Origin of the sequence: Geomicrobium sp. JCM 19037 (genome assembly GCF_000698105.1) — a bacterium.
In the GTDB taxonomy this organism is placed as follows: Bacteria; Bacillota; Bacilli; order Bacillales; family Marinococcaceae; genus Geomicrobium_A.
Genome location: NZ_BAWZ01000013.1, coordinates 57,672 through 101,676, shown reverse-complemented (window position 1 = coordinate 101,676; position 44,005 = coordinate 57,672). Strand labels below are relative to the sequence as shown.

Sequence of the window (44,005 nt, the reverse complement as noted above, 5' to 3'; positions counted from 1 at the left end):
TTAGGATTTGAAGTTGGATTGCGCCTGTTTGGTCGTTTGCTCGTTGGTCAATTGGTATTCTGATTGTCGGTATTGTTCTCATCATTTTGTATACGATCGTGCCGAGCAGACGCATAAGTTGGCGAGACACTTGGCCAGGTGCGCTATTTGCAACGGTCGGCTGGCAAGCTGCTTCATTAGGATTTTCTTATTATAACCAGTGGAATGACTACAGCATTATTTACGGAAGCTTAGGCACCATTATTGGCCTTATGATTTGGTTTTATTTAACCGGTCTTATGATATTACTCGGTGCACAGTTAAACGCCATCCGTATGAATTTTCACGAAGATGGGCCTGGAGGTGTGCAAACTGAAAGAAAAACAACAGATTAGAGAAGAGGTGTGGGAGGAGCTGACGCGCACGAAGTCTGGTCGGTTTCCTTTCCCCCTTCATGGGAGAATCCCGAACTTTAAAGGTGCCGAAAGGGCCGCAGAGCAGCTATTTCAACTGGATATTTACAAAAAAGCTAGCGTCGTGAAAGTGAATCCTGATTCGCCACAACTTCCGATTCGAGCGAGGGTCATCGCTGATCAAAAAACGCTACTCGTCCCCACACCTCGCCTTAAAGACGGCTTTATCATCGTCAGACCAGGCAGTGTTCCAGCGGGCGGTGAGCGAAAAGCGGCTAGTTTGAAACATATCAATGCATATGGTGAAGTCATCCCTTTGCACGAACTGCCTGCCATAGACCTTATGCTTATGGGTTCTGTTGCTGTTGATCACAATGGTCACCGTATCGGTAAAGGGCTGGTTTTGCTGATCGAGAGTACGGAATCATTCGCGAGCTAGGCAACAAACCGGTGCCAGTTGTGACGACGATTCATCACTTACAACTCATTGATGACACTTTGCCGAGTGAAACGTTCGATGTGCCCGTTGATTGGATCATCACGGAAGAGAAAGCGTTGCATCTGCCCGAACAAGTCAAGCCGTCAGGCATTGAGTGGAGCTCGATCTCAGATGATGACTATGTAAACATGCCCGTGCTACAGGAACTAAAACAATTACTCAAAAACAAAAACGAGCAGTCCGATCATACGTGATCCGACTGCTCGCTCTTTATTATCGTAAAGATTCTCCGTACACAGTGTTAAGAATTTCATGAGTCGGTTTCGACCCTAAGTTCTTCTGCACTTTGCCACGGATTTTGCTGTCATCGATATGCTGTGTAAGCTCATCTGTCATTTCTTTTGATCCAACAAAATAAGCATCTTCCAAATTTCTAGATTTCAGCTCCTTCGTTAAGATCGGGGCTAACTTCTTGTACCAGCGTTGCATATTCTCTTCAAAGCGACGATCAAATTCATCCGCTGCCGTATCCGCTCCGCCAGGCGCACTCGTATGCCCTGCATCGCGCTGTACCCAATCATCAGTCTCAAAGCTCCAATGAAACTTCAGTTCATCACGCACTTCTCCTAACGCAGTATCAATGAGTAACACGTCCCGCTTTTGCGTTACGATGACTCCAGTTTCGGATACTGTTTGTAAAGTTCGTGCAGTTGGGTTAGCTCTGGCGTACGTTCCCAATGAAAGGCGCTCTCTACTGGAACTTGAAGCATGTGGCAGACCAGAGAGACCCGTCCGCCGATGCGATGATGACTAAGCTTCGTTGCATTTCTGCTTGCTTATCTTGAATGTACGTCTCGACTTCATCTAATAGGCGCTTTAGTTGCTTTACTTGCTCTTTGTCCTCACTCTTCTCCGCATATTCTACCAACCTTTTGCTACCGTTTTTCAGGCGAATCTTCCACTCACCACGGTGTTGGTTTTGATTGGCAAAATCTGTATTTAGATAAATCGTTAGGACACCTTCATCATTCGTTACCTGTTGAAGGTGTTTCATCTCTTCTGCTAGTGCCAAAAGAAACTCCTCCTTAGCTGCAATTATAGTATGTATTACCGCAGCTAGAGGACATTAAACATTCTTTTTCTCATCGGTTTCTGTAGGCAGATCAAGTGGAGTTTCTTCTACTTGCTTCTGATGTTTCAATTCATTCGCAGCCGTTTTTGCTGTATCGATAAAGTCTGTAGCTGTCGTTTTTAAATGGGAGGTGTGCTTGGCTATTTCTTCTACGTCTCTGCTTGCAACGTTTACAAGTGCATTCACTTTATCGGTCGTTTCTCGAATAAGGGTACGAATTTCTTCTTGGTTATCTTTTACAAATCGACTCGTTTCGTCAACGAACTGCGCACCTTCCTTCACATAGGTGACGGTCTTTTCTCTCGTATTCTTATTCAACAGCACATAGCTCAATGCTGCTGAAATCCCTCCGATGATAACCCAAAATGTCCATTGCTTTTTGCTTTTTGTCAAGATGATCCCTCCGATTTAAAATGAATTACTTCTATTATACATTACAAACATTTGATTTAAACCGTTCAAGTCTGAAGATTATTTCGTCAAACTTCTGTCATCATATCGCATTTTCTTCAAATTGTAACAATTTATCAATGTTTAAAGTAGGGAGAATAGGGTAAAATAATCTTACAAGAAGGAAAAACCTTCTTCTTTGAATATACTAATTAAAAGGACGGAGAACCATGCGCAGACCATTCCGAACCTCATTTTCAGAGCTTGTAGACCAGAATAAACAAGACCTTGAGAGAGATAGAGATATGTTAAATGCAATTGAACAACGTGTTGAAGATCGTCAATTGCGCCGCTTAAAGAAAAGAAGCTTCTCAAAGAAAGAAGCTTAATTATGCAAGAAAAGAAGAGGCCCATTATTTGTGCCTCTTTTTATTTTTTATTTCTCGAACGATTAATGAATAAACCATCTGTTTAATCGCTTCTGTTTCATTAAGCAATTGATGCTCCCCACCGTCAATGAGGATGATCTTCTTATTGGCAAACCTTCGGTCATAGAACTTCAAGTTATACTCCCAGCTCACGGTCCATCTTCTGTGCCTTGAAAAATGACAATTGGCGTTGACTCTTTCCGAGAGCTATCTTTTCGAAAAGATTTCTCCCAATCAACCATCGCTTTGACCCAATCGAGAGGAATTCGGTCTTCTTGTAAAGGGTCCGTCCGTTGCTTATCAACAAACCCTTCATCCCCTGAGTTTGCTCGAAACTTCCGCGGAACATCGTCGCTAAAAAGATCGATAAACACACTCCCCAACTTCGTTGTAAACCAACCCTTAGTTCGCGCAAGTGGCGCAACTAAAACTAACTTCTTAATACGAAAGAGTCTTTCATCATTCCATAAATAATTCGAAGCGATGCCTCCACCCGTACTATGACCAATAACGATAGGTCACCGTATCCTCTTTGAATGAGTTGTGCCAACCCTTCTTCTAACACTTCTTCATACCGATTAAAATCATCAATATGATACCGATCTCCTTCTGAAAGCCCGTGTCCTGGGAAGTCGATGGCGAGCACTCCTATATTTTCGTTAACTAAACGATGAATAAATGGACCTTGAGGGCCGACATGGTCCATAAACCCATGCAAAAACAAAACGAACTGTTCACACTTCTCTGGGAAGAAATATTGAAAGGCAATCTGTTTACCGTTAAGCAAAACCCGCTGAAGTTCATGATCTACATCAGCGGGCAACTCATAATACTCGCGGTACGTATTGGGATGCTCCAAGAAGTATTCTCGCGATAGTAATCTGGAATGTTCATTCATTTTACTTATCTTTAATCCTGTTCTTATATTCTCCGTACCCAAACTCATCCAACTGATCATAAGGAACAAAGCGAATCGATGCTGAGTTGATGCAATAACGGAGCCCTCTGGTCCCGGACCATCGGGGAATACATGGCCTAGGTGTGAATCTGCATCGTGGCTTCTCACTTCTGTTCTTCTCATCCGTGAGATGTATCTACCTTCTCAGCCACAACCTTTTCATCTACCGGCTTCGTAAAGCTCGGCCAGCCACAGCTCGACTCGAATTTCTCTTTAGACGTAAACAAAGGCTTGCCAGATATGATATCCACATACAACCCTTCTTCAAAATGATTCCAATACTCATTTTGAAACGGAGGTTCAGTTGCATCATTTTGAGTCACTTCATACTGCATTTTCGTAAGTTTTTCTTTAAGGTTTTGATCTTGACGTTCCGTCATCATTCATTCCCCCAATGCTTTTGGATAAATCCTTGCCTACCAGATCCTCTTTTGTACAATTGATAATGGAAAGGGTTTTTTAAGTGATAATCTTGATGCTCTTCTTCGGCATCATAAAACGGTGCTGCCGGACGAATCGGTGTGACAATCTCTCCTGTAAACGGACCGTTTTCTTGCAAATCTTTTCTTGATTGTTCCGCTAGTGTTTGCTGTTCCTCATTATGGTAGAAAACCGCTGTTTCATACGATTCACCACGATCGTTAAATTGTCCACCACCGTCTGTAGGATCAATGTTCTGCCAAAAAATAGTCAACAGACGCTTGTAACTGACCACGTCTTCATTAAATACAATTTCAATCGCTTCTACATGACCGGTTGTATCCGAACAAACTTCCTTGTACGTCGGATTTTTCGTATGGCCTCCAGTATAACCCGAGCGGACACTCATCACGCCATCTTCCGCTTGAAATGGACCTACCATACACCAAAAACACCCACCAGCAAAGGTCGCCGTTTGCTTTTTCATGCTGTTTAACCTCCTCGTTCAATGACTTATCATTATATTCCCTATCAAAACGTTTCCTCAAACATACGGCTATTTTCTGCCATAGTCCGCTTTAATTTCACCCCAGGCTTTTGTATCCCATTTGAGTAACGTAAACGATGGATTATGGTCACGCAACCATTGTTCCGCCTCCTGCACGTCGTCCCAAATCGCAACACTCTTCTCATTTCGAACGAGCGTTGCTTTCGCTTTCTTCGCTTTCACCCAACCCATCGCCGTTTGTGAATCGGTATAGACTGGAACATTCATTTTGTTGTTATGCAAAAATTTAAATGCATGAACAATCGCAAGAAATTCAGCCATATTGTTTGTGCCAAGCGGATACGCTTCTTTCTTAAACAGAAGCTTTCCATCTTTTGTGTATACGCCTTGATATTCTACAGGACCAGGATTCCCATGAGTGCCTGCGTCTACACTGACACTTTCTTCTATAGGTGTTGTAGTCGTTGTTGAGCGTTTAATCTGCCCACTAGACTTTGGACTTTGGTACCCTTGCTTGTATTCTGCTTTTGCTTCTTGAAGTGACGGATACGATTTATACCTCGCCCCTTGATACCCTTTTACTTGCTTCTCACATTCCGCCCAGGTTTCATAGATGCCCGGTGAACGTCCTTTCCATACAACATACCATTCTTTTTTTTCACGAGGTCATCCCCTTCCTATCCGGACATATCATATCATGCCGCCACTCTCTTTAAAAAGAGAAAGAGCTGACCTAAAATCGGTCAGCTCTTACAGATGATTACATATCGTCGTCGTCATCTTCCATATCTTCATCCATATCTTCATCTAAATCAAGATCGTCTTCTGTATCATCCATATCGTCCATATCATCGTCGCCCATGTCATCATCCATGCCGCCGTCCATATCGTCGTCGCCTGGTTCTTCAGGTGCGCCGCCGTCTCCGTTCATGTCATCGCCTGCTGGATCTTCTGCATCATCACCACATGCTGCTAGCATTCCTACTGCAAAAACACCTGATAGTGCACCGTATAATAACTTTTTATTCATGATTCATTTCCTCCTAAATAAAATACGTAGATTTTTTTTACTTTGTTGTGCTCTAGTTATTATTTTTCCATTTTTAAACCGAACTAAACAAAAAAAACCGCTTTCACAAACTTTCACATCTTCCACCCATAGTCTATACCATTTGTGCGAGCTTCTAAGACATTTAATGAATATTGCACAAAAGTGCCCCAGACTGTACATCTGGGACACTTTCTTTTTCTATAACTTCTCACGTACAGAAAGATCTTGTTGCTTTTGCACGTCTGATGCCTGTTCTTCATCTTTATAGTATTCGTCTTGGTCTACAAGCCCATCAATTTCACTGTCGGTAAAATCAACTTGCTCTCCTTCTAAGAGGTCCTTCACATGTTCATACACTTCATCTAACTGATCTTCTTTTAATCGATCGACAAGTTGATGAATATCTTCTTTCGTTACTGACATCTTTATCATTCCTTTCTTACAGTACACCCTTCCCTTTTTCAAGCACGTGTAACCTACCTTCTCTTAATAAGGTGAATCAAAATCATGATGCTCATCACGACTACGAGAATCCAACACGTCATTGAAATGATTTCAAACCCTTCGGCGCGTTCAATACCAATGCCGATATATGCCCATATAAAAACGAGCGGGTAAACCGCATCTTTGCACCTGTTCATGAATGTTACAGCGAGAACAACCCCGATAATTAATACGATGATGGTCCATACTTGACCTGAAACAATGATCCCTTCAATCGGGTCTACGCCCATCGCTACAAGCACAATACCTACATTTAAGATTGTTGCAATTGATATCCAACCAATATAGACAGAAATTGGAAACAAGTCAAAAGGACCACGGTCTCTTGCGTTTGAAATTAACCAATGTAAGCGAATGAGTGAAAATAGCAGCAACAACATAAACAACATCGTCACGTAGAACCATTCATAATGAAAGCTAATTAGCCACCCAACATTTCCGAGTGCACTTCCTAAAAACGGGTACAACAGCGCCGGAGCAAATGACTTTCTTCGTCCATTTGACGTCATGAATTTAGCTAGCCAGATCAGTAGAAGCACATATATAAGTCCCCATATTGAAAATACATAACCTGGCGGAATGAACAGCAAGCCGATCTGGTCGGCAATTTCACCTGTCGTTTGTCCATTGATTGGCAATCCATTTGCCATCGCATTTACAACAACGACGACGACTAGCGCGAATAACATGATAAAAACTGCTGATTTAGATAACGTTCGATTCAATTTTCTCACACCCTTTAATGAGGTTGTTATTTAAATAATTTCCGTTCATCTCACAGAATACATTGCACATAACAAAATCCCAGCATAGACACCTATGAGGGATTTTGACAGATATAAAGTAAAAGTGCAAAAAAAGCCTGTCATTTACGCTTTCTTTAATGACAACAACTGATCAATGTACAAATAAATCATAAACATTACGAAAAATGAAAACGTTCCACCGATATAAAAGCGAATAATGCCATTTCGGCCCGAGTCAATAATCCCCGTTGTTAACCAACCGATGACAGCAGCTATAGCCAATAGAACCGCTGCGACAATGCATTCTACTTTACGCGCGGATACGTGCTGGACAATTTCCTGGACATTATCCATCGCAATTTGCTTAAGTACAGTCACGACTCATCACTCCTTATTTTCAAATTAGTATATCATAAATATACGCCGATACGTGCAAACATTCGCGAGCTTCTATACAATAGATGATAGATGAAGGAGGATGTTTTTATGATTTTTGTTGATAATGCAAACACGACAGACCCACGAATAAACTTAGCAATCGAAGAGTACATCCTTACACATTTTGACGAGCATGATGTGTATTTGCTTTTTTACATTAATGAACCTTCCATTATAATCGGTAAAAACCAGAATACGATTGAAGAAATAAATCGTGACTACGTAAACGACCATAACTTGCACGTCGTTCGCCGTTTATCTGGTGGTGGTGCTGTTTATCATGATCTTGGCAACTTAAACTTTAGTTTCATTACAAATGATGATGGGAATAGTTTTAGTAACTTTAAGAAATTCACCGAGCCCGTTGTGGAAGCACTCCAGCAAATGGGCGTACCTGCTGAGTTAAGCGGTCGGAATGATTTACATGCAGATGGGCGGAAGATTTCTGGTAATGCCCAGTTTGCGACAAAAGGGCGAATGTTTAGTCACGGCACATTGATGCTGGACTCTGAAATTGAAAATGTCGTGTCTGCTCTAAATGTAAGCGACGAGAAGATTCGTTCAAAAGGGATTAAATCCATACGTAGCCGCGTCGCGAACATTAACGAATTTATTGAAGAGCCTTTAAGTATGGAAGAATTTAAGGAACGTCTTCTCCAATCGATTTTTGCTGGGGACGCTAATTTCTCGCGCTACACGTTAACGGATGAAGACTGGGAAAAGATCAAGCAAATTTCCGAAGAACGGTATCAAAAATGGGAGTGGAACTACGGGAAATCCCCTTCTTACGATATTAAGCGTTCGAAAAAGTTCCAAGCTGGGCTCGTGGATTTTCGTTTTAAAGTGAAAAAAGGAGTCATCTCGGAAATGAATATTTTTGGTGATTTCTTCGGCACTGGAGAAATTGAAGAAGCTGAGACACATTTTGTTGGCACCCGCTACAAAGAGGAAGACATTCGAGTTGCTGTTGAGCAGTTAGACACCAAAAAATATTTTGGTGCCATTGACCGAGAAGATCTCATTACGTTAATTACTAGCTAATCATGTTGGGAGAGAGTATCGAATGAGTGCTTATGTATATGGGAATACGCCATGTTTTTTAGGAGCTAAATGGGCAATTGACAAAAATATCAAAGATACCGATGTCGTCGTATACGGCGTTCCTTGGGAAGGGGGCGTGACGTGGGGAGACTACACTGGGTGGAGCTCGGGCCAAAATCAATGCGTCTTGCTTCAGCGAGGTATAGCGGTTATTTACCTGAACTTGACGATATTGATGTGTTTGAACACCTCAAGCTATCAGATATGGGTGATGTGGATGTCATTCCAGCTGAAGTGGAAAATACGATGCAACGGATTACGTCATTTTCCAAACATACTTGGGAGCAAGACGTCTTCCCAGTCGCTTTAGGCGGGGATCATAGCATTACCTATCCAATTCTAAAAGGCTGGGCTGAGACAAACCCCGGCAAAAAACTCGGTGTCATTCATCTAGATGCTCACTATGACAACATGCCAGATTTCAATGGTGATTTGTATGCACGAAATACCCCATTTGCTCGACTATATGAGCTTGATGCGGTAGAGAATACTGCACTCGTTCACGCGGGAATTCACGGACCACGAAATAAGCCAGAAAGTGGAAAGTTCGCCAAGGAAGCTGGGGCAATCACTCGCACTGTGAATGAATTTAAAGAAACAAAGGATTTACGGCAACTAGCTAGAGATATGTATGAGCAAGCTTCAAAAGGTACAGATGCTGTATATCTTTCCATATGTAGTGATGTGTTAGACCATGCGTACAATCCAGGGGGACCGGTTGATACTAACGGCCTTACCTCCTATGAGTTGCTCACTGTGATTCATGAGCTTGGTAAACAAGGGCTATGCGGAATGGACTTCGTGGAAGTATATCCACAACAAGACCAAACAGACTTCTCTTCCCATCTCGCTTCCACCGTTGTATTGTATGTACTAGCTGGGCACGCACAATCGTAACAACTGATGAGAGGGGTTTGAACTTGGCATTCAAAACCCCTCTCATCTATTTGTCTCAATTGTAAGGATTAACCTAACGTCTGCTTACATATAATGAAAGATGTACAAGCCAGATGTTGCATCCGTTACCTTGATATGTAAAGTTTTGATATACTAGGTGTCCATCCCTTGTTTAGAAAGGGCGAACAGACAATGACTAAAGAACAAGCTTGGATTTCATTGCGAGCAGTAAGTGTAATTTTAATTGCCATTCTCATCATCTTAGTGAGTGCTTACCTTTTCACAATTACCTACCCTTTTGTAATTGCTGCATTGATCGCTTGGATGTTTGCACCGCTTTTACGACTATTGAAGATTAGGCTCAAGTTTCCATCAACGCTCGCATCACTAACGACTGTATTAATCGGTATATCTGTACTTGGTGGTGTAATCACTGGAATTACGTTCCTTATCATTTATATTTTCCAGCAGATTTCACACGAGTTACCGGGGTGGATTGAACAAGGCGCAGCCCAGCTACAAGAAATGTTTAACAGTTTCGTACTACCGATTTGGACAGAAATGAATTGGTTCATTGATAACTTAAATGTTGAACAGCAACAAACGCTTCAACAAGGAATAACAGAACTAGGGAACCAACTAGGGAACATTATTGGTAACGTTGCACAATCGTTAGCAAACGGACTCACAAATGTTGTTTCCGGTATCCCTGCATTTTTATTTGCATTTATTTTCGTCATCCTTGCTGTTTACTTCATTGGTAAAGATGTAGGAACGATGAAAGCAAGTTTGCAAAGTAGAGTGCCTGTTGGCATCCAAACGAAATTTACGCTGTTCGTTCAAGAAGTTAAGACTCGTGTATGGGGATTTATCCGAGCTCAATTAATCTTAATGATCATAACGACAGTCGTCGTGCTCATCGGGCTATTAATCCTCGGCGTTGAGAATGCGATAACGATGGCTTTGATTACCGGTGTTGCAGAAATTCTCCCCTATTTAGGAACAGGAACGATTCTCATTCCTTGGGGAATCTATCTGGTAATTTCTGGAGAAATCTTCTTAGGCATTTCGATACTCGTCTTATACGTCGTCGTTGTCATCGTTCGACAATCATTAGAGCCTAAAGTCCTGTCCGTAAGTATGAATTTGAACACGCTAGCGGTTCTGTTCTCTCTCTTTGTTGGGTTTCAAATTCTCGGTGTCATCGGGTTATTCCTTGGCCCTGCGCTACTTGTTGTGCTTACGATCTTAAAAGATATTGGCGTCATTCAGGATATCGAACAGTTTATTAAACACGGGTTTATCGATGACGAACCTCCTCGAAACAACACGTCGTAATGAACGGTCGTTCGACTTCGCTCCCCTTCGTTCCTCAAAACCTTGTAAAAAGCGGGTATGTTACGCATATCCGCTTTTTTTGAAAGATAGATTTCCCTTATTACAAGGCCGTTTCAATCCGGTTAAAAAGTAGCAAACCCTCTTGTGTCCAGAAGTGAAAGCTTGCTAGGATGCTAGTTGTAGGTACACAAACCTAAAACTAACGAACGCAATGAGGAGGAGTTTGCTTCATGAAGAAAATGCAAACACCAAATGTGGTGAAACATTTTAGTATGACTGCCTTAGCCGCCGGATTTGTTTTCGCTTTCCTACCTATTACTGCAGACGCCAGTGAATTCGGAAGTGAAAAGTTAAGTGATGGGACTGAGCACGAAGAACATGTAGAACTTCTGCAAGAGTTACTCGTTGAAGAAGAGTACTTAGAAGATGGTCCATAAATGGAGTTTTTGATGAGACGACAGAAGAAGCCGTTACAGTTTTCCAAGAAGACGCGAGTCTGCTCATTGACGGTATTGCTGGACCGCAAACACTAGGGGCCCTTTCAGTATTAGAAAAAGATGATGAAAATGTACTCGTTGAATATTTACAAGAAGACTTGCAATCATTTGGTTATTACGGTGGATCCATTGACGGAATTTTCGGACCACTAACAGAAGACGCTGTTAAAGGCTTCCAATCAGATGCTGGCATTCATATTGACGGTTTGGCAGGACCTGCCACGTATTCCGCAATGATTAACTTTACAGCACCACAACCAGAAACAGCTGTTGAAAGCGAACCAGCAAATGAAGAAGCAACCGAAGAAGCAACTGAAACGACTGAAGAAGCGACGGCTTCTGCAGAAACGACAAGTGAATCAACAAGTTCAGCTCCAGAAGGCACCACAATTTCAATGGAAGCTACCGCGTATACTGCTTATTGCAACGGTTGCTCCGGTATTACTGCAACAGGCATTGACCTTAGAAATGACCCTCATGCCAATGTAGTTGCTGTTGATCCAAACATCATCCCTCTCGGTAGCCGCGTATATGTTGAAGCTACGGTGAAGCAATTGCCGGCGATACTGGTGGCGCGATTAATGGTCATAAAATCGACCTGCATATGGCGACCAAAGACGAAGCATTAAATTTCGGAAGACAACAAGTGAACGTCACGATCCTTAACTAAATCCATCCACCCCGATCTTCTATGCTAGAAGATCGGGGTTTTTTATGTTTTTGCTTAATACTAGTCCCCTCACACAGGCATGAAAATCCGCTCAGTGAAGTGATTGTTACCAATTGAATCGACTCGTTTAACTCCCACCCTAACCCATGCGATCGCAGCACACTTCCGCCTATTTTTGTCAGAACAATTATTTTTTTCTAAAAAAAACTGTTGCAACACAACAGTTGTTGTTATATATTAATTAACATAATATAAAAACTGTTATAATACAAAAAGGGAGAGGATTTTCATGAGTTTCGAAACTGAAGTGAAAACATTAAACGATCAATGGAAAGATGACAGCCGCTGGGACGGGATCAATCGCCCTTATTCTGCTGAGGAAGTCATCCGTTTGCGCGGTTCTTTGCAAATTGAACACACGCTAGCCAAAACGGGTGCCAACAAGTTGTGGGCTCAGCTTCATGATATGGATAAAGTTCATGCTCTTGGTGCATTGACCGGCAACCAAGCTGTCCAACAAGTAAAAGCCGGATTAAAAGCCATCTATTTAAGTGGATGGCAAGTAGCAGCCGATGCAAACCTGTCAGGTGAAATGTATCCTGACCAAAGCCTATATCCTGCGAACTCCGTCCCCCAAGTCGTAAAGCGGATTAATAATGCACTGCAACGAGCAGATCAAATTCAGCATATGGAAGGCAATGACGAGACCGATTATTTTGTTCCGATCGTCGCTGATGCAGAAGCAGGGTTCGGCGGTCAGCTTAACGTATTTGAATTGATAAAAGGAATGATTGAGGCAGGTGCGTCAGGCGTTCACCTTGAAGACCAGCTCGCCTCAGAGAAGAAATGTGGACATTTAGGGGGCAAAGTATTGTTACCAACTCAAAACGCGATCAAAAACTTAGTCGCGGCCCGTCTTGCCGCTGATGTTTCCGGTGTCCCTACCGTAATTATTGCTAGAACAGATGCCGATGCGGCCGACTTGATTACGAGTGACATTGACCCAGAAGATCATCAGTTTATCACAGGTGAACGCACTCCAGAAGGTTTCTACCGTACTCACGCAGGCCTTGATCAAGCAATTGCTAGAGGCTAGCTTACGCCCCGTACGCTGATTTGATCTGGTGTGAGACCTCAAAGCCTAGCCTTGAGGAAGCTCAACAGTTTGCCGATGCCATTCATGAAAAATTCCCTGGCAAGATGCTTGCGTACAACTGCTCACCTTCCTTTAATTGGAAAGCGAATCTTGATGAGCAAACGATTGAACAATTTCAAGATCGGTTAGCAGAAATGGGCTACCGTTTCCAATTTGTTACTCTCGCTGGTTTTCATTCTTTGAACTACAGCATGTTTGATCTTGCTTCCAAGTACAGAGACCATGGGATGGCTGCCTATTCTACATTGCAACAAGATGAATTCGATGCGGAATCTCGTGGTTACACAGCGACAAAGCACCAACGAGAAGTAGGAACCGGATATTTTGATGAAGTTGCACAAACGATATCATCTGGTACTTCCTCCACAACTGCACTTGCAGGTTCAACAGAAACCGAACAGTTTTAAATGAACCACCGAGGATGAGAGCTCTTCTTCTCATCCTTGTTTTTTATGGACAAAAAAAGCCGCCAACATTGGCAGCTAAAGTCGTTTTATTCATGTTCAACATTTCTAAGACAGCGTTCACATTGGGTGAAAAATGAATCGTTTGCTGCAGGAAGTACCTCACCACAATCTTGACAACGCGTTGGCATTGCAGATAATTCAGTCATTTTCACAAATTCCATAAGAACCCTCCTCTTTGTATCGTATTCACATTGTACTATAACAAAAATAAAAAGTAAACAACTGTTATATAAAAAATAAACATTAATTGATACCGAACCGCTCTGCCGTTATACGAGAAACACGTAATCTTATTGGAATGATTTGCTACGAGCTGCAGCCGTAGAAAAATCATCACGCCAAGCTGTGCAAATAAAGATTTCTCCATTAAAAGACTGGAGGTAGTCGTTCACATTTCGTCAACCTTTTATCGCTTGTTATCTCATTTACTCACGGTACGCGACTAGGGCTATTCGCTACAACACCTTCGTTCGTCGTTCGGAAATTCATGTACATACCGCACATAAAAAAAGACCGACACCGGGTCGTGTCGATCTACATTTCAATCGCTTTTTCAGATCGTTTCGCATCTACATTAAAAGGGTTGCCGATATGGCGTGCATCATCATACCAATGACCGGGATAAATGCAACAAATGCCGTAACAATACCGAGGATGCTTCCGTGTTTCTTCTTCCCGTCATTCACACTCATTACAAGCGTTAAAATGTGTAAACCGAGCATGATGATCATTGGCGTCGGACCCATTGTCCAATAAATAAAAAAACCTAAAACTGGTATCGCAAGCACCGCTTCCAAACCACCGGATATCCACTTCAAAATTGATGATCCATTCATGACATCATCTCCTTGTACAATTCGACCAAATTCGTTAGTACTATCCTACACTATTTTTACGTATCATTGCATCAATGGTTTCATTTATTCTACAAATGATGGATCAAGACATTTTAGCGTACATAAACATTCGCAGTCCACGATCGTGCATTGCCCTGTGCGGACGAGCAACAAATCATTATTTCGAACAACTTGATTTAAAGGGACGTCAGCCATACCAGCTGGTATCTCCAATTCAGGAAAAGGCCTAAGCAACTCTAAAACCGCACAATTCCCATCTACTCTGTCTACCCTAAAAAATACAGTAATAAACGATTCACCCTCACGTGTATCACCTAATGCGTATAATAACCGATTCATATTTGTCGTTAAAATTAACGGAACGGTATCATAAACAGGCTCTGGGTTTAACAATTTTTCATAACAGCCGTTGCCACATGACTTCTGTACACGATCTTGTTCCTTGGCGATCCCTTTTAATGTTTCGCATACGCAACTACACGTATTTTTGCTACAAGACGAACATGAATGACAATGAAAACTTTTCATATTTCCCCTCCTCTCCATACTTATTTTATTCAGTAACACAACGCTTGTATGGTCAGTTCTCATAGAACATTCGTCAAAATTGATTGAAAAATCACCGGATTCCTTTATAATTAAAATTAAGAAAAGATTGAATACGATGCATAGAAAGGTTGATTTAGCATGAATCCAGGTGCACTAGTTGCCATTCTCTCAATTTCACTCGTTATGGTTGCGGTCAGTGCCGCAATGGCGCTCGTCTTTTTAATTCAATCCTCCAAGCGTGACGTATAAACATCAACAAAGTGCAGAGAGCTCTACTCGCTCTCTGCACTTTGTTATGTGCGAATCATATTGATTATTGAACTTGTCATCGTTCTGCTTCAGTAGCTATATACGAAAAGATTTTGCGAGCACTTGAGGTTTATTTGAATAAACACCTTTGACGTTCGATGAAGCACGGAACGTTTATCGATCGCGGTGGTGTTCTAAAGCGGTCTAGATCGCCAACCCCCTAAAATTTACCAAATGCGAGCAACCGCCGCCACCATCGATGTAGAAAACAGTGAAAAATGATTTAGATTATCAGGAAAATGATCTAGTTCGCCCAGTATCTGGAAAAATCTATCGTTTTAACGTGATTTAGATCGTTTCGGGGGTGATCTAGATCGCAGATCTCCTAATCATTCCCAAATATAATACAACTAGAAGTTTATGTGAGCAAAAATCTCCTCAACTTCTGCCGAGAATAATATCAAACTTCTTCGTATACTTGGATGCCGGGAGTTCCCGCTAGTATGACCCGCTCAGCTCAATGCCGAAGCGAACGTGACGGGTCGTGTAACCTTTTCACTTTAAAATGTTACGTTCAATACACATCATTACTTGCAATAACAAGAGTACAACCCTTGCGTGCACTACAATTTCAGTTTCTCGTATTTCTTTTACCTCGACTGTAGTTCACATTCACCGTTGCTTCGATCGTAGTGTTTGCCTAGTTGGTTCCTCTTTCACTCTTACATAGATTGATCCTACCGTACGTTAGCGTATAACGAGCTGTTTGATTCTCCCGACAATAGAACGTACTTCACTCGTGCGAAATTTCAGCGCCAACTAAACACGCATCCGACACTTCTGTATTATTACGACTACGTCTGTTTGCTTAGCTCGTCGAGGAAGTGGGCTTGAAAGGTCCCAATCCCAGCGTACTGACTCGTCTCATATGCCCGCTCGGCAGCTATTGTATAGTCTCGTACTGCTTCTGTAGTTAACACCGTAGCATCATCTTTTTTCACACTCACATAACTTGCAATAACGGCCCCGAGCAGGCAGCCAGTCCCGACTACTTTAGTTAGCCAAGCGTGACCTTGGTCAGTACCGAAGTTGTTGCGCCATCACTGATGGCGTCTGTTTCTCCAGTTACGCAAACGATTGTTTGCAACTTACATGCCGTTTGCTCTGCTAGTGTTGCAGGGTCTAAATTGCTCATTCCCTCAACGCCTTTAATCTCTGAATGGGCACCAAGAAGCGAGGCGATTTCACCAGCGTTCCCGCGGACAACCGTCATGTCCACTTCCTTTAGTAGTCTTTCAACGCTCTCTGTGCGATACGTCGTTGCCCCAACAGCGACTGGGTCTAAGACGATTGGTACTCCATGTTTGTTCGCTGATTCTCCAGCGATAATCATCGCTTCTAATTGTGCATCTGTAAGCGTACCTGTATTGAGTAACAGGCCATTGGCTGCGGCTGCAAGTTGTCCTGATTCTTGCGCGTTTTTGCTCATGACCGGTGACGCCCCGATCGCTAATAAGCCATTTGCTGTAAAATTTGTTACGACATCGTTTGTCATACAATAAATTAACGGTTGAAGTTCGCGTAATTGCGTATTCATCATCATCCACTCCTAAAAACATCATAACGAAAAAAAAGACTTGGTGAAACACCAAATCTTTCTTCTCTTATTACGCGTGTGACGAATTAAATCTTCCTAAGAACGACTTCAACCGGTCACTCGTTGGATTCTCAATGACGTCATGAGGGGTTCCATGCTCTGCAATTAAGCCATTATCTAGGAACAATACACGATCAGCCACATCTCGAGCAAAGTCCATCTCGTGAGTGATGAGCATCATCGTCGTTTCTCCCTCTGCAGCAATATCTTTAATAACTTCCAATACCTCCCCAACTAGCTCAGGGTCAAGCGCTGCAGTTACCTCATCAAATAACAACACTTTCGGCTGCATAACTAGCGACCTGGCAATCGCTACTCGCTGCTGTTGGCCACCTGATAACTGCGAAGGATACATGTCGACCTTATCGCTAAGCCCTACCTTCTCAAGCATTTGTTTCGCTCGTTCGGTCGCTTCTTCTTTTGACAAGCCGAGCACATGAATCGGCGCTTCAGTGCAGTTGCGAATAATGCTCATGTGAGGAAATAAATTGTATTGTTGGAACACCATCCCGATCTTCCCTCGCACTTTTCGCAAGTGTTTTTCATCTGCTGGCTGTAATTTTCCGTTCACTTCTTTATGCCAAAGCATTTCTCCATCTACTTCAATCGTTCCCTCTGTCGGTTCTTCCAACGTCATGAGCATACGAATAATCGTCGTTTTTCCAGACCCTGAAGGCCGATCAGTGCCACCTTCTCACCTTCGTGTACATTTAAGTTCAAATCATTCAAGACGACATTGTCCCCAAACGCTTTCTTTACATCTTTATAACTAACGATAACTTTACGATCGTTTTGTGCATGATCAACTTCAGTCATTATGCCTTCACTCCTTTTTCAGCGCTTCCAGGTAACTGTCCTGACTTTCTTTCCAAGTATCGTATGAACAGTGCACACGGGTAACTAAGTACAAGGAAAATAAAACCAACAATCGTAATCGGTTCTAGGAAGCGATAACTTTCTGCTCCAATGGAACGAGCAATCATCATCATTTCCATTACATAGATACCCATTAGAAGAGGCGTTTCTTTAAACAAGACAATCAAGTAGTTTCCAAGCATCGGAATGACCGGAGGGATCGCTTGAGGTAAAACAACCTTCTTCCATGTTTGTGCTCGTGAGAAATTCAATGCTTTACTTGCTTCCCATTGACTCTTCGGTACCGAATTAATCCCTGAGCGGTACACTTCGGATACATACGTACTATAGTGAACACCGAGCACAATCGCCCCTGTTAAAAAGGGCCCCATATCAAAAGCAAAATACACGAAAAATAGTTGCACGAGCGGCGGGGTGACACGGATAAATTCAATGATCCCCGCAACGAGTAGAGATAACGGCTTAAAACTCGAGCGTCTTAAAAGCGTCAGCACAAGCCCGAGCGTTAACGAAATCGCGTAGGCAGCAACGGTCGCACCAATCGTTATCCAAACACCTTCGAGGATTCGCGGAAAGATTTCAAATGCAAATGCCCAATCCCATGTCATGCTGTACTCACCCCTTTAGAAGCACGCTTTTCAAGCCACCTCGTTAAGAATACGAGCGGTAAGGCCAAGACGAAATACGTTAACAATAAGTACGTATAGATTTCAACTTGAGCAGAAAGTGATGTGTTAGAACTTCTTAAGATATTCGCATTGAACGTCATATCTGCAAGTGATATGAAATAGACGAGCGACGTTCCTTTCAACAGTTCAATCGCATTATTGCCAAGTCCAGGCAACATAAGCCGTACCGCTTGCGGCAAGATGACTCTTCTCATCGTTTGGAATTTCGACATGTTTAAGGAAATGGCCGCTTCCGTTTGCCCTTTTGGTACGGCGAGTACAGCCCCTCGAACGACTTCAGAGGCATACGCACCGTAATTCAGACCTAATGCTAGCCCCCCTGCAACAAATGCAGAGACGGTAAAAGGCATAAGCGAGGGAAAAGCGTACGCGAAAAAGAACATTTGCACGAGCAAAGACGTTCCTCTAAACAATTCCACAAATACCGTTGCAAAACCTCGAACAATGGCTAATCGACTCGTTCTCGCTAAACCCATGACGAGGGCAATGGAATACGCAAGCACTGCGCCAAATAAAAATGCTTGTACGGTCGTTGAGAGACCGCCTAAAATGTAAGGCAAAAACGTATCGATGTTCGTGAACATCTTCATTCTCCTCTACAACTGACATGTGTGCTACTAATGAAAAAAACACGGCGGCATTTAACGTCCACCGTGCTTTATCAAAACGTCATCGATGCTTTACTTACTCTTCATCGTCTTCTTCGTCTTCAGCGCCAGCACCACAACGTTCTTCCGTCGTCACACCTTCAACGACATTGTCTTCACTAAAGCCGAATTCTTCAAGAATGGCAACAAACTCATCGGTACCTTGTAATTCTGCAAGTGCTTCGTTATACGCCTCGCGTAGATCGTCATCATCATCTCTAAATAAAGCAGCACCGTAAGCAATTTGTTCTTCCCCACCAATAACAGGGTTTGTGAAATTCTCCGGTTGTTCAATCAAATCTGCGTTCGCTGTCTCCATCGCCGAGTTCATCGTTGCATCTGTCATAACCGTCACGTCGGCATCACCAGACTCAACGGCAGCAATGTTTCCAGGAATATCATTTGCGGGCAGAATATCGAGATCAGCATCCGGGTCTAGACCTTGTTCTTCAGCGATGTCTTCAAGAAATCCAACTTGGTTCGCACCAGACATGACTGAGATGGTTGCTCCCGCTTCCACTGCATCTTCATAACTGTGTAAGTCCATAGGATTTCCCGCTGCTACGGCCATGCCTTCACCGTAGCTGTATTCTAGCTCACCGAAAGAGGCGTTATCACAACGCTCAGGTTGCACATCCATCCCCGCTGTAACAACATCATAGTTCCTGCATTCAAACTTGGAATTAAGTTGTCCCAGTCTGAAACTTCAGCATCTACAACTTCAACATCCATTCGTTCAAAGACCGCTCTTGCAATCTCAGCACTAGCTCCTGTAGCTTCATCCGTACTAGTATCTATGTATCCGTACGGCTCCTCATTCGCTACACCAAGCGTAACACCATTGTCTTGATAGTCTTCAAGAGAAGAGCCACCACATGCGGCAAGGATCAACGCTGAAAATGCAGTGACGCTCACAACTCCGAATTTTCTCATTCGTCAATTTCCCCCTAAGATTCTTATTATTTCTATTATACGTTATCACTACGCGGTCATTCGCCTGAATATGCAAATGACCGTAGCTTTTACTTATCTTATCACATATAAAAAATGGTTCAAACTTCCTTATTCTTTGATATTATCGCAACATTATTCGACATTAACGAAAAAAAGCCGTATTAAGAAATAATATCAGAGTATCTTACGATTGATCCTTATATCTCTTATATACGACCTTTTGTCAGAATTTATTACAAGCTACGTTCTTTCATCATCCGCTTATACCTGGAATGCACGTTAAAATTGACGATAATTAACGCGAGCGGATAAATGACAGGTAGCGCAAGAGCTTGTTCATCGACATTGATTACATCAAACTCTTCTAAAAGTCCGATGACAATAAGCGCAATTCCAACGAACCACAAACTTACCCGAAAGCTCACTCGGTAGTCATGGTAAGACTCGGGCGCGATCGTTTGTTCAAAGGCTAGCACTTGGCGGTACTTCGGGATAACCATCGCAATAATTGGCCGCTTGCTCGCCCCTTCAATGATTGCCCAACCAATAAAGATAACCCTAATAGTGGGACAGCGACAGAAAATGCCATCACATCAAACGCGATTAAATACAAAAAATAAGCCACTGTGAATAGCACACTCACAATAGCGTGATCCCACTTCTTCCATTTTAAATAGTCATTTGTTTCCATCATACTAAAGCGTCCCCTTTAATTGTTCCTGCTGCTCAATCCACGATGATTTAAGAAGACTGTATTGATAAAGGTCATGGTAATGGTCATACAGCCATTCGCCGTCTCTTACAATCCCTTCTAGTTCAAACCCTAGGCGTTTTGGGATGCCTTGACTCTCATAATTCTCTACACCACAGTTAATTTGAATTCGATTTAATTGATATTCTGTAAACAAAATGTCGGTACATTTCGCCACTGTCTTCGTCATAATGCCATTGCCTATCGCATCTTTTTCTAGCCAGTAACCTAGGGTCGTCTTTTTGCTTCCCCAATCGATGTCATGCAAACCGACCATCCCGACAAACTTACCGTGATGACGAATAGCGGCATTAAACCCCCGACCTTCTGCGAACTGCTGGAGCCAGGCAGTTATAATGGGCTCATAATCATATGCACTCTTTACTTGATCAACCCACGGAAGCCAGCGTCTCAAGTGACCACGGGCGCGCTGTACACACGCATACAAATCATTGGCATGGTGCATCTCAATGAGATGCAGATGGAGGTTCTTCTCTACTTCAACTTGAAACAATCTCATTCACCGCTGCCTCTCCATTAGATAATATGTACATTCAACATAAAAGAAAAGAAGCAGCTACAATCTTGCAACCGCTTCCATCCAAGTTCGTATTCTATTGACGCACAACGTTAGCCGCTTGTGGGCCTCTGTCGCCTTCAACGATTTCAAATTCTACGGTTTCTCCGTCATCTAGTGTCTTAAAACCTTCCGTTTGAATGGCAGAAAAATGTACGAATACATCGTCTCCATCTTCACGTTCAATAAATCCAAATCCTTTTTCTGCGTTAAACCACTTTACTGTGCCTTTCATTTTAAAGGCCTCCTTACTATTAAATCTCAAGTGAAACGGTGTGAAACAACTATCCAGGATCTACTGCATATCCAATACATCTAAGCAGAGGCCTTTCAAATTCCAACACTGCCATCACTCAATCACCTACAAATTACCATGTTTCTTCCTAAATTGCAACTATATTTTTCTAAAAATTTCATTGATTCGGTGAAATTCACTTTCTTTTTTAATGAATTATAAAAATTCTCTATATATTTTAACAGATTGCCTTTATACTAATGGCAAGCGCTTACACATTATTAATAAAGGAAGTGATTGCTTTGCCGGGTATCGTACTTGCGCTCATCGGTATGGTCGTTTTTGCATTAGGTTATCGGTATTATTCTAAATTTATTGCAGAGCGTATTTACCGCCTCGATCCGAATTTCCGAACACCTGCGCATGAATTTAATGACGGTGTTGACTTTGTGCCGACGAAGAAGTCAATTGTTTGGGCTCACCACTTTACATCAGTAGCCGGTGCTGCCCCAATCTTAGGACCAGCGATTGCAGTGTATTGGGGATGGCTGCCTGCTTTTCTATGGGTCGTGCTTGGCACTGTATTTGCAGCAGGTGTGCACGACTTCGGTTCCTTAGTGTTATCAGTGCGTAATAAAGGGCAATCGATTGGAACGATTGCTGAGAAGTTAATTGGTAGACGTGCAAAGTTATTGTTCCTTTTCATTATTCTTATACTCGTCCTCATGGTTAACGCTGTATTTGCTTGGGTTATCGCCAACCTATTTGTCACTTTCCCAGCAAGCGTATTGTCGATTTTCATTCAAATTCCGCTCGCACTCATTATCGGGGTTTACATTCATCGCAAAACGAAAAGCATGTTGCTTCCGTCCATTGTTGCGCTCGTCGTCATGTATGGCTCAGCCGTGCTCGCGAGTGAAATTCCGGCGTTGCAGATTGATCTTGTCCAATATTTTGGTGGAGAAGGTGCAACGTTTATGTTTGGAATGGACGCTGTATCTCTCGCGTTTCTCGTCTGGATTGCCATATTAATGGTTTACGTCTACATAGCCTCAACACTACCGGTGTGGAAATTACTTCAGCCAAGAGATTACATTAATGCGCAACAGCTCGTCATTGGACTGATTATTTTGTACGCAGGACTTTTTATCACCAACCCAACAGTCACTGCTCCTGCGACACGTACAGTCGACGATGTTTCTTGGTTGCCGCTCCTCTTTATTACGATAGCTTGTGGCGCGATTTCAGGTTTCCACTCACTCGTTTCTTCTGGTACGTCATCAAAGCAATTGAACAACGAAAAAGATGCGAGAGTTGTAGGTTACCTAGGAGCCGTAGGTGAAGGGGTACTCGCACTCATTTCCATCATTGCGGTTGTTACACTCTTCTCATCTGCCAATGAATTTACAGCTGCATATAGTAGTTTCAATGTAGCAAATGCCGATGGATTAACGAACTTCATTATGGGTGCAGGGGTGTTAGCCTCAGGTCTTGGTATTCCTGAGGGAATGGCGCAAACCATTGTTGCGGTGATCGTCATTAGCTTTGCAGCAACAACGCTAGACACAGCCGTTCGGCTCATGCGTTACATCATCTCTGAAATTGCAGCAGAGTATAAAGCCTATGCACTAACGAAGAAGCATGTAGCCACTTCAATCGCTGTAGGTTCCAGTGCTTTACTCGTCCTTATCCCAGGAGATGATCGCGGATTCGGCGCAGGAGGTTATCTACTATGGCCATTGTTTGGTACGTCTAACCAATTGCTAGCGGGTATTGCCTTACTATTAATTACCATTTGGTTACGAAGACTTGGTCGAAATTATCTCGTCACGCTCATTCCGATGATCTTCTTGCTCGTTATGACAATGTATGCAATGATTCTACAAATTACAACAGAATGGCTGTTTACAAGACCCGATGGTGATCTACTCTTATTTGTTCTCGGTTCAATTATCTTCGTGTTTGCTGCCTGGATTTGTATTGAAGCAATCACACTATTTAAAAACGAAAAACCTCGTCGAGACCTCGACGTATAGTAGGTGATTTTATGACTTTTGTTTCAAAGATGAAGCAAGCATTCGCTTGGTATGATGAAGTTTTAAGACTTCCCCATCGTGCTGAGGTCAAACGTGAGTTGCGCGAAGAAGATGACCTATTTCATCTTCTTTGCTTCTCAGAGTTGCTTGGCTTGCCGAATCCCGTCTCGTATTACACACTGGAATTATATCCTGAGATGATTGAGAATTTTCATGAATGGCATTTGCGTATGGGAATGGAAAAGTCTCCATTGGATAACATTCGGTGCTGCTAAACAGAGATAGAGGTGAAAGTGATGTCAAACGATCAGATCATTTTCTTTGGAGGGAAAGGTGGCGTTGGGAAATCAACGTCATCTTCTGCGTATGCATTGGCGCGAGCTTCAGCTGGCGAACGCGTGCTTCTTGTTTCTACAGATCCAGCCCACAATTTGCAAGATTTATTTAACAAACCGATCGGGAATACGATTACACCCCTTGAAGGCAATTTGTTCGGTTTGGAAGTTCATGCCCCAACCGAAGCAAAACGATATATAGCAGGTGTAAAAGAAAATTTAAAAAACCTCGTTCATTCTCATCGAATCCCTGAGGTTCATCGACAAATTGATTTGGCTGCACAGTCGCCAGGCGCTGACGAAAGCGCACTGTTTGACCGGTTAGTGTCGATCATTTTAGATGAAACAAAGAATTTCAGCCGCATTGTTTTTGATACGGCTCCGACTGGCCACACCCTGCGGTTGCTCACGTTGCCAGACTGATGAGTGCCTGGATTAATGGGATGCTTAAACGCCGGAAAACGGTGACTGATAACTATAGCACTTTGCTCAATGACGGAGAACCGGTGGAGGATCCGATATATCAAACTCTTATGGAAAGAAAACAGAAGTTTTCTTCAGCACGGACGATTCTTCTTGATCGGACAAAAACCCAATTCGTCTATGTGCTTACACCAGAGAAATTACCCATTGAAGAGACGACGCGGGCTGTTGAACAACTCGCACAACATCAAATGAATGTACATACCATCGTCGTCAATAAATGTATGCCTGAAGGTGTCGACTTGCCCGCCTTTTTCTCAATCGAAAACAACAAGAGGATTATTATCGTACGCTAATCGACGATCGCTTTAAAAGCCAAAGACGCATTTACGTTCCCTTACAAGATTCAGACATTTCATCAGTCGAAAACCTAAAACAAATCGCTAACTATTTCCCTTAAAACAAACGCCCCAAATGCTTGTGTAAAACACAACATTTGGGGCGTTTGTTTTTCATGTTAATGAGGGGGATTGGTACCCGTTTGCATTTTAGTGTTACTCGTCGTAAAGCTATTAAGCATCTGATTCATATCTTGACCATTCAGTTTAGGTACTTGGTAATATCCGTGTTTATTTTGATATAAGAAGATATCATACGCCATTTCAATAAGGTCTGGCACGCTATCTGCGATGACTCTTCGAAATACCGGGTTCGTCACTTCTGGAGCTGCCATAGCAAAAAGCGAGCTCGTTGACTTGATCAGTCCGAGCATGTGGGCAGAAACCCCCGTTTCTTTCACTTCACTCAAGTTAGCATTCGGTTTCTTCGGCGCAGACGGCGTGATGCCGTACGTGACCGTATGAGATTGTGTCATCGCATAAGGCTTGATGTCTGTTGTTGGTTTTTGACCCGTAGAAAAAGCTTCTACCATCGATTATACTGCGCTGTTAAATAGTCGTACTGCCGCTCAAGAATATCAAGCAATTGTTGATCTTTTACGTATGGTTTAAAGATCATATACTGATCCAACACGTTAATCATGCCTGCCAGCATCTCATGGCCATCAAAAAGTTCATGACCACCGTGGTTGGTCATTGCCGATGTATCGTTTGGCTGTTGTTCACCTTGCATAGAAACGCCTCCTTCTCATTTCCTCATAGTATGAAGAGAGGCGAGCTAATTCATGCACAATTATTACGATTTAAGCACAGCGATGACATACGTGCAACCATTCGGGCCAGCTTTTGAAGAGTGAGGCGTATTTCTTTTTAACGAGAGGCGGTCTCCTTTAAAGCAAGTAAATGGCTCACCATCAATATAAAACGTGATTGAACCACGAATCACATGGAGCAATTCATCAGACGGATGCGTATGAGCTCGTGTTCGTGATGAGGTAAGTCTCGCTGAACTTCTACCGACCCTGTCTGACAAGATGGCAAAAGATCAGAAATTACATGGTCAAGCTTAACGACTTCCGTAGCTGTTTTCATTCACGCTTCCCCCTTTATAATGGAACGGACATTTGCTTTTTTGTTCACGATTGTCTTCGCCAAGAAAATACTGCTTCCATTCTCTTCCTCCAGGTTCTCCGTACCATTTTAAGTCTGGATGAGGTAGCGTCTCATCATAGTTTTCAAGGTGATGCCGCACAAGGCTTTGAATATGACGCCCTCGCTTCGTCGTACCATCAATGTCATCAAATACCCACCTCGGCTGAAAGGTAAGCATAAACGTTTTTGCTGATCTGCTTTTTCTTTTCACATGGGCAGGGGTATTGCAAACGACAAACAGTGGCTCACCTGCGTAGCTAAACTCCCATAAAGGTTCACTCGGATGAACATCAACCTCTTTTGGCCATTCGCTTTCGTCAATGGTATGCAGGCGTTGCAACACATTCCAAAACTCTTCTTCGTATTCCGCGAGGTTCTTCGTTTGTTCATCTGGCTCAAAAAACGCAACAAATGATGTGTTTCTACCATACGTGCGACTCGATTGAACGTAATGAGTCAAACGAGAGGCTAAATGCGTCAAGTTGTGACGATCATGATGAGGAACAAAGCAAAATTCCAATTCGCCCATTTTCAACCCGTGCACACCGAGTACACACGGAAACACCAACTCATCGTCGAGAAGATCCCCACAAAAGCCACGAAATACCTCGCGCTCCCACCCCGATGCTGATTTGTCCAGGTAATAATCTTCTGCTTGCTGTACGGTAGACAGCTGAATAAGACCTACCTCCATTCTTTCTGTAATCCATACATATGTACGGCAATATTTATAACTTATGTATTGACAAGCCTCTTATTTCATACAGTGATACATAGGGACAAGGATGTAGGGAGGAAAGGCAATGGAATTGTTTCTCGTATTCAAAATGATGATGCTCGGGGTAAGTTTAGCGGCACCGGTCGGCCCAGTGAATATTGAAATGATTAAACGAGGCATTCATGGAGGGTTTTTCCCTTCTTGGTTAACAGGGTTAGGTGCAATGACCGCTGATGTATTGTTCCTCGTATGCATCTACTTCGGCATGACTGCATTTATTTCGCAACCAGCGGTAGAAGTTACGATTACGCTCATCGGCGTTGTGTTACTGTCCTACTTGGCGTGGTCAGCATTTGCGACAGGTATGAAAGGTAACATTCTCCAAAGTATGCAACAACGTCACATCGGCGGGTCTTCCTCGTTTTTCACTGGGTTTGGAATGGCGCTGTTTAACCCGATCAATTTCGTGTTTTGGTTTGGAATCTTCGGTTCGACATTATCTGGCATCGCCATTTTTCATTATCAGAAGTATTGCTGTATAGTTTTTTTATTATATTTGGTGTGATCCTCTGGAATTTAAACATTGCACTAACTGTACATTTCTCCCGACATTTAATCAATGATGGAACCTTCGCGGCCTTATGTTTGTGTGTAGTATTGTTCTCGTTTACTTTGCTGTTGACATGACGCTTCGCCTCATTTAACTGCCCAAAAATCAACAACCTCTCAGGAAGTGCGACAAAATACTAATATTCGACAAAAAAACACTAAAATTTCCTATTATTTATTACAAATTCTAATTTTTTTCTACGGTTATATTATTTAGAATTAAGAAAAGAACTTGAAAGGAGTACAAGCCATGGAAGACAAACTCTCAAAATTCGAACGAATTGCCAAAAGAAGAACGGAGGAAACCGTAAAAAAGATTCGCTTAATCGGTAACCTCTCCAACCGCAATAATTATGAATATACTGAGGAGCACCTGGATCGAATTTTTGCCGCACTTGAGAATGAACTAAAAGCAGCAAGACGTAAATTCCAAGGCCATACAAGTTCACCAGACTTTCAAATGTCTTTCGATCGGCAAGCTCGCAAGAAAACAAGCTAGTTATGAATGATTAAACCTTGATTCTCTACATTTGGAGATCAAGGGTTTTTATCTGTTATCAAAAGTTAATGTTGAACGCCAGGCGAAAACCTAATGCGAAACCGCGAATAAGAAAATAATAAAAGCCCTACCCAGATCATTGCAAAAGAAATGAGTTGAATCGTACTAAATGGCTCTTGAAAGATAAATACACCGATGATGAGCATAAACGTTGGCGCAACATACTGCAAGATACCAATTAAAGAGAAGGTAATCCGTTTCGCCCCGACAGCAAATAATAGTAAAGGAAGTGCTGTTGCTAACCCACCACCTATTAATACAATCGACAACATCGGATCCGTTGTCACAGAAAAACTACTCGTTCCTTGAAATGAAAGCCAAGCCAAAAAACCTAATGCGAACGGTGTCACGAGTAATGTTTCAATCGTTAATCCACTGAGTGCACCAATTGGTACAAGCTTTTTGATGAGTCCGTAACCACAAAAACTTAAGGCAAGAACAAATGCTGCCCAAGGAAAGTAGCCATAATAGACGGTCATAATTAAGACGCCTACGACTGCAAAAAGAACGGCGATGATTTCTTTCTTTGCTAATTTTTCATTTAGGAAAATTGTAGCGAGCAATACATTCATCAATGGATTTATGTAATAGCCAAGACTTGCCTCAATAACACGGTCTGTGTTGACAGCAAAGATAAATACAAACCAATTTATTGAAATGAGTATTGCTGCTGCACTAATCGCCATCGCTGTTTTCTTTTTACGAAACACACTGGCAATTTCTTTCAACGTGGTCGTTCCTTTACCTATTGCCAAAAGTAAGATCACCATAAAAAGTAGCGCCCATACGACTCGATGAGCAAGGGTTTCCATCGGGGCAGCTGCTTCTGTCATCTTCCAGTATAACGGCAAAAGTCCCCACAATACGTAGGCGACCAATGCAGATCCTGCACCTAATGCTGCTTCTTTGTTGTTATGCATCTCATCCTCCCCATTTCCCTACCCATTTTACGCTTATTTCAAAAATTTGCACACAATCACCCTCCCCTTTTCTTCTATTTCAAACGATCTCTAACATGAAGGAGGTGATACGAATGCAACCTGCAAATACAATGGTGGAACTACGGTTTCTAGAAGACTTTACAGAAGAAGGTGAAGAGATTCACTTCGTCCGTCGCATGAACAATGTCAAAGCTTCTGCAACAGATGGTGCTGTTCGCACGGTCATGTTATCTTTTTCAGAGCTTACCGAACTGCCTCTCGTCGCAGCTATTCGACGAAATGATTACGATTTATTGCAACAACAAAATGATTAATTAATGCTCACTTGAAAGGAGAGTACGTGATGACTGAAAATCTTGAATTGCGATTTCGCAACAGCGAGAACCGCATGAGCACGTTGTCCATTCCTGAACCCGCGCACACATTAACTGCCGAGCAGTTAGAAATGACTATGAATACGATCATTGAAGAAAACGTATTTACGTCTAGTGGCGGGGATTTGGCTACAATTGTTGATGCACGCATTGTGACAAGAACAGTGGAACCGTTGTTCGAAGCGACCAACGAGCAATAGAAAGGAAATAGAATGATGGATGAATGGCTCCCACTTCTTTTAAACCATGGATTTGCGGCAGTTGTCGCATTTTACTTGCTGCATCGAATGGAAAAGAAACTAGACCTATTAATCTCCGCAGTATGTAACTCCTCGTAAAAAGTGGCTGCCCACTATTTAAGGCCCGATCACTGAAAAACGGATGACCCGTAACTGGGCATCCGTTTTTCAGTGTGGTCACAGACTTCTCAGAACACCATTAGAAATAGTGATTTCCTTATTAAGAAGGTGACACCCTCTCATCCACTCCTAGTTAACCAACGCCTTGTTTAAACGCCTACGAGACGTCGGCATGATTCATGCCGACGGAAGTTCGGTTTATCTTCGGCACCTACGGTGCCGATGGTTTCTTGCCCTCTAGGTTTATGTGAATAAACAGAGTTGAAGTTCGGTATTGGTCGCTGTTAGTCACAGATAAGCGGTAATGTTTTTGAGGTGATCTAGATCGTGCGTCTCCTATTCATCCCCAAAAATAAGCGATCAGCGCCACCGCCGGTGCTGAAATTAGTGAAAAACGATCTATATAGAATGAACTTAACATTTTCCTGATTGCGTAGTTGGGTTGGAGGGGAGCGCGGTGCTATTTTGCGCGCAAGTTTGTCTAGTTTAACGATTTTGGCGCTCATTCCGCTTAACTCCTGCGCAGTTTGTTCCAACTAAAGCGCAGATTCCAGGCTTAAGTGCCAACGACACGTCGGCCCCGGCGGGGCCGACACGAAACCGCACTCGGTTCGGCGCGAACCGCGCCGACGTCTTGTAGGTACTTCGAGGCGGGGATGTATACATGACCCGGTGATCTGTTACCGAGTTTGCTCATTCTGTTACCGAGTTTAGGAAAATATATCGCTTTTCCTGCGATTTTCCTAAACTTGAGAACAGTTCGGTCGCAACTCGAGCACAGTTTCCACTTTACCGAGCTACTCATTGGTTCTTAAAGAAATCCTCTCGCTCAACATATAAGAATCGAGTGTCTCCTAAAATTCCCCAAATGTTTTTTTCTAGTCGTTAAAGGTAGCGTTGTATTCTTTCATGTCAGCGGCTCAAGCCAGTATTGCTCCATTGATTCAATGAGGCAGTGAACGTGACTGTTTGTATTATTTTTTCCTTAAATATTTAAAGATCCTCATGTATAGAGCGACTCCTCTCTACCTAACTTTCACCCGCTTTTAAACCGTATTTAGCTTTTTACAGTGATAAGATTCAACTCCAATGAAAAAAGCCTAACAGAGCTCATGGCTCTGTTAGGCTTTTTCTCTATTCTTTACATGTGTTTAGCTTAGAGCGACACTCCTGCAGGTGCATCTTTGACGACGACGATCACTGCGCCTTTGTCTAGTTCACCTTCTAGGTTGTTAGCTTCGGTTTCTGAAAAACCTAGCTCTTGGAATTGTGCACGTAATTCGTCACCTTTTTTGCGGAACACATTCTTTACAGAAGTAGTTAGTCCGGTTTCGCTCATGCCTACAGTTTCGGCATCGGCACGATTAGCGACACGCTTTGTATGATCGTCGTCGTGGGTGAGTACATATATTTGGTCTTCTTCTACTTTTTCTTTGAGTTGATCAATTGCTTTTACTGCTTCATCATCATTCATAAATTCTTTATATACAGGTGCTGTCATTGTTATCATCTCCTTAGTACAACTCTTCCCACTCAAACTCCTTCTAAAACATATAAAAAAGCAGGATTTTCTTCAGCGATCAAGAAATTTACAGGTGGTAAAAAAAACGACAAGAGGTGACAATATGTTTTCTTTTCCAAAGCCGAGTTATGAACAGTTTTTCCATACGTATCCGATCCAAACGTTCGCGGTATCTCGCGATGAAAAAAAGTTAATGTACTCAACAAATGTGAGCGGTTCATATGAAGTTTGGCGTATGAATTTGTCCAATTGCTTCTCTCAACCGATTACTTCGATTGGTCAAAGCAATTTTGGCATGACGTTTTCTAAAGACGGACAGTCGTTAATTACGTCATTTGATAACGACGGAGATGAAAATGCACAAATTTATGCCCTTCCCGAAAGTGTGGAGAACTCCTTCCTCTTCTTACTGGTGAAGCGACCGGTTTATGATTGGGGAATTAACAGACGACGGCAACACCTTATACTATACAACGACGAAAGACAATTCAACGTTTCTAAACATTTGTTCATATGATCTCGTTACGGGGAATCATAACGTCATGATTGAAGGTAAAGATGCGGCTCACATGTTTCTTACCGCCTCGAAATCTGGAAAAGTCGCGTACATGAAATTATTTGCAAACAGTCACTCCCCGGCCTTTATTCTCGCTAATGGCAAAACCATTCCGCTTGCAAATGACAGTGAACAATCGCATAACGTAGCGGGTGGACAATTCATCGGAGAAGATACATTTTATTACTTAACGAATGAAGGGTCTGAAACGAGTGATCTAGTGAAGATCGACGTTACGACCGAAAAGATCGAGAAGTTAACCGATGAGCCTCACGAAGATTTTACTTCTATGAGCTATGACAAACAAAAACAACTGCTTTATCTCGTATCTAGCTCTGGCGTTGAAGATACGCTTTACGTGTACGATATTCAAGCAAGCACGCTCGTTCAAACCGAACTGCCTGTAAGCATCGTCGAAAAACTGCACATCGGTGAGTCGGGGGCTCTCTACTTGCTCGGACGCGGAGCAACGTCGCCATTTAATTTGTATAGAAGACGTGAGAATGAAAAGTGGGCACCTTTGACGGAGTTCAGCATTCCAGGTATAGACGAGAAAGAATTGAGCGAGCCTGATGTCATTACCTATCGTTCATTCGACGATACAGAAATTGAAGCACTGTATTTTAAAGCTCACCGTGAGAACAACAACGGCAAGCTTGTCTTATGGCCACACGGCGGTCCACAAGCTTCGGAACGAAAATCATTTCGTGCGATGTTTCAAGCGATGACGTATGCTGGTTTTTCCATTATCGCTCCGAACTTTCGCGGGTCGTCTAATTATGGGAAAACGTTCATGAAGCTTGTGGAAGGTGATTGGGGTTACGGTCCACGTTTAGATAACGTCCACTGTCTAGATTATATGATTGAGGAATACGGCTACAAAAAAGGAGAGACCTTGCTCGTAGGCGGAAGTTATGGTGGGTATATGGCTCTCCTTCTTCACGGTAGACACCCCGAATACTTTAAAGCTGTCGTTGATATCTTTGGTGTTTCGAATTTGTTTAGTTTCTATCATTCTGTTCCAGAATTTTGGAAACCGATTATGAAAACGTGGATCGCGATCCTGAAACCGACAAGGAACGGTTTACGAGAGACTCACCGATTACTTATTTATCTTCTATGACGAAGCCGATGTTAGTCGTACAAGGGGCAAACGACCCTCGCGTCGTACAAGAAGAATCAGACCAGATTGTGGAAGCGTTGCGCGCGCAAGGGTCTGAGTTAGATTATCTCGTTCTTGACGATGAAGGACATGGCTTCTCGAAGAAAAAGAACGAAATTAATGTCACAAAAAAGATCAACGAATTTCTACTAAAATTCGTCTAACTACTTTAACTCCATGAAAATATGGTGAACAATTCGTTTACGACTTCTCCACACCTCCGAGATAAGGTAAGATAATGCTGAGGTGATGGTGTGTTAAAAAGAACAATACTCATTTTGACTATTGGACTGCTTACAGCTTGTAGTCAAGATACAGAAGAGCAACCTGAGCTTTCTACCGAACCGATCGAAGTTGACGTATTAAATGAAGCATCTGCAAGCGTCGGCGATGACGTAACTTTTGAAATTGAAGTAACACAAGCAGGTGACGGTGTGGAAGATGCCAACGAAGTCATCATTGAAGTGTGGACGGATGGCGAAAAAGAAAACAGCGCTATGGTGCCTGCAGAACATACAGAGAATGGCGTCTACACAGCTGATTTCACTTATGCAGAGCCTGCCCTCTACTATGTTCAGCCACATGTAACTGCTCGGGGTATGCATTCGATGCCTGTTCATGAAGTGGATGTATCTGACAATTAAGCGATACCGTGGACAACCTATGGCTTTGAGCGATATGATGGAATGAGTAGGAACGTGGAGCAAGTGAGGATGATGGAACGATGCCGAAGTCAAAACGCAAATCTAAACGTCTGTTACTATTTGGAATTCCTGCTGTCTTCACGATTTTAGCAGTAGGAGTCGTAAGTCTATTTTATTTCATCTCCAATGAGCAACAATTGGACCGTATTCTGAATGGATCAATATCGGGGTTTGCGCCGAATGAAATTCCTGCAGAATACATTCCGATCTACCAAGAAGCTGCCGATGAATTTGACATTCCTTGGGAGTTACTTGCAGCTGTTCACCGGGTAGAGACGCGTTTCTCAACGATGGATCCGATGGTTTCCCCGGCGGGTGCTGAAGGGCCAATGCAATTCATGCCTTGTACTTGGTTTGGTTGGAGTCACCCGACATGTGAAGGAAATGGCGCTGGAGAGATCCCAGCAAATGTACTCACTGACCCAGATCAAATTGATCTACATGGTGGGTATGGCATGGATGTTCAAGATAAAGGTGTTGCTGACCCTTGGGATCATGAAGACGCCATTTACGCCGCCGCAAGATACCTCGCGTCCAACGGCGCTGCGAACGGTGAGATTGAGGAAGCCTCTTCGCTTACAATCGCGCTGACTGGTACGTCGAGGAAGTGATTACGTACGTGGAGGCATATGATAATGATGGCTATGAGGTCATCGATTAGTTATAAAAACTGCAAAAAAATCCCGAGTTACGATAAGTTACTCGGGATTTTTGCTTTGTTAATTTGGTTTCACTTGTTTGAGCATATCGGCAGTCATTCGGTCCAAGTCATATTGAGGATTAAACCCGAACTCCTCTTTTGCAGCTGTCGGGTCGATATGATCTGGCCAACTTTCTGCAATCGCTTGACGAATCGGATCTACATCGTAGCTCAGTTCGAACTCAGGAATATGCTTACGAATGGACGACGCAACTGATTCCGGGTCTACACTCATCGCCGTGACATTGTAGGCATTTCGGTGAATCAAATCACCAGACTCAGCTTCCAGTAGACGCATTGTTGCACCAATAGCATCTGGCATATACATCATATCCAAATACGTGCCTCGATCAAGGAATGACGTGTAGCTCTTTTTCTTCACAGCTTGATAATAAATATCTACTGCATAGTCTGTCGTTCCACCACCAGGTGGGGTCAAATACGAAATAAGACCAGGAAAACGAAGACCACGTGTATCGACACCAAACTTCGTAAAATAATAATCACATAGAAGTTCACTTGCGACTTTACTCACACCATAAATTGACGTTGGTCGTTGAACGGTCACTTGTGGTGTATTGTTTTTAATCGTCGAAGGACCAAAAGCCCCTATACTGCTCGGAGTGAAAAATTTGCAGTTTTCTTCACGTGCTACTTCTAGACTGTTCATGAGGCCATTCATGTTGATGTCCCAAGCACGTTGTGGGTGCTTTTCAGCGTTAGCAGAGAGCATCGCAGCAAGATGAATAATCGTATCAACCTTGTGCTTCTTTACGATATCATGTAGTTTTTGACCGTCCATAATGTCTAACGTTTCAAAGACCGCACCCTCTCCAAATGCGCCCTCGCTGTACCGAATATCTGTTGCAACGACATTGTCTGTACCATACTTCTGCTGCAGTGCTGCTGTTAACTCTGATCCAATTTGACCAAGCGCACCCGTGAGTAGAATCTTTTTCATTTATGATGCTGGGCAATCAACGTCCGACTGCCCTTCCCCCTTTACACGTTTAATTCTTTTCCTAGCTTTTCGTACACTTGGAGTGCTTCGTCCAACTGCGCTTTCGTATGAGCGGCGGTTGGCATATTTCTAACCCTTCCTGTTCCTCTAGGAACGGTTGGGAACACGATTGATTTCGCGTAGATGCCTTCTTCCATCAACCGCTTGCTAAAGGTTTGCGTCTTGTTCTCATCACCAATAATCACAGGTGTAATTGGTGTTTTAGTCTCGCCAATTTCAAATCCGAGCTTTTTCAACCCATCCTGCAAGTATTTGGCATTCTCCCAAAGCTTCTCTTGCAGTTCTTTTGATTCCGATAAAATGTCGATGGCTTTAATGCATGCCGAAACATCAGCAGGACTTAGTGACGTCGAGAATAGGAACGGTCTTGATTGAACCTTGAGCCAATCAATGAGTGCTTGACTACCGGCTACGTAACCACCAACAACTCCGATTGCTTTTGATAACGTGCCCATTTGCATATCCACACGATCAGACAACCCGAAATGCTTAACTGTCCCTTTTCCATCGCCAAGCACACCAGAGCCGTGTGCATCATCGACGTAAGAGATCAAGCCGAATTCTTCAGCAATCTCAACGATTTCAGGCAGCTTTGCTACATCCCCATCCATCGAGAATACGCCGTCAGTAATGACCATAACTTTTTCGTATTCTTTTACGGCTTCACTTGCTTTTTGACGAAGATCTTCCATGTCACTATGATTGTAACGAATGATCTTCGCTTTCGATAAGCGGCAACCGTCAATAATGGATGCATGGTTCAACTCATCCGAAAGAATCGCATCGTTTTTATTCATTACTGCAGAAATGGCTGCCATGTTACAGTTGAAACCTGATTGATAGGCAATCGCCGCTTCTGTATGTTTGAACTGAGCCAACTTCTCTTCAAGCTCTTCATGGATCTTTAGTGTACCGTTAATCGTTCGTACAGCACCAGAACCGACGCCAAACTGTTCTACCGCGTTAACAGCTTCTTTCTTTAATCGCTCGTCTGTTGCCAACCCTAAATAGTTGTTTGAAGACAAGTTAATCATCTTTTTGCCATTCAATATAATCTCTGCGCCGTTTGCACCGTCCAACGGGTCAATGACATTATATAAACCTTTTTCTTTCAATTCATTTAATCCTTCATTCAAAAACGTGTGTAGCTTTTCGCTAGGCATGACTTCGCCTTCCTTTCTTAGCATATCCTACCCCTATCATACATGACTTCTTCGCAGGAATACACCGATTGACTTCAATATTGTTCTTCCCTAAAATAATCATTCAATTCTTACACTGAAGAGCTGATTACTCGCCTTTCGCACGCTCACTTGTTAGAATAACAGATGCGTACTTTTTATTTGAATCATCATACGTTAATAGTATAGATCTAATTTAGGTTGCAAATGAAGGAGTGTCTGACATGGACGATCATCTATTCCGTCGTGCGATGGCGAACTTTACAACAGGAATAACCGTTGTCACGACTGAAAATAACAGAGAGATTCACGGCATGACAGCGAATGCGTTTATGAGCATCTCATTAGAACCTAAACTCATTGCCATTTCTGTTGACCATCGAACGAACATGTACAAAAAAATAACCCAGTCGAAACGATTTGCTGTCAACATTCTCGACACGTCGCAAGAAGACATTTCGAAGTTGTTTGCAAATCAAGTTCCAGGTAAAGAGCAGTTTGCTTTTGCCGACTTTAACGGCTATCCCGTCATTCCAGAAGCGATGGTCCAGCTCTTGTGCACCACATACGATGAGGTAGAAGCTGGCGACCACACGATCTTTATTGGCGAAGTTCAAAACATGCAGTTAAACGACAAAGACGTTGAAGATCCACTCGTCTACTACCGAGGCGCATATCGTTCTTTGAATGAAAAACCACAGCAATAGCGCTGTGGTTTTTCTATTGATCTTTGTTCTTGAATTGAAAGGTGAGCACAAAACCGATTGCAGCCAACACCGACGCGATAATAAACGTCATGTTTACACCGTAAATGAGTGACTCGACTTCGCTCGCGTACGCGCTAACCGTGGCGGTTGTCATAATGGTGACAAACAGTGCCGTTCCAATTGATGAGCCGACTTGCCTTAACGTATTATTCATCGCCGTACCATGGGGGATGAGTACTCGTGGCAAGTCGTTAATCCCTGCGGTTGTAATCGGCATCATCGCCATTGCGGTTCCAACCATGCGAATGGCATACCCTACACTCAAATATGTGGCTGACGTGTCTGCCTGCAAATTCGTGAACATGACAGACGAGATAAAAATGAGAAACAACCCGGGTATCGCTAAGTACCTGACGCCGATTTTGTCAAACACTCGACCTGCAATCGGCGAAAGGATCCCCATCATGATGGCCCCAGGAAGTAGAATAAGCCCTGACTCAAACGCTGAAAAAGAATTCATATTCTGCATATAGATCGGCAAAATGGTTGCCGAACTAATCATGGATAGAAAGATAATAATTCCGATGAGCACCGAGAACGTGAAGGTGCGTGATTGGAATACGCGAAACTCAAGAATCGGTTGGTCCAAACGGAATTGTCTTCTGATGAACACGAATAGTGTTACAGCTCCGACGATAATTGGGACTAACACATTTAAACTTGTCCAATCGCCATCACCGGCAGAGCTGAACCCGAGCAGCAATCCACCAAAACCGAAAGTCGAATAGATGATGGAGCGAATGTCCAACTTTGGCTCGCGAATGGTCGCAATATTTTTCAAGAAAAAATACGCAAGAATTGTATTCACAATTCCGATAGGCAAAATGATCCAAAATAAGATTGACCAATGATGGTCTTCAACAAGCCATCCAGATAAGGTGGGCCCAATTGCCGGAGCAAATGAAATGACGAGCCCTGCCATCCCCATCGCACTTCCTCGCTTTTCAATAGGAAACAATAAAAGAAACGATGTTTGCATTAACGGCAACATGATTCCGGCTCCCGATGCTTGAATGACTCTTCCAACCATAAGCGTGGAGAATACCGGAGAAAGCGCACAGACGAGCGTTCCGAACACAAATAAACCCATTGCTGTCAAAAATAATCGACGAGTGGAAAATTTCTCAATAAGAAATGCTGTAATCGGAATCATAATGCCGTTTACAAGCATAAACACTGTCGTCACCCATTGCGCTTCATTCTCTGTAATATTTAAGTCACTCATTAGGTGAGGCAACGCCGTTGTCAGTAAAGTCTGATTTAATATCGCGACAAAAGCACCGATAAGGAGAACCGTAACGATCGGTGCTTTTTGATATGTTGCATTTGTTGATCTCCCATATGTAACTCCCCTCAACCGATACCATGAAGGCGCACCCTTTTGGCTACGCATTCATCGAGTCGCTCGGTTCAGTTGGTTTTCTTTTGAGCAAAAAGGCAAGCAGTAATCCAACAACGGAGAAGGACCCTGCAAGTAAGAAGGCTAAATTCACGCCGCGGACGGCCCCTTCCATTGAACCGTCTGAAACGGCCCCTTGGGTCATTACTGTAACGAGGAGTGCGGTCCCAATGCTCCCGCCACTTGTCTCATCGTATTGTTCATAGCCGTCCCGTGGGGGATTAATGAATTCGGCAAGTTGTTAATGCCCGCTGTTGTGACAGGCATCATACAAAGGGCAATCCCTAACATGCGCACAGTTGATACGAGCGTCAAGTATAGAAACGATGTGTCTGTCGAAAGTTGCGTGAGCATAAAGGTTGTCACTGTTATCATACCAAGACCAAGTAAAGATAGCGTTCTCGCCCCAATCCGATCAAAAATTCGTCCAGTGATCGGGGACATAATTCCCATTAAGATTGCTCCTGGTAAGAGCATAAGACCTGTTTCAAAAGCGGTAAACTCGTGCATATCCTGCATGTAAACAGGCAAGATGGTTTGAGATCCAATCATTGACATAAACACAATCATACCGATGATGGTCGTGAGTAAAAATACGGGATAGCGAAATACCCTGAATTCTAACACCGGTTGCGGGAGTTTTAATTGGCGAAGGATAAACAACGTCAATGTTACAACACCTATCACAACAGGGATGAGGAAGGTCGCACTCGCCCACCCTGCAGTACCTGCAGAACTAAACCCGTATAAAATTCCACCAAAACCAAATGAAGACAGAATAATGGATGTGATATCTAACTTCGGGTTTTTAAGAATCGATACATTTTCTAAACGCATGGCTGCCGCTGCAATCGTAATCAATGCTAATGGAAGAATGATCCAAAATAAAATTGACCAATGGTAAATGCCGACGAGCCAACCAGATAATGTCGGACCAATCGCTGGTGCAAAGGCAATGACGAGGCCGACCATTCCCATTGCTGACCCTCTTTTCTCAACGGGAAAAATGAGCAGCAATACCGTTTGCATAAGCGGCATCATGATTCCAGCTCCACCTGCTTGAATGACTCGGCCAGCGATTAATACTTCAAACGTAGGTGCAATTGCACAGACGAGTGTTCCGACTGCGAACAACCCCATCGCGACAAAAAACAACCTTCTTGTTGTATATTTCTCGATGAGAAAGGCGGTGATCGGGATCATTACACCGTTGACTAACATGAAGGCCGAGTTTACCCATTGTCCCATATCTGCTGTAATTCCGTAATCACGCATGATGTGGGGCAAGGCGGTCGTTAACAACGTCTGATTTAAGATCGCCATAAACGCAGCTGCCAAAAGGATGGCAACCATAGAACGAGTGTTCATTATTGATGACTGTGTACTCATGTTATTCCTTCTTTTCTTAAGTTAATACGGTCTATTCTTGAAAATGAGCGTGTTGCGCGGCAATGAGTTGTTGAAGGGTGTGGAGCTCTGACGATATCGAGACGGAGTCCGCGAGGTAGCGACCTAAAGACTCAATCATAAACTGTCTTGGATTGTCGTGAGTCGCTTCCTCAGTAAGCTTCGCCGCGGCATCGATAAGTTTGGAACGATCCTTTGCCGACGCTTCTCTTTCGACCGTGTCTTGGATGTGCCAACATAACGTACGTTTATGTGCTTCAATGCCTTCAAAGTCTTCATCGAATCGATACGTTGCGTAATCATTCATCATCTCTTCAGAGAGCAATGCTTGATTGGTAAACTGCACAGGTGCAGCCGCCTCAACAAACTCGACGACTTTATGTGCAACGTCATGTGAGTTTAAGGATTTATGTTCATCAACCATTAGACTTGTGTACTCTCGTAATGTCCCTTGAAACATGACAACAAGGTCCCATAAGTTTCCACGATAACTTCCTTTATACATCTGTTCTAAACTGTCATAATGCCAATTCATCAGAAGCGCACGGGTCCGTTTGAACATCGACATAAGCTCAGCATTTTTCTTCGGCGGTGCCGTCCGCAAAACGAGGTGCATGAACGGGCGATGCTCTTTCGTCGACTCTAATTCAGAAACAATTTTTTCGATAAGCTGTTCTCGCGGTGATTTTTGTGGATCAACTTGTAGCGTTGTTGCTCTTAGTAACATTTGCTCCAAGTTGTATTCAAACGCCTGAAGGAGCAGATCTTCTTTCGATGCAAAGTACTTGTACAGTGATGCCTTTGATATTCCACAATTCTCAGCAATGGATTGCATCGAGGTGTTGTAGTATCCGTCTATTGAAAACCGATGAAGTGATTCTTTAATGATTTTATCTTTCATCTTATCTCACTCATTCATGTGCTGACTTATCGGTTTTATGAAAACCGCTCAGTTTTAATGCTATCCTACACGGTGAACGGCTGTCAATTTATTTATTTCTACATACGAAGTAGTTTATCTTCGACAAAAAACGGGAAGTGCGGATCAATGTTGATCCGCACTTCCACGCCTTTCGTTAAGCTTACCTATATTACGATTCAATACGCTCGATTTCTTCATGAATATACGTCGTTTTCGCTTCATGAGGGACACGCTTGCCTGACTTTTCTTTGTCGGACTTCGGAAACCCTAGATAGATAAATCCAACGATATTGCCGCCTTCAGAGAGGTTGTAGAAATCACGTACTTTCTTATGATACATTGGTTTGCCTGAGCGCCAAATCGCTCCTAGCCCGAGTGCGTGAGCGGCAAGCAACATGTTTTGGGCGGCTGCATGCGCAGCTGCGTACTCTTCAATCTCAATCACTTTTTCTTTCGTGCTCGGCTCCACGGCAACCGTAACGACAATCGGTGCACGGAACGGTTTGTTCTCTGTGCTCTCAAGCTTCTCCAAATCTTTATCAGAAAGCTCGTCGTCCATTTTTTCTCGGGCAATGCTGCGAAGTACTTTGCCGAGAGAACGCCTTCCTTCGCCTGTATGCACGAAGAATTTCCACGGTTCGGTTTTATAGTGGGAAGGTGCCAAGTGCCTGCTTCAAGAATTCGCTTTAACGTTTCCTTATCGACAAGTTCATGTGGGTCAACTTTCCCTACGCTTCTTCTCGATTGAATCGCTTCAAAAACATCCACACCGATTCCTCCTAGTAAGCTTCTTTCGCTGCATACGTGTCTTTAATTTGCGGCCAGCGGTTGCGCGGATGTTCTTTACATTCGCTCGAACAAGCCGCTTGTTCTTTTTCTTCACACGCTGTGCAACATACATATTGCCGGTTACATTCAGGGTTGGAACAATTGATATAGCGATCTTCTGTTGTCCCACAATGGTGACAGCTCGCAATCACGACATCTTCATCGGTATGATTGGCTTGGACAGAAATTCTCTCATCAAACACGTACAGCTTTCCGTCAAACAAACGACCCTGAACCTCTTCATCTTGACTATAGTTCACGACGCCACCGTGCAGCTGTGACACGTCTTCAAACCCTTTTTCCATGAGAATGCCAGTCAGTTTCTCACAACGAATCCCGCCAGTACAATAAGTGACGACACGTTTATCTTTAAGATCGGCCAAGTTTTCATCAATCCACTCCGGAAATTCTCTCGAAGAATTCACTTCCGGTTTAATGGCGTTACGAAAGTGACCAATTTCATATTCATAGTCATTACGCCCATCAATGACAATCGTATCTTCGTCAAGAAGCGCATCATGAAATTCTTTCGGACTTAAATACTTGCCCGTTTTATCATTAGGACTTACCTCAATTTCTTCATCTAAACGCCACGTAACAAGCTCTTGCTTTGGACGCACGAACATCTTCTTAAATGCATGTTCCTCGACGTCGTCTATTTTAAACCACATATCATGAAAACGTTCATCGGACTTTACGCGTTCCATATATTCATCCGTTTGCTCAACCGTACCCGATACGGTCCCGTTTATACCTTCAGGTGCGACGATTATTCTACCTCGCAACCCTAACTCTTTACAAAACTGTAAATGTTCCTCTGCATACGTTTCATAATCTGGCAGATCAACATATTTGTAATACAACAATACACGATAGTCTTTACTCATCGTTTTTCCCTCCGAATGTACATCTTGCAGTGATGTCATTGTACCCCTGGGTGGGGTCAAACCTGTATTATTATATCAGAAAAACCATAACAATTCATGGTAGCCACCTCAAAAAGTGCATCAGTCACTTCACGGGCTAAGAGGTTCCGTAACTCGGACCGTGTTTCACACGTGTTCGCTTCATGTTCAGCCGATTTGTCACAATCCAGTGACATGTTAAACTAGGTGTACACAACAAAAAAATCCCTGAACGGTTTGTAAAGGAATTTTTTCATCCATATTCCACACATCCGTTATACTGGAGGAAACGCATTCGATAAATCTCCACCTCATTCCTGATCGCATAACCTAACGGGTGTCGCCATGGACGATTCATACGAAAAATCTAACTACTATAGATTACCGGGGGTAGCGCTATGAATAAAAAAGCAGTCCTATCGATCGTGCTCGTCGTCTGCTTTGCTGGATTATTATTTGGGTACAATGTAACGAGTGAACCGTTACCTGATCATATTACAGAACCTTACTTGTTTATTGAGTATAGCGATCAACCCGGTATGAGACACCCAGTGGATACTGTGCAAAATGAACATCTCCACGAAAAACACCCTATGGGAGTCGTATCTACATACGGTCGGATAAATCCAGATTCTGGTGAAGGAACGTTCTACATCTCTTATCAAACGTTCAATGCGCTAGAAGAAGATTTAGATGATGTTCTCACCATATTGGACGAGGAGTTTGAAGACAGCGAATCTTGGTCGTATGAAATTGTCGGTGAGAGTGGAGACTAACGGAATTTAACTTACTCGTCGAACCGCTATTCCCAATGAAAATCAGCATTTTCAATTTGCTGGATTAAATTATCATCGGCATCGGTCGCTGCATAATTATTATGCGCGATGAAATATACGCCATTTTCATAGATCGTCCACAGAGTAGTTATATTATCTTCGTCGTTTCGAAACACAAATTCATATAAATAATCCCCTCTAGGTTCATCGGTGAGAATGATGTCTACATCACCAATCTGCTGTAGAAAATTGACCAGTTCCTCTTGATTACGTACACGCTTCTCTGAATCCATATCAATTAGTTGTATGTCGTCAAACGGGCCGAATGACTCTTCTGTCTCCTGAAGTTCATCTGCGATCGTGCTTTGTCGATTCATGTCCCAAAACCAAATATATATCGCTGACGCAATTAACAACACTATGAAACTTGGCGTTGCACGTTTGATAAATCGAATCATTTTACGACCTCCTCAGTGTAAAGATCGATGCATGTGCATAGTGCCAGCCCACTCCTGCAATATTCTCCAATATAAACCGCTTTTCCTTTAATAATCATACGATGTAACGGAACTTCTGAAAAAACAAAAAGGGGCTATCCGCTCAAGTATTAGAATAAACCTAGGGCACAGCCCCTTTTTCTATGAATGAATATCACAACTTGAATCAAGTAAAGGATTC

Annotated in this window: 52 protein-coding genes and 12 pseudogenes; 24 read left to right on the top strand and 40 right to left on the bottom strand. The window is 42.9% G+C overall.

Annotated features, from left to right (window positions below; all coding sequences use genetic code 11):
• Positions 1-17 precede the first annotated feature (17 nt).
• Both JCM19037_RS09620 and JCM19037_RS09615 read left to right on the top strand, forming a co-directional pair.
• Entirely contained in the window at positions 18-374 is a 357-nt protein-coding gene (locus JCM19037_RS09620) for a YihY/virulence factor BrkB family protein (protein ID WP_081829193.1), read from the top strand.
• Positions 331-1,085: pseudogene (locus JCM19037_RS09615) on the top strand (5-formyltetrahydrofolate cyclo-ligase). Before JCM19037_RS09620 ends, JCM19037_RS09615 begins: the two are co-directional and overlap by 44 nt.
• Positions 1,086-1,104: 19 nt before the next feature.
• Here JCM19037_RS09615 and JCM19037_RS09610 read toward each other — a convergent pair.
• The 3 genes from JCM19037_RS09610 to JCM19037_RS09600 are packed head-to-tail and all read right to left on the bottom strand — an operon-like array spanning position 1,105 to position 2,356.
• The gene (locus tag JCM19037_RS09610) at positions 1,105-1,569 is read right to left on the bottom strand and encodes a VLRF1 family aeRF1-type release factor (protein WP_042400352.1); all 465 of its coding nucleotides are present in this window, start codon (positions 1,567-1,569) and stop codon (positions 1,105-1,107) included.
• Positions 1,570-1,582: 13 nt separating this feature from the next.
• Entirely contained in the window at positions 1,583-1,903 is a 321-nt protein-coding gene (locus JCM19037_RS09605) for a hypothetical protein (RefSeq protein ID WP_042400350.1), read from the bottom strand.
• Positions 1,904-1,957: 54 nt separating this feature from the next.
• Positions 1,958-2,356 (bottom strand): hypothetical protein, encoded by a 399-nt coding sequence (locus JCM19037_RS09600; protein ID WP_042400348.1) that lies wholly within the window; start codon positions 2,354-2,356, stop codon positions 1,958-1,960.
• 227 nt (positions 2,357-2,583) lie between these two features.
• Between JCM19037_RS09600 and JCM19037_RS25055 the strand changes: the two genes are divergently transcribed.
• The gene (locus tag JCM19037_RS25055; RefSeq protein WP_152549014.1) at positions 2,584-2,742 is read left to right on the top strand and encodes an FbpB family small basic protein; all 159 of its coding nucleotides are present in this window, start codon (positions 2,584-2,586) and stop codon (positions 2,740-2,742) included.
• Positions 2,743-2,766: 24 nt separating this feature from the next.
• Here JCM19037_RS25055 and JCM19037_RS25710 read toward each other — a convergent pair whose 3' ends face one another.
• The 11 genes and pseudogenes from JCM19037_RS25710 to JCM19037_RS09555 all read right to left on the bottom strand — a co-directional run bounded on the left by JCM19037_RS25710 (position 2,767) and on the right by JCM19037_RS09555 (position 7,346).
• Positions 2,767-2,934 carry a hypothetical protein gene (locus JCM19037_RS25710; protein ID WP_193744717.1) on the bottom strand — a complete coding sequence of 56 codons (168 nt, stop codon included), beginning with the start codon at positions 2,932-2,934 and terminating at the stop codon, positions 2,767-2,769.
• On the bottom strand, positions 2,931-3,266 hold the full coding sequence (locus JCM19037_RS28425) for a lysophospholipase (RefSeq protein ID WP_255357886.1): 336 nt from the start codon (positions 3,264-3,266) through the stop codon (positions 2,931-2,933). Before JCM19037_RS28425 ends, JCM19037_RS25710 begins: the two co-directional genes overlap by 4 nt.
• A complete protein-coding gene (locus tag JCM19037_RS28420) occupies positions 3,212-3,727 on the bottom strand; it encodes an alpha/beta hydrolase (protein WP_255357885.1) in 516 nt (171 codons plus the stop codon). Before JCM19037_RS28420 ends, JCM19037_RS28425 begins: the two co-directional genes overlap by 55 nt.
• Positions 3,681-4,119: pseudogene (msrB, locus tag JCM19037_RS26235) on the bottom strand (peptide-methionine (R)-S-oxide reductase MsrB). The gene JCM19037_RS28420 and the pseudogene msrB overlap by 47 nt, the downstream one beginning before the upstream one ends.
• Positions 4,119-4,646 (bottom strand): peptide-methionine (S)-S-oxide reductase MsrA, encoded by a 528-nt coding sequence (msrA, locus tag JCM19037_RS26230; protein ID WP_042400338.1) that lies wholly within the window; start codon positions 4,644-4,646, stop codon positions 4,119-4,121. The pseudogene msrB and the gene msrA overlap by 1 nt, the downstream one beginning before the upstream one ends.
• 69 nt (positions 4,647-4,715) lie before the next feature.
• A complete protein-coding gene (locus JCM19037_RS09575) occupies positions 4,716-5,147 on the bottom strand; it encodes an RNase H family protein (RefSeq protein WP_373900674.1) in 432 nt (143 codons plus the stop codon).
• 54 nt (positions 5,148-5,201) lie between these two features.
• Positions 5,202-5,303, bottom strand: a pseudogene (locus tag JCM19037_RS29350) (viroplasmin family protein); the annotation flags it as partial.
• Between the two features lie 124 nt (positions 5,304-5,427).
• Positions 5,428-5,697, bottom strand: coding sequence for a hypothetical protein (locus tag JCM19037_RS09570; RefSeq protein ID WP_042400332.1), 270 nt, complete (start codon positions 5,695-5,697; stop codon positions 5,428-5,430).
• Between the two features lie 219 nt (positions 5,698-5,916).
• Positions 5,917-6,141 (bottom strand): hypothetical protein, encoded by a 225-nt coding sequence (locus tag JCM19037_RS09565; RefSeq protein ID WP_042400329.1) that lies wholly within the window; start codon positions 6,139-6,141, stop codon positions 5,917-5,919.
• A 53-nt stretch (positions 6,142-6,194) separates the two neighbouring features.
• Entirely contained in the window at positions 6,195-6,947 is a 753-nt protein-coding gene (locus tag JCM19037_RS09560; protein WP_052363751.1) for a tryptophan-rich sensory protein, read from the bottom strand.
• A 144-nt stretch (positions 6,948-7,091) separates the two neighbouring features.
• Entirely contained in the window at positions 7,092-7,346 is a 255-nt protein-coding gene (locus tag JCM19037_RS09555; RefSeq protein WP_042400327.1) for a hypothetical protein, read from the bottom strand.
• Between the two features lie 108 nt (positions 7,347-7,454).
• Between JCM19037_RS09555 and JCM19037_RS09550 the strand changes: the two genes are divergently transcribed.
• The 6 genes and pseudogenes from JCM19037_RS09550 to aceA all read left to right on the top strand — a co-directional run bounded on the left by JCM19037_RS09550 (position 7,455) and on the right by aceA (position 13,472).
• A complete protein-coding gene (locus JCM19037_RS09550) occupies positions 7,455-8,447 on the top strand; it encodes a lipoate--protein ligase (RefSeq protein ID WP_042400325.1) in 993 nt (330 codons plus the stop codon).
• Positions 8,448-8,469: 22 nt separating this feature from the next.
• Positions 8,470-9,404: pseudogene (locus JCM19037_RS09545) on the top strand (agmatinase family protein).
• Positions 9,405-9,596: 192 nt separating this feature from the next.
• The gene (ytvI, locus tag JCM19037_RS09540; RefSeq protein WP_042400323.1) at positions 9,597-10,742 is read left to right on the top strand and encodes a sporulation integral membrane protein YtvI; all 1,146 of its coding nucleotides are present in this window, start codon (positions 9,597-9,599) and stop codon (positions 10,740-10,742) included.
• 230 nt (positions 10,743-10,972) lie between these two features.
• On the top strand, positions 10,973-11,179 hold the full coding sequence (locus tag JCM19037_RS09535; RefSeq protein WP_042400321.1) for a hypothetical protein: 207 nt from the start codon (positions 10,973-10,975) through the stop codon (positions 11,177-11,179).
• Positions 11,176-11,909: pseudogene (locus JCM19037_RS27145) on the top strand (peptidoglycan-binding protein). Before JCM19037_RS09535 ends, JCM19037_RS27145 begins: the two are co-directional and overlap by 4 nt.
• 289 nt (positions 11,910-12,198) lie before the next feature.
• A pseudogene (gene aceA / locus JCM19037_RS09525) lies at positions 12,199-13,472 on the top strand (isocitrate lyase).
• 86 nt (positions 13,473-13,558) lie between these two features.
• On the opposite strand, the gene JCM19037_RS28415 reads toward aceA, so the two are convergent.
• The 12 genes and pseudogenes from JCM19037_RS28415 to JCM19037_RS09470 all read right to left on the bottom strand — a co-directional run bounded on the left by JCM19037_RS28415 (position 13,559) and on the right by JCM19037_RS09470 (position 21,573).
• Positions 13,559-13,693, bottom strand: coding sequence for a hypothetical protein (locus JCM19037_RS28415; RefSeq protein ID WP_255357884.1), 135 nt, complete (start codon positions 13,691-13,693; stop codon positions 13,559-13,561).
• Between the two features lie 408 nt (positions 13,694-14,101).
• Positions 14,102-14,368: a hypothetical protein gene (locus JCM19037_RS09520; protein ID WP_042400319.1), complete on the bottom strand. Its 267-nt coding sequence runs from the start codon at positions 14,366-14,368 to the stop codon at positions 14,102-14,104.
• 84 nt (positions 14,369-14,452) lie between these two features.
• Entirely contained in the window at positions 14,453-14,917 is a 465-nt protein-coding gene (locus tag JCM19037_RS09515; RefSeq protein WP_042400315.1) for a CotY/CotZ family spore coat protein, read from the bottom strand.
• 1,124 nt (positions 14,918-16,041) lie between these two features.
• Positions 16,042-16,742 (bottom strand): annotated as a pseudogene (gene thiM, locus JCM19037_RS09510) (hydroxyethylthiazole kinase).
• Between the two features lie 112 nt (positions 16,743-16,854).
• Positions 16,855-17,660, bottom strand: a pseudogene (ehuA, locus tag JCM19037_RS09505) (ectoine/hydroxyectoine ABC transporter ATP-binding protein EhuA).
• Positions 17,660-18,328 (bottom strand): ectoine/hydroxyectoine ABC transporter permease subunit EhuD, encoded by a 669-nt coding sequence (gene ehuD / locus JCM19037_RS09500; protein WP_042400312.1) that lies wholly within the window; start codon positions 18,326-18,328, stop codon positions 17,660-17,662. The pseudogene ehuA and the gene ehuD overlap by 1 nt, the downstream one beginning before the upstream one ends.
• Positions 18,325-18,993 (bottom strand): ectoine/hydroxyectoine ABC transporter permease subunit EhuC, encoded by a 669-nt coding sequence (gene ehuC / locus JCM19037_RS09495; protein WP_042400309.1) that lies wholly within the window; start codon positions 18,991-18,993, stop codon positions 18,325-18,327. Before ehuC ends, ehuD begins: the two co-directional genes overlap by 4 nt.
• A 100-nt stretch (positions 18,994-19,093) precedes the next feature.
• Positions 19,094-19,989 (bottom strand): annotated as a pseudogene (locus tag JCM19037_RS24210) (transporter substrate-binding domain-containing protein).
• A 254-nt stretch (positions 19,990-20,243) separates the two neighbouring features.
• Positions 20,244-20,510: a hypothetical protein gene (locus JCM19037_RS09485; RefSeq protein WP_042400306.1), complete on the bottom strand. Its 267-nt coding sequence runs from the start codon at positions 20,508-20,510 to the stop codon at positions 20,244-20,246.
• Positions 20,480-20,704 (bottom strand): hypothetical protein, encoded by a 225-nt coding sequence (locus tag JCM19037_RS09480; protein ID WP_042400303.1) that lies wholly within the window; start codon positions 20,702-20,704, stop codon positions 20,480-20,482. Before JCM19037_RS09480 ends, JCM19037_RS09485 begins: the two co-directional genes overlap by 31 nt.
• Position 20,705: 1 nt before the next feature.
• Positions 20,706-21,275: a GNAT family N-acetyltransferase gene (locus JCM19037_RS09475; RefSeq protein ID WP_042400377.1), complete on the bottom strand. Its 570-nt coding sequence runs from the start codon at positions 21,273-21,275 to the stop codon at positions 20,706-20,708.
• A gap of 100 nt (positions 21,276-21,375) precedes the next feature.
• Positions 21,376-21,573, bottom strand: a complete 198-nt coding sequence (locus JCM19037_RS09470) for a cold shock domain-containing protein (protein WP_042400300.1) — start codon at positions 21,571-21,573, stop codon at positions 21,376-21,378.
• A 302-nt stretch (positions 21,574-21,875) separates the two neighbouring features.
• Here JCM19037_RS09470 and JCM19037_RS09465 point away from each other — a divergent pair, with 302 nt between their 5' ends.
• The 3 genes and pseudogenes from JCM19037_RS09465 to JCM19037_RS30010 all read left to right on the top strand — a co-directional run bounded on the left by JCM19037_RS09465 (position 21,876) and on the right by JCM19037_RS30010 (position 24,723).
• Entirely contained in the window at positions 21,876-23,609 is a 1,734-nt protein-coding gene (locus JCM19037_RS09465) for a carbon starvation protein A (protein WP_042400297.1), read from the top strand.
• 11 nt (positions 23,610-23,620) lie between these two features.
• Complete coding sequence (locus JCM19037_RS09460; RefSeq protein WP_042400294.1) at positions 23,621-23,884, top strand: cory-CC-star protein; 264 nt, start codon at positions 23,621-23,623, stop codon at positions 23,882-23,884.
• Between the two features lie 21 nt (positions 23,885-23,905).
• Positions 23,906-24,723: pseudogene (locus tag JCM19037_RS30010) on the top strand (ArsA family ATPase).
• A gap of 161 nt (positions 24,724-24,884) precedes the next feature.
• Here JCM19037_RS30010 and JCM19037_RS09450 read toward each other — a convergent pair.
• The 4 genes and pseudogenes from JCM19037_RS09450 to JCM19037_RS09445 all read right to left on the bottom strand — a co-directional run bounded on the left by JCM19037_RS09450 (position 24,885) and on the right by JCM19037_RS09445 (position 26,611).
• Positions 24,885-25,498, bottom strand: a pseudogene (locus tag JCM19037_RS09450) (spore coat protein).
• A gap of 63 nt (positions 25,499-25,561) precedes the next feature.
• Complete coding sequence (locus JCM19037_RS27135) at positions 25,562-25,720, bottom strand: cupin domain-containing protein (protein WP_238544641.1); 159 nt, start codon at positions 25,718-25,720, stop codon at positions 25,562-25,564.
• On the bottom strand, positions 25,708-25,857 hold the full coding sequence (locus JCM19037_RS27130) for a hypothetical protein (protein WP_238544640.1): 150 nt from the start codon (positions 25,855-25,857) through the stop codon (positions 25,708-25,710). Before JCM19037_RS27130 ends, JCM19037_RS27135 begins: the two co-directional genes overlap by 13 nt.
• Positions 25,832-26,611 carry a YqcI/YcgG family protein gene (locus JCM19037_RS09445; protein WP_052363747.1) on the bottom strand — a complete coding sequence of 260 codons (780 nt, stop codon included), beginning with the start codon at positions 26,609-26,611 and terminating at the stop codon, positions 25,832-25,834. The genes JCM19037_RS27130 and JCM19037_RS09445 overlap by 26 nt, the downstream gene beginning before the upstream one ends.
• Before the next feature lie 109 nt (positions 26,612-26,720).
• Here JCM19037_RS09445 and JCM19037_RS09440 point away from each other — a divergent pair, with 109 nt between their 5' ends.
• Together JCM19037_RS09440 and JCM19037_RS09435 are read left to right on the top strand one after the other, a co-directional pair.
• Positions 26,721-27,200: a LysE family translocator gene (locus tag JCM19037_RS09440; protein ID WP_052363746.1), complete on the top strand. Its 480-nt coding sequence runs from the start codon at positions 26,721-26,723 to the stop codon at positions 27,198-27,200.
• 294 nt (positions 27,201-27,494) lie between these two features.
• Positions 27,495-27,743 (top strand): hypothetical protein, encoded by a 249-nt coding sequence (locus tag JCM19037_RS09435; protein ID WP_042400292.1) that lies wholly within the window; start codon positions 27,495-27,497, stop codon positions 27,741-27,743.
• A 65-nt stretch (positions 27,744-27,808) separates the two neighbouring features.
• Here JCM19037_RS09435 and rarD read toward each other — a convergent pair whose 3' ends face one another.
• Positions 27,809-28,723 carry an EamA family transporter RarD gene (gene rarD, locus JCM19037_RS09430; RefSeq protein WP_042400290.1) on the bottom strand — a complete coding sequence of 305 codons (915 nt, stop codon included), beginning with the start codon at positions 28,721-28,723 and terminating at the stop codon, positions 27,809-27,811.
• A 113-nt stretch (positions 28,724-28,836) separates the two neighbouring features.
• Between rarD and JCM19037_RS09425 the strand changes: the two genes are divergently transcribed.
• The 3 genes from JCM19037_RS09425 to JCM19037_RS24200 are packed head-to-tail and all read left to right on the top strand — an operon-like array spanning position 28,837 to position 29,456.
• A complete protein-coding gene (locus JCM19037_RS09425) occupies positions 28,837-29,058 on the top strand; it encodes a DUF1659 domain-containing protein (RefSeq protein WP_042400289.1) in 222 nt (73 codons plus the stop codon).
• 29 nt (positions 29,059-29,087) lie between these two features.
• The gene (locus tag JCM19037_RS09420; protein WP_042400287.1) at positions 29,088-29,318 is read left to right on the top strand and encodes a DUF2922 domain-containing protein; all 231 of its coding nucleotides are present in this window, start codon (positions 29,088-29,090) and stop codon (positions 29,316-29,318) included.
• A 12-nt stretch (positions 29,319-29,330) separates the two neighbouring features.
• Positions 29,331-29,456: a YvrJ family protein gene (locus JCM19037_RS24200; RefSeq protein ID WP_081829189.1), complete on the top strand. Its 126-nt coding sequence runs from the start codon at positions 29,331-29,333 to the stop codon at positions 29,454-29,456.
• Between the two features lie 1,177 nt (positions 29,457-30,633).
• On the opposite strand, the gene JCM19037_RS09410 is transcribed toward JCM19037_RS24200, so the two are convergent.
• The gene (locus tag JCM19037_RS09410; RefSeq protein ID WP_042400280.1) at positions 30,634-30,978 is read right to left on the bottom strand and encodes a general stress protein; all 345 of its coding nucleotides are present in this window, start codon (positions 30,976-30,978) and stop codon (positions 30,634-30,636) included.
• Positions 30,979-31,102: 124 nt separating this feature from the next.
• On the opposite strand from JCM19037_RS09410, the gene JCM19037_RS27125 reads away from it, so the two are divergent.
• The 5 genes from JCM19037_RS27125 (at position 31,103) to JCM19037_RS09395 (ending at position 34,032) form a co-directional block, all read left to right on the top strand.
• Positions 31,103-31,516, top strand: coding sequence for a hypothetical protein (locus JCM19037_RS27125; protein ID WP_238544639.1), 414 nt, complete (start codon positions 31,103-31,105; stop codon positions 31,514-31,516).
• Complete coding sequence (locus JCM19037_RS09405; RefSeq protein ID WP_255357883.1) at positions 31,428-32,678, top strand: S9 family peptidase; 1,251 nt, start codon at positions 31,428-31,430, stop codon at positions 32,676-32,678. Before JCM19037_RS27125 ends, JCM19037_RS09405 begins: the two co-directional genes overlap by 89 nt.
• Positions 32,606-32,881: a S9 family peptidase gene (locus tag JCM19037_RS28410; RefSeq protein WP_255357882.1), complete on the top strand. Its 276-nt coding sequence runs from the start codon at positions 32,606-32,608 to the stop codon at positions 32,879-32,881. Before JCM19037_RS09405 ends, JCM19037_RS28410 begins: the two co-directional genes overlap by 73 nt.
• A gap of 90 nt (positions 32,882-32,971) precedes the next feature.
• Positions 32,972-33,361, top strand: coding sequence for a FixH family protein (locus tag JCM19037_RS09400; protein WP_052363745.1), 390 nt, complete (start codon positions 32,972-32,974; stop codon positions 33,359-33,361).
• 80 nt (positions 33,362-33,441) lie between these two features.
• Positions 33,442-34,032 (top strand): lytic transglycosylase domain-containing protein, encoded by a 591-nt coding sequence (locus tag JCM19037_RS09395; RefSeq protein WP_307189774.1) that lies wholly within the window; start codon positions 33,442-33,444, stop codon positions 34,030-34,032.
• 108 nt (positions 34,033-34,140) lie between these two features.
• Here the strand turns inward: JCM19037_RS09395 and JCM19037_RS09390 are convergent, their stop codons facing one another.
• Both JCM19037_RS09390 and JCM19037_RS09385 read right to left on the bottom strand, forming a co-directional pair.
• Entirely contained in the window at positions 34,141-35,082 is a 942-nt protein-coding gene (locus JCM19037_RS09390; protein WP_042400277.1) for an NAD-dependent epimerase/dehydratase family protein, read from the bottom strand.
• A 41-nt stretch (positions 35,083-35,123) separates the two neighbouring features.
• Positions 35,124-36,305: a glycine C-acetyltransferase gene (locus tag JCM19037_RS09385; protein WP_042400369.1), complete on the bottom strand. Its 1,182-nt coding sequence runs from the start codon at positions 36,303-36,305 to the stop codon at positions 35,124-35,126.
• 242 nt (positions 36,306-36,547) lie between these two features.
• On the opposite strand from JCM19037_RS09385, the gene JCM19037_RS09380 reads away from it, so the two are divergent.
• Positions 36,548-37,030, top strand: a complete 483-nt coding sequence (locus JCM19037_RS09380; protein ID WP_042400274.1) for a flavin reductase family protein — start codon at positions 36,548-36,550, stop codon at positions 37,028-37,030.
• 13 nt (positions 37,031-37,043) lie between these two features.
• Here JCM19037_RS09380 and JCM19037_RS09375 read toward each other — a convergent pair whose 3' ends face one another.
• From JCM19037_RS09375 to JCM19037_RS09355, 5 genes and pseudogenes are all read right to left on the bottom strand, one after another.
• Positions 37,044-38,483, bottom strand: a complete 1,440-nt coding sequence (locus JCM19037_RS09375; RefSeq protein WP_081829188.1) for an MDR family MFS transporter — start codon at positions 38,481-38,483, stop codon at positions 37,044-37,046.
• Positions 38,476-39,878: pseudogene (locus JCM19037_RS09370) on the bottom strand (DHA2 family efflux MFS transporter permease subunit). The gene JCM19037_RS09375 and the pseudogene JCM19037_RS09370 overlap by 8 nt, the downstream one beginning before the upstream one ends.
• 31 nt (positions 39,879-39,909) lie before the next feature.
• A complete protein-coding gene (locus JCM19037_RS09365) occupies positions 39,910-40,797 on the bottom strand; it encodes a TetR/AcrR family transcriptional regulator (protein ID WP_042400271.1) in 888 nt (295 codons plus the stop codon).
• 190 nt (positions 40,798-40,987) lie between these two features.
• On the bottom strand, positions 40,988-41,482 hold the full coding sequence (locus tag JCM19037_RS09360; protein ID WP_238544638.1) for a nitroreductase: 495 nt from the start codon (positions 41,480-41,482) through the stop codon (positions 40,988-40,990).
• Between the two features lie 115 nt (positions 41,483-41,597).
• Positions 41,598-42,533 (bottom strand): rhodanese-related sulfurtransferase, encoded by a 936-nt coding sequence (locus tag JCM19037_RS09355; RefSeq protein WP_042400364.1) that lies wholly within the window; start codon positions 42,531-42,533, stop codon positions 41,598-41,600.
• A gap of 416 nt (positions 42,534-42,949) precedes the next feature.
• Here JCM19037_RS09355 and JCM19037_RS09350 point away from each other — a divergent pair, with 416 nt between their 5' ends.
• On the top strand, positions 42,950-43,327 hold the full coding sequence (locus JCM19037_RS09350; protein ID WP_042400268.1) for a hypothetical protein: 378 nt from the start codon (positions 42,950-42,952) through the stop codon (positions 43,325-43,327).
• A 26-nt stretch (positions 43,328-43,353) separates the two neighbouring features.
• Here JCM19037_RS09350 and JCM19037_RS09345 read toward each other — a convergent pair whose 3' ends face one another.
• Entirely contained in the window at positions 43,354-43,785 is a 432-nt protein-coding gene (locus tag JCM19037_RS09345; RefSeq protein ID WP_042400264.1) for a hypothetical protein, read from the bottom strand.
• Positions 43,786-44,005 lie beyond the last annotated feature (220 nt).

Coding starts and splice junctions, on each gene's coding strand:
- JCM19037_RS09380 (WP_042400274.1), top strand. CDS start 36,548: ATGGACGATCATCTATTCCGTCGTGCGATGGCGAACTTTACAACAGGA.
- JCM19037_RS09570 (WP_042400332.1), bottom strand. CDS start 5,697: ATGAATAAAAAGTTATTATACGGTGCACTATCAGGTGTTTTTGCAGTA.
- JCM19037_RS09345 (WP_042400264.1), bottom strand. CDS start 43,785: ATGATTCGATTTATCAAACGTGCAACGCCAAGTTTCATAGTGTTGTTA.
- JCM19037_RS09515 (WP_042400315.1), bottom strand. CDS start 14,917: ATGAAAAGTTTTCATTGTCATTCATGTTCGTCTTGTAGCAAAAATACG.
- JCM19037_RS09445 (WP_052363747.1), bottom strand. CDS start 26,611: ATGGAGGTAGGTCTTATTCAGCTGTCTACCGTACAGCAAGCAGAAGAT.
- JCM19037_RS09375 (WP_081829188.1), bottom strand. CDS start 38,483: ATGCGTAGCCAAAAGGGTGCGCCTTCATGGTATCGGTTGAGGGGAGTT.
- JCM19037_RS09390 (WP_042400277.1), bottom strand. CDS start 35,082: ATGAAAAAGATTCTACTCACGGGTGCGCTTGGTCAAATTGGATCAGAG.
- JCM19037_RS27125 (WP_238544639.1), top strand. CDS start 31,103: ATGTTTTCTTTTCCAAAGCCGAGTTATGAACAGTTTTTCCATACGTAT.
- JCM19037_RS09440 (WP_052363746.1), top strand. CDS start 26,721: ATGGAATTGTTTCTCGTATTCAAAATGATGATGCTCGGGGTAAGTTTA.
- JCM19037_RS09520 (WP_042400319.1), bottom strand. CDS start 14,368: ATGAATGGATCATCAATTTTGAAGTGGATATCCGGTGGTTTGGAAGCG.
- JCM19037_RS09470 (WP_042400300.1), bottom strand. CDS start 21,573: ATGAAAGGCACAGTAAAGTGGTTTAACGCAGAAAAAGGATTTGGATTT.
- JCM19037_RS09550 (WP_042400325.1), top strand. CDS start 7,455: ATGATTTTTGTTGATAATGCAAACACGACAGACCCACGAATAAACTTA.
- JCM19037_RS09535 (WP_042400321.1), top strand. CDS start 10,973: ATGAAGAAAATGCAAACACCAAATGTGGTGAAACATTTTAGTATGACT.
- JCM19037_RS09480 (WP_042400303.1), bottom strand. CDS start 20,704: ATGATGGAAACAAATGACTATTTAAAATGGAAGAAGTGGGATCACGCT.
- rarD (WP_042400290.1), bottom strand. CDS start 28,723: ATGCATAACAACAAAGAAGCAGCATTAGGTGCAGGATCTGCATTGGTC.
- JCM19037_RS09385 (WP_042400369.1), bottom strand. CDS start 36,305: ATGCCTAGCGAAAAGCTACACACGTTTTTGAATGAAGGATTAAATGAA.
- JCM19037_RS09365 (WP_042400271.1), bottom strand. CDS start 40,797: ATGAAAGATAAAATCATTAAAGAATCACTTCATCGGTTTTCAATAGAC.
- ehuD (WP_042400312.1), bottom strand. CDS start 18,328: ATGACATGGGATTGGGCATTTGCATTTGAAATCTTTCCGCGAATCCTC.
- JCM19037_RS09565 (WP_042400329.1), bottom strand. CDS start 6,141: ATGTCAGTAACGAAAGAAGATATTCATCAACTTGTCGATCGATTAAAA.
- JCM19037_RS28415 (WP_255357884.1), bottom strand. CDS start 13,693: ATGGAATTTGTGAAAATGACTGAATTATCTGCAATGCCAACGCGTTGT.
- JCM19037_RS27130 (WP_238544640.1), bottom strand. CDS start 25,857: ATGAAAACAGCTACGGAAGTCGTTAAGCTTGACCATGTAATTTCTGAT.
- JCM19037_RS09435 (WP_042400292.1), top strand. CDS start 27,495: ATGGAAGACAAACTCTCAAAATTCGAACGAATTGCCAAAAGAAGAACG.
- JCM19037_RS09405 (WP_255357883.1), top strand. CDS start 31,428: ATGATTGGGGAATTAACAGACGACGGCAACACCTTATACTATACAACG.
- ytvI (WP_042400323.1), top strand. CDS start 9,597: ATGACTAAAGAACAAGCTTGGATTTCATTGCGAGCAGTAAGTGTAATT.
- JCM19037_RS28420 (WP_255357885.1), bottom strand. CDS start 3,727: ATGAGTTTGGGTACGGAGAATATAAGAACAGGATTAAAGATAAGTAAA.
- msrA (WP_042400338.1), bottom strand. CDS start 4,646: ATGAAAAAGCAAACGGCGACCTTTGCTGGTGGGTGTTTTTGGTGTATG.
- JCM19037_RS09425 (WP_042400289.1), top strand. CDS start 28,837: ATGCAACCTGCAAATACAATGGTGGAACTACGGTTTCTAGAAGACTTT.
- JCM19037_RS09410 (WP_042400280.1), bottom strand. CDS start 30,978: ATGACAGCACCTGTATATAAAGAATTTATGAATGATGATGAAGCAGTA.
- ehuC (WP_042400309.1), bottom strand. CDS start 18,993: ATGTTCACGAACATCGATACGTTTTTGCCTTACATTTTAGGCGGTCTC.
- JCM19037_RS25055 (WP_152549014.1), top strand. CDS start 2,584: ATGCGCAGACCATTCCGAACCTCATTTTCAGAGCTTGTAGACCAGAAT.
- JCM19037_RS09355 (WP_042400364.1), bottom strand. CDS start 42,533: ATGAGTAAAGACTATCGTGTATTGTTGTATTACAAATATGTTGATCTG.
- JCM19037_RS09460 (WP_042400294.1), top strand. CDS start 23,621: ATGACTTTTGTTTCAAAGATGAAGCAAGCATTCGCTTGGTATGATGAA.
- JCM19037_RS09420 (WP_042400287.1), top strand. CDS start 29,088: ATGACTGAAAATCTTGAATTGCGATTTCGCAACAGCGAGAACCGCATG.
- JCM19037_RS09485 (WP_042400306.1), bottom strand. CDS start 20,510: ATGGTTATCCCGAAGTACCGCCAAGTGCTAGCCTTTGAACAAACGATC.
- JCM19037_RS09395 (WP_307189774.1), top strand. CDS start 33,442: ATGCCGAAGTCAAAACGCAAATCTAAACGTCTGTTACTATTTGGAATT.
- JCM19037_RS24200 (WP_081829189.1), top strand. CDS start 29,331: ATGATGGATGAATGGCTCCCACTTCTTTTAAACCATGGATTTGCGGCA.
- JCM19037_RS09350 (WP_042400268.1), top strand. CDS start 42,950: ATGAATAAAAAAGCAGTCCTATCGATCGTGCTCGTCGTCTGCTTTGCT.